The following is a 57,671-nucleotide window of genomic DNA, read 5'->3' as shown; positions in this document are numbered from 1 at the left end:
TATGAAGGATCAGCCCGGTCCGGGGTACCCCGCGGCGACGGGCGGGACGGAGCCGCCTGAGCGGCGCCCGGCCGAGCGCCCGCAGGGGATGCGGGTCGGGAACGTGCACGGTGTGCCGATCTTCGTCTCGCCGCTGGCCTTCGTCTTCGCCGCGCTGATCACCTCGCTGCTCGTCAGCGCGATCGGCGACCGGCTGCGCGCGGCGACGAGCACCCCCGTCACCGACGGGCACGTGCTCGCGCTGGCCCTGCTGGTGTCGGCGGGGTTCCTCCTGTCGCTGCTCGCGCACGAGATCGGGCATGCGCTGACCGCCCAGTACTTCGGGCTGCGGGTCCGGTCGGTGACGCTGCACGGCTTCGCGGGTTTCACCGAGTTCGAGCCCGAACCGGCCACCCCCGCCCGCGAGTTCCTGATCGCCTTTGCCGGCCCGGCTGTCAACGGTGTCCTCGCCGGCGTCTGCTACCTGGGGCTGCTGGCCGTGCCCGAGCACGGCAGCGTCGGCACGGTGCTGTTCTACCTGGGCTTCACCAACCTGGTGCTGTTCGTGTTCAACCTGGCCCCGGGCCTGCCGCTCGACGGCGGGCGGCTGGTGGTCGCCGCGGTGTGGGCGCTCGGGCGCGACCGGCTGCGTGGGCTGCGGGCCGGCGCCTACGGCGGCTTCGTCGTCGCCGGCGGGTTGGTGGTGTGGGGCTCGATGCCGGGCTCGGGTGGTTTCGGGGTCCTGTACACCTACGTCCTTGCCGGGTTCCTGGCCTTCGGTGCCTACCAGTCGCTGCGGCTCGCGAAGGTCCGGGAGCGGCTGCCCGGGCTGTCCGCGGGCCGGCTCGCCCGCCGCACGCTGCCGGTCGAGGGTGCCGTGCCACTCGGCGAGGCGCTGCGCCGGGCGCAGGAGGTCGGAGCGACGGCGGTCGCGGTGATCGACCGCGGCGGCGTACCCGTCAAGATCATGAACGGGCTGTCGGTGGATGCCATGCCGCCGCACCGCCGGCCGTGGACGACCGTGGACGAGGTCAGCCGCACGATCAGCCCGGGAATGACTCTGCAGGCCGAGCTGGAGGGGGAGGACCTGCTCGCCGCCGTCCAGCGGGTACCCGCCCCGGAGTACCTCGTCGTCCAGCGTGGGCGTCCCGTCGGCGTGCTCGCGATGGTTGATCTCGTGGCGAGGATCGACCCCGCGGCCGCGGCCCGTATGGTCTCATCTCGGTGACGTTGCCCCGCGGCTGAGGCCGCTTCGGCCCGCCCGGCGAACCGACGGCCCGTCCGAGAGCGGCCCGTCGGCCGTCCGCGGGGGCCCGTCCCTGCCGGGGCCCGTCGCTCCTGGCGACCACTGCACCCGAGGAACAGGGCGCGCACCGGCCCGCGGACGAGGTCACGGCAGCGCGCCGAGAGGACATCGCGATCATTACTGACCCGACCAGGCCGTCGACAGCCACGCTCGGCGCCCGTGCCGACCTGGCTCTGAGCGAGCACGCCGCGAGTGATCGTCTGGCGCTGCAGGCGCCCCCCGAGGTCTCCACGCGGCCCGGCCCGGACGCTGTGGCTCCTGAGCCCGTGGTATCCGCCGCTTCTGCGGAACAGGCTGAGCCCGTCGAGCCCGTCGAGCCCGTCGAGCCCGTCGAGCCCGTCGAGCCCGTCGAGCCGGCGTTGCCGGTGGAGTCGGCGGCGGATGTCGAGCCGGTGGGGGCGGTGCCGACAGGCGCCGCTCTTCGCCGCGGGGCTTTTGCCGTCGGCGACCGGGTGCAGCTGACCGACCCCAAGGGACGCCGTCACACGCTCGTGCTGGAGCCTGGGCGACAGTTCCACACGCACCGCGGCGCCGTCCTGCACGACGATCTGCTGGGACGTCCCGAAGGCATCGTCGTCCGCAGCACCGGCGGCACCGACTACCTCGCGCTGCGGCCGTTGCTGTCCGACTTCGTCCTGTCGATGCCGCGCGGCGCCACTGTGGTCTATCCGAAGGACGCTGCGCAGATCGTCATGTACGCGGACGTCTTCCCCGGCGCGCGGGTGCTGGAGGCGGGCGCCGGATCGGGTGCGCTGTCATGCGCGCTGCTGCGCGCCGTCGGGGACGCCGGTGCCCTGGTCTCCTACGAACGCCGGCCCGACTTCGCCGAGGTGGCCCGCCGCAACATCGAGACGTTCTTCGGCGGCCCGCACCCGGCACACACCCTGCACGTCGGTGACCTGGCCGACTCCTCCGAACGGGGCATGGACCGGGTGATTCTCGACATGCTCGCCCCCTGGGACGTCCTCGTCGTGGCCGCCGCGGCGCTCGTTCCCGGTGGGGTGCTGTGCGCCTACGTCGCGACGACCACCCAGCTCTCCCGCACGGTCGAGGCGCTGCGGGAGCACGGCGCCTTCGCCGAGCCGGCGGCCTGGGAGACGATGATGCGGGACTGGCACGTCGAAGGACTGGCGGTGCGTCCCGGCCATCGGATGGTCGGCCACACGGGCTTCCTGGTGACGGCTCGCCGGCTCGCCGACGGGGTGACCGCACCGCCGCGGCGCCGCCGGCCGGCCAAGGGCTCCTACCCGGACGCCGTCGGCGAGCAGCCCGGTGCCACCCAGGCAGGCCCCGCGCAGCCCGGCCCCGGGCCGGAGGACACCGGTCGGGGGAGCCGGGTCGAGGGACCCGGCCAGGAGGACCACCGGGAGGAGTCCGGGGAGCAGACCGGCACCTCCGCCTAGGGCTGTGCCCCCGGCCGAGCGCGCGCCCCGGGTACGGCCGGCGGCGGACCGGTGTTTGCCTGGCGTGGCGGGTGGACAGGTCTGCCGGGTGACCGTGCTCGTCCAGCCCCCGGGGGCCACTACTCCTGCGGGCCGCCCRCCTCCAGAGTGCCGTCCGCGCGCTCGATGTAGATGCAGGTGCCGGGGCACTGCTCGGCGGCGTCGCGGACCTCCGTCAGCAGGGGGAGGGGCACCGGCACGTGGGTTCCGGGATCGGTCTGGAGCTCTCCGCCGGTGTCCTTCACGTACGCGAGCCCGTCGATGTCGAACTCGAACACGGATGGTGCATACTGGACGCACAATCCGTCACCAGTGCAGGAGTCTTGATCGATGCGGACCCGGAGACCAGGCGAATCGCCCGGCTTCATTGGTGTTGCCACAGGGCTCCGATCTTCTGTCACCATGGCACCGTAACCCGCTGTTTACGGCAAAGCCGGGTCGTCCTCGCGCGACTGGCCTGCCAGCGGCTCTGACAAAGGTAGTGTTGGGTGCGTCCCGGTCGGCACGGGGGAGGTGGAGGCGCGGTGTCCGGTCCCCGTTCGGGCTCTGGCTCCGGTGGGAGCACGGGTCGTCCTGGCGACGCCGATTCTCAACGGTCGGCGTCCGAGAAGGAAGTACACGAACTCACGACTCAGGTCACCTTCCTGGAGGAAGAAGTGGCCATGCTGCGGCGGAGACTGTCTGAATCGCCCCGACAGGCGCGTGTCCTGGAGGAGCGGCTGGCGCAGATCCAGGCGGAGCTACAGGCTGCCAACGGTCAGAACGACAGGCTCGTCGCCACCCTTCGGGAGGCGCGTGACCAGATCATCTCGCTGAAGGAGGAGGTCGACCGGCTCGCGCAACCGCCGAGCGGGTACGGCATCTTCCTCCATGGGTACGACGACGGCACGGTCGACGTGTTCACGCAGGGCAGAAAGCTCCGTGTGACGGTGTCGCCGAACGTCGAGGCCAAGCTCCTGCAGCCTGGTCAGGAGGTCATGCTCAACGAGGCGCTCAACGTCGTGGAAGTCCGCGCGTTCGAGCGGCAGGGCGAGATCGTCCTGCTCAAGGAGGTCCTCGAGAGCGGTGACCGGGCGCTGGTGATCGGCCATACCGACGAGGAACGGGTCGTCATGCTGGCCCAGCCACTCCTCGACGGGCCGATCCGGGCAGGCGACTCGCTCCTGGTCGAGACACGGTCGGGCTTCGCCTTCGAGCGGATCCCGAAGTCCGAGGTCGAGGAGCTGGTCCTGGAGGAGGTACCCGACATCGGGTACGAGCAGATCGGCGGGCTCAAGGGTCAGATCGAGTCGATCCGCGACGCCGTCGAGCTGCCGTTCCTCTACAAGGAGCTCTTCCTCGAGCATCAGCTCAAGCCGCCGAAGGGTGTGCTGCTCTACGGCCCGCCCGGCTGCGGTAAGACGCTGATCGCCAAGGCGGTGGCGAACTCCCTGGCCAAGAAGGTCGAGGCACAGACAGGCCAGGGCTCCGGCCGGGCCTTCTTCCTCAACATCAAGGGCCCGGAGCTGCTCAACAAGTACGTCGGCGAGACCGAGCGGCAGATCCGGCTGGTGTTCCAACGGGCGCGCGAGAAGGCGTCCGAGGGGATGCCGGTGATCGTGTTCTTCGACGAGATGGACTCGATCTTCCGGACCCGTGGCTCGGGTGTCTCCTCGGACGTGGAGAACACGATCGTTCCGCAGCTGCTCAGCGAGATCGACGGCGTCGAGCAGCTCGAGAACGTGATCGTGATCGGCGCGTCCAACCGGGAGGACATGATCGACCCGGCGATTCTGCGGCCGGGCCGGCTGGACGTGAAGATCAAGGTGGAGCGTCCGGACGCCGAGGCGGCCAAGGACATCTTCGCCAAGTACGTCCTGCCTGCACTGCCGCTGCACGCCGACGATCTTGCCGAGCACGGCGGCAACCGGGAGGCGACCTGCCAGGGCATGATCCAGCGGGTCGTCGAGCGGATGTACGCCGAGAGCGACGAGAACCGGTTCCTCGAGGTCACCTACGCCAACGGTGACAAGGAGGTCCTGTACTTCAAGGACTTCAACTCCGGAGCCATGATCGAGAACATCGTCGCCCGGGCGAAGAAGATGGCGGTCAAGGATCTCATCGAGAGCGGCGTCCGGGGTCTGCGCATGCAGCATCTCCTGTCGGCGTGCCTGGATGAGTTCAAGGAGAACGAGGACCTGCCCAACACGACAAACCCGGACGACTGGGCCCGGATCTCGGGCAAGAAGGGCGAGCGGATCGTCTACATCCGCACGCTGGTCACCGGGACGAAGGGTACGGAAGCCGGCCGTTCGATCGACACGATCGCGAACACCGGCCAGTACCTGTAGGCGGTACGAGGCCACTGCCGGCCTCGTCCGGCGGACCCACGTGGCGGCCGTCTCGCACCTGCGAGGCGGCCGCCGCGCCGTTTCCGCGCACTGTCCGGCTGCCGCAGACCCGGGCAGTCGGTCGTCGGCTGCCCGCTGTTCTGGTAGCCGGCGGCTGTTCCGACCAGGCCGACCAGGGCGGCCGGGCCGACCAGGGCCGGCGGGCGGCGCCGGCCTGACCCCGACGGCCGTCCACAGAGGCCCGGCGGGGCCGTTCGGCGCGCCCGCCCGAAGTGATGTCCAAGATAATCAACGCTGTTGACCCAGGCTCGCCAGAGAAACGATCATGGAATGGCCGGATCCGGCCATCTGGTCACCCGGCGCGCGGAAGCTCTGAGAACGAAGCGGTACAGGGCTCGGATGACCCGCTCGGCCCCGTCCGGGAGCTTTCCGGCAACAGGGTCGGAGGGACCAAGGGCGGCGTCCGGCCGACCCTGTGGCTCGCCAGCACCTACGCTTGCAGTGTGAGCGTGCGCCGGATCATGGGGTCTGAGACCGAGTACGGCGTGTCCGTGCCTGGTCAGCCCAATACAAACCAGATGCTGGCTTCGTCCTTGGTGGTGAACTCATACGCCAACCGGGCGGCGACCGGGGGAAGCCGAGCCAGATGGGACTTCGAGGAGGAGTCCCCGCTGCGTGACGCCCGCGGCTTCGAGCTGCCCAGGGAACCCGCGGTCGATCCGAGCGCGCCGGCGAACGAGGACGACCTGGGGCTGGCCAACGTCATCCTGACGAACGGCGCACGCCTCTATGTCGACCACGCGCACCCGGAGTTCTCGACTCCGGAGGTGACGAACCCGCGTGACATCGTCCTCTGGGACAAGGCGGGGGAGCGGGTGATGGCCGAGGCGGCCCGCCGGGCGCTCGCCGTTCCCGGGACGATGCCCGTCCACCTCTACAAGAACAACACCGACAACAAGGGTGTCTCCTACGGGTGTCATGAGAACTACCTCATGAACCGGTCGACGCCGTTCGGTGAGATCGTGCGGCACCTGACGCCCTTCTTCGTGTCCCGTCAGGTGATCTGTGGYGCGGGGCGGGTCGGAATCGGTCAGGACGGGCGGGAGTCCGGCTTCCAGATCAGCCAGCGCTCCGACTTCTTCGAGGTCGAGGTGGGCCTCGAGACCACCCTCAAGCGTCCCATCATCAACACGCGGGACGAGCCCCACGCCGACCCGGAGAAGTACCGCCGCCTGCATGTGATCATCGGCGACGCGAACATGAGCGAGATCGCCACCTACCTCAAGGTGGGCACGACCGCGCTGGTGCTCGCGATGATCGAGGAGGGTTGGCTGGAGGTCGACCTGTCGGTGGACGCCCCGGTGGCGACGCTGCGGGCGATCTCCCATGACCCGTCCCTGCGCCGCCTGCTGACGCTGCGGGACGGCCGGAAGATGACGGCCGTCCAGCTACAGATGGAGTATTTCGAGCAGGCCCGCAAGTTCGTGGAGGACCGGCTCGGCACGGATGTCGATCCGCAGACGGCCGATGTTCTCTCCCGGTGGGAATCGGTGCTCGGGCGGCTCGAGGTCGACCCGATGACCTGTTCGCGTGAGCTCGACTGGGTGGCGAAGCTGTCGATCCTGGAGGGTTACCGCTCCCGGGACTCGCTCGCCTGGGACTCGCCCCGGCTGCAGCTCGTCGACCTGCAGTACCACGACGTGCGGCCGGAGAAGGGCCTCTACAACCGCCTGGTGGAGCGTGGCCGCTTCGACCGGCTGCTGGACGAGGACGACGTCACCCGGGCGATGACGGAGCCCCCGGAGGACACCAGGGCCTACTTCCGTGGGCGCTGTCTGGCGCTTTACCCGCAGCAGGTCGCGGCGGCGTCCTGGGATTCGGTCATCTTCGACATCGGCCGGGACTCGCTGCAGCGGGTGCCGACTCTGGAGCCGCTGCGCGGCACCAAGGCCCATGTGGGCGAGCTGCTCGCCCGATGCCGGACCGCCTCTGATCTGGTGGACGCCCTGTCGGGAAACTGACATCGACGGTTCCTCGGTGTGGCATTCCCGGAGTTCACGCCGGAGTGGCGGTTCGTCCGGGGATGGCGGACGGTGCCACTGCGGACCTGCGTGTTTTGCGCCCTCGGCGGACGCCGCGACGTCGTCCCTGGTTCGTGATGGAGTGGAGCACGCACCGGTCCACCGGAAGTAGTCGGCGGAGCGGGATAGTGTCGCCCCAGGCGATCGAAGGAGGCTCCCATGGCCCAGAGGGACACCGGAGGCGGGCAGCAGCGCACCGGCCGCCGCGACGACGAGACGAGCGAGGCCGAGGTCGAGGAATCGACCTCCTCGGACCTGAAGGAAAGGCACGAGAAGCTCTCGGAGGATGTCGACTCCCTGCTCGACGAAATCGATGACGTTCTCGAGGAGAACGCCGAGGAGTTCGTGAAGGGATACGTCCAGAAGGGCGGCCAGTAGGCTCTGGCGTCCTCCGCAGCCGGAGCCGGGCGGCACCGCCTGGCCGGGCCGGCTGTGGCGGGCGTGTGGGGCGTCTGCGGGCCGGCGCGCGCGTGGCACCCGCTCGGATGATCCGGGCGGTGGGTGCCAGCGCGGCTGACCTGCGCGCCCCGGCTGCCGGCCGCTCTGGCCGGTGCTGCAAGGGGGCAGCCCTGGGTCTCGCTGTGGCCCCGCGCCGGACGGGGCGGGGCCACAGTCACACCGACGGCCCGGCGCGTGGCATCACGTGGCATGTTGTGCGTCACCCGCAGCATGGGGCTTGGGCCTCCAGGACCATCCCGCGCTGCCAGTCGATGATCGAGTATCTGAAGGGGGATGCGTGCCTGATCCAACGGGAGTCGGGCGTCTTCCGGCTGTGTTCATGACACCGGGAACGTCGTCGTTCGCCGATTTCCTGTCCGTCGCGGCGCCGGATCTGCTTCCGGGCGCCCGGGGCTCGTTGCCCGCTCCGGTGACCGACGCTGCGCACGGCACCACCATCGTTGCCGTGACCTTCCCCGGTGGCGTGATCATGGCCGGCGACCGCCGTGCCACGCAGGGTCACATGATCGCCCAGCGGGACGTCGAGAAGGTCCACCACGCGGACGAGTTCTCCTGCGTGGGCTACGCCGGCACGGCCGGGGTGGGCGCCGAGCTGATCCGCCTGTTCCAGGTGGAGCTGGAGCACTACGAGAAGATCGAGGGCTCGACCCTGAGCCTGGACGCGAAGGCCAACCGGCTCGCGTTCATGGTCAAGGGGAACCTGCCGATGGCGATGCAGGGCCTGGCCGTCATTCCGCTGTTCGCCGGGTTCGACACCGAGACCGGCCAGGGGCGGATCTTCTCCTACGACATCGCCGCCGCGAAGTCCGAGGAGCGCACCTACGAGTCGATCGGGTCCGGCTCGGTCTTCGCCCGTGGCTCGCTCAAGAAGCGCTTCCGGTCGAACCACACCGCGGATGACGCGGTGCGGATCAGTATCGAGGCGCTCTACGACGCCGCCGACGACGACTCGGCGACCGGTGGCCCGGACCTCATCCGCAAGCTGTACCCGATCGTCGCCTCGGTGACCGCGGACGGATACCGTCGCCTCACCGATGACGAGGTCGCGCCGGTGGTCGAGTCGATCATCGCCGACCGCGCCCAGAACTCAGGAGGCTGACGTGACCATGCCGTTCGGCTACGCAAGCCCCGAACAGCAGGTCCGGGACAAGTCCGAGTACGCGCGCAAGGGCATCGCGCGCGGTCGGAGCGTGGTCGTCCTCACCTACGTCGACGGCATCCTGTTCGTCGCCGAGAACCCGTCGACGACCCTGCACAAGATCAGCGAGATGTACGACCGTGTCGGGTTCGCCGCGGTCGGCAAGTACAACGAGTTCGAGAACCTCCGTACCGCCGGAATCCGGATCATGGACACCCGCGGCTACATGTACGACCGGAGGGACGTCACGAGCCGTGCGCTGGCCAACGCCTACGCGCAGACGCTCGGTGCGATCTTCACCGAGAGCATCAAGCCGTACGAGGTCGAGATCGTCGTCGCCGAGGTCGGCCACAGCGCGACCGAGGACCAGATCTACCGGCTCACCTACGACGGCTCGATCGCCGACGAGCGCGGCTTCATCGCCATCGGCGGGCAGTCCGAGCAGGTGATGACCTCCCTGCGGGAGCACCACGTGGAGGGCCAGCCGCTGTCGGCCGCCCTGCGGGTGGCGGTCGACGCGCTGACCGCCGGCGCACCCCCCGGCTCGCCGCCGAACGGGGAGCGGACCCTTACCGCGGCGAATCTCGAGGTCGCCATGCTGGACCGCACGCGGACCCGGCGGATGTTCAAGCGGATCGTCGGCAGCCAGCTCGACGGCCTGCTCACGGAGACGGCGCCCGCCGCCTCCTGACCCTGCCAGGTGGCGGCCGGAGCCGTTCTGTGGCCTCTCCGCCTGGCTGCTGGGCCTGCTGCTCGCAGGCCTGCCGGCCAGGCGGAGGGCGCTACGGGTGCCTACCAGCGCCTACCGGTGCCGGCCGTGCCGCTCCCGGTCGGCATACAGCTGTCGCTGCTCCTTGTGGACACGCTTCCATTGCGCCCGCTGGTCGGCAGCCAGCCGGGCGTCCTCCCTGGTCCGCATCCAGCGGCTCTCCCGCTGCAGCTTCCGGTAGCTTGCCAGCCGCCGTTCGGGCAGCGTGCCGTCCTCGACTGCGGCCAGTACGGCGCACCCGGGTTCGGTGCGATGCTCGCAGTCGGTGAACCGGCAGGTGGCCGCGAGGTCGACGATCTCGGCGAACGCCGTGTCGACCCCGTCACCGGACCCCCACAGCCCGATACCGCGGACGCCGGGCGTGTCGATCAGTACACCCCCGGACGGCAGCGGGATGAGTTCCCGCCGGACGGTGGTGTGCCGGCCCTTCCCGTCGCTGCCGCGAACGGCCCCGACCGCGAGCCGGTCGGCTCCGGCCAGGGCGTTGGCGAGGGTGGACTTACCCACCCCGGACGGTCCGACGAGCACGGTGGTCCGCCCGCCCGGTGACGAACCGGCCAGCTCGTCACGCAGCTCGTCCATGCCGCGGCCGTCCTGGGCACTGACGGTGCGGACGCCGACGCCCGGGGCGAGCGACGCCAGCGCGGTGTGCCAGAACGGATCCGGCCCGGCGGTGGTGTGCCCCGCCGGCGCCAGGTCGGCCTTGGTCAGGACGATCAGCGGTATGGCGCCGCTCTCCCACGCCAGCGCGACCAGCCGTTCCAGACGGGCCGGCCGTAGCGGTTCGGTGAGTGCGGCCACGACCAGCACGAGGTCGACGTTCGCGGCGAGGACCTGCCCGGTGGAGCGGCGCGACGCGGTGGACCGGACGAGTGCACTGCGCCGGGGGAGCACCTCCATGACCATCGGCCCGGCTGGGCCGATGCCCGCGTCGGGTACTGCCGCGCCCAGGGCCGTGGCCGTTTCCAGGAGGGTGGCCGAGCCCACGGCGACCCAGTCGCCGGTGCAGGGGGAACTGACCGGGTCGGCTGGGATCGCCCGATCGATCTCGGCGAAGCGTGGGCCGTGCTCGGTGATCAGTTCGCAACGGCCCCGGTCACGCCGGACCACCCGGGCCGGCGACAGCCCGGCCTGCCGTCGCGGCGCGAAGGCGGCCTCGTCGGCCGCGGTCCAGCCGTGGCGGCCGAGCGTCGCAGGTATCTCCGGCGCGCCAGGGCGGGCGGGTGCCGCGGACGGCGATGTTGATGCGGGAGAAGACGGTTCTGAACGGTGAGAAGACACTGGGAGACCCTTGGTTCGGGGCCTCCTGGGACCTCTCCACCCGTGGAGTCCGCGCCGCGGGCCGCACCTGGCTGGTGGTGGCGGGCGGGTGACGGGGCAGTGAGGTCAGGCGGAGGCCCTGCTGATGGGACGGAACGAGTCAGCGGGAACAGACACAGTCCGCGTGGCCATGGCCACCTCTCCTGGATGTCGTCTCAGACGTTGGTCGATGTTTCTGTCTGCCGCGGGGGCCGCCGCCGGAACCTTGCGGTCCGTGGGCGCGGGCTGATCCGGTGCGACGGGGCGGGACGCTACCGCCTCGTCCCGCCCCGGCCAACCGGTTTTCCGGGCCGGGCCGAGCTCATCCGGGCCCGCCGAACGGCCGCCGAACGGCCGCGACGGCCGTTGGTGAGTCAGGCCCGGCACCGGTCGTTCAGCACGCGTACCGGTCGGCTCGCACGTACGCCGCTGGTCAGGATGGGCGCAGGCGCTCGTCCAGGAAGGCAAGGGTGCGCTTCCAGGCGTCGGCCGCGGGTCCCGGGCGGTAGATGGCGGGCCGGTCGTGGCTGTGGAAGGCGTGGCCGGCCCCGGGATAGCTGATGAGCTCGGTCAGCTGGTCCGAACGGGCGGCGGCGGAGCGCAGACGGTCGATGTCCGCCAGCGAGATCATGGTGTCCTCCTCGCCGTACAGCCCGAGCCAGGGGCTCTGCAGCGATGGTGCGACGTCGAGGAGCGGGGGGACCCCGGGCCAGGTGGCGGAGCTGACCGAACCGCCGTAGAACGACACTGCTGCGGCCAGCGRTCTGCGGGTGGCCGTCACCAGCGCGACCGTCCCGCCCATGCAGAAGCCGATGACGGCGGTCTGCCCCGGGCCGATGCCGGCGTCCGCCAGGTGGCCGAGGCTGTCGTCGACATCGGCGTGGATGCCTGCGCCGGTCAGGGTGCCCATCTGGGGGATGGCGCCGGCCCAGGAGTCGCTCGGGTCGACCTCGGCGATGCCGTCCCGGTGGTACAGGTGCGGGGCGATCGCGAGGTAGCCCGCGTCGGCCAGGGCATCACTGACGGAGAGCAGGTAGGGAGTGATCCCGCGGGCGTCCTGGACGACCACGACGCCGCCGCGGGGCGGGTCGTCGGCGGCGGGGGCGATCACCGTCGCCGGGGTGCGGTCCCGGGCCGACACCTCGGTGCGCAGGTGACGAGCGTGCTTTTCGTTGGCCTCTGCTGTCATGACGGCCATCCTTCCCCCGCGCCGGGGAGCGCATCACCATCCGGGCGAATGTTCGCGTGCCGACCTGTCACCGAGCTCCCCGGGCCGGTCCGGGCCATGTCCGGGCGTCGCCTTCCTGGCACGTCCGGGTCGCTCCAGCAGGACGAGCGGCCCGGTCCGCCGTCCTGTTCACCCCGGTGCCGACGCCGTCGGGGGCGATGCGGGCGATAGGCCCGGACGGGGGGTCTCACCCGGACACGCCGCCGTCGGGTCCCCAGCCGGCGGTGGTGCCCCGACCTGCGCGACGCTGCGTGGCAGTCGCCATGTGCGCTCGGGTTGCGACACTCCGTGGCGTCCAGATGGGGATCGTGATCGGGGGCCAGTCGTAGGGGAGGGCCGATGATGCTGACGGCGGAGCGCGGGCGATGGCCACGCCGGCGAACGAATGGCGGCGGAGGCGGCGCGGGGAGAGCCGGCTCCGGCGCTGTCGGGAGCGGGCCCTCCGCGGGCCCCCCACCGGCCCCGGACGGGTCGTCGGACCTGGGCGGGGGATCGGGCYTGGGCGGAGGATCGCGCATCCCGCACCAGGTGATCGCGGCCCGTCAGGCGGGGATCATCGTCGCCGGGATGGCGGTCCTGCTCGGGCTGGTCGTCTGCCTCTACGGCTCGACKGTCACCTCGGTGCGCCCCCGCGGGCTGCCGGTGGTCGTCGCCGGCCCTGAGCAGCCGGCCAGGGCCTTCGCCGCCGAGGTCGAGCGGATATCGCCCGGGGCGATGGACATCGGCGTCGTCGCGGACGTCGCGGCGGCCGACCGTGCGCTGAAGGACCGCGAGGCCTACGCGGCCTTCGTCTTCACCGATGACGGTCTGTCCCTGCGGCTGGCCTCCGCGGCCAGCCCCGCCGTCGCCGAGGCGCTGGTCCGTGGCATGGCGATTACCTACCCCGACGTGCGCATCCCGGTCGTCGACGTCGTCCCCAACGTGGTGGCGGACCGCCAGGGCGGCGGGGTGTCGGCGGGTTACCTGCCGCTGGTGCTGATCGCCACGGCGGCCGGTGTGCTGCTGGCGCGCCGGGTGCGGTCGACCCAGGAACGCCTCGTCGGTCTGCTCTGCTTCATGGTCGCCGGCGGTGTCGCCGGCACGGTGGCGTTGAGCGGTGGGCTCGATGTGCTGCCCGACAACGCTCTGCGGTGCATGGTCGTGCTCGCGGTGGTGACCGCGGCGGTGACGGCACCGGTGCTGGGGCTGGGTGCCGTGGCCGGTGCGCGCGGCCTCGTGGCCGCGGTCGCCGTCGCCGTGCTGGGCGCGGCGCTCTCCGGGGCGTCGTCCGCGCCGGAGATGCTGCCGACGCCGTGGGGCGGCCTCGGTCAGCTGCTGCCGCCCGGGGCGGGGGTGACCCTGACGCGGTCCACCCTGTACTTCGACGGGGCCGGTGGCGGCCGCGCCGCCGCGGTGCTGGCGATCTGGGCGGTCGCCGGGATCACGCTGCTGATCATCGGCCGGGGCCGCAGCCGCCCGGTGGCCGTGGCCGTACCCGCTCAGCAGGCCGCGGGCGTGGGTGATTCCGGTGTCGCGGAGGCGGGGGCGCCGCCCCATACCGGGCGGATCGCACGCCCCCGAGAGGGTGGACTCGGGATCAGCCCTGGCGTCTCGCCACGCGAGGAGGGCTTCCGAGCATAGGGTCGGTCTCGTGGATCGCCGCATTTTCGGCCTGGAAAACGAGTACGGCGTCACCTGCGTGTTCCGGGGGCAGCGGCGGCTGTCACCAGACGAGGTGGCTCGGTACCTGTTTCGGCGTGTCRTGTCCTGGGGGCGTAGCAGCAACGTCTTCCTGAAGAAYGGCGCGCGTCTCTACCTGGACGTCGGGAGCCATCCGGAGTACGCGACGCCGGAGTGCGATTCGGTGCCCGACCTGGTGACGCACGACAAGGCGGGCGAGCGCATCCTGGAGGGCCTGCTCGTCGAGGCCGAGCGCAGGCTCCGGGAAGAGGGCATCGCAGGCGACATCCACCTGTTCAAGAACAACACCGACTCGGCCGGGAACAGCTACGGCTGCCACGAGAACTACCTCGTGGGCCGGCACGGCGAGTTCAGCCGGCTGGCGGACGTGCTCGTGCCGTTCCTGGTCAGCCGCCAGATCCTGTGCGGCGCGGGGAAGGTGCTGCAGACCCCGCGCGGAGCGGTCTACTGCATCTCCCAGCGTGCCGAGCACATCTGGGAGTCGGTGTCGTCGGCGACGACCCGGTCGCGGCCGATCATCAACACGCGGGACGAGCCGCACGCCGACGCCGAGCGTTTCCGGCGTCTGCACGTCATCGTCGGTGACTCGAACATGAGCGAGACGACGATGCTGCTCAAGCTGGGCTCGACCGACCTCGTGCTGCGCATGATCGAAGCTGGCGTGGTGCTGCGGGACATGTCGCTGGAGAACCCGATCCGGGCCATCCGCGAGGTCTCCCACGACATGACCTGCCAGCGTCGCATCAAGCTCGCGAACGGCCGGGAGGTGAGCGCGCTGGACATCCAGCGCGAGTACTACACGAAGGCCGTCGAGTTCGTGGATCGGCGCGGCGGGGACGCGGTGGCGAAGCGGGTCCTCGACCTGTGGGGCCGCACGCTGCTGGCGATCGAGACCGAGGACCTGGAGCTGGTCGCACGGGAGATCGACTGGGTCACCAAGTACGTCCTGATCGACCGGTTCCGGCATCGCCACGGGCTGTCGCTGGCGTCACCGCGGGTGGCCGAGCTCGACCTGAAGTACCACGACATCCACCGCGACCGTGGCCTGTACTACCGGATGGAACGCGCCGGCCTGGTCGAGCGGGTGTCGCGCGACCTCGACATCTTCGAGGCCAAGTCACTGCCGCCGCAGACCACCCGGGCGCGGCTGCGCGGGGAGTTCATCAAGCGGGCGCAGGAGAAGCGGCGCGACTTCACCGTGGACTGGGTCCATCTGAAGCTCAACGACCAGGCGCAGCGCACCGTTCTGTGCAAGGACCCGTTCCGCTCGGTCGACGACCGTGTCGACAAGCTGATCGCGAGCATGTAGCGGCCCGCTCGCAGGAGCGCGGGACGGGACGTCGCCCGCGTCTGGCGAACGGATGGGGCGTCGCGTCGCCGGGGCGGTGTCGGGTGCCCGGGGAGTGCGGCGGTGTCCCGGACGGTGCGGTGGTGTCCCGGGAGATGTCCGCTGTGTGGTCCTCTACAGTCGGTCTGCACTGGCTCGTCGAGAGCGTGACGCCGGCGTCGCGGCCGCGCCGGCCGTCGTGACGGCGTCGCGCGCAACCAGAGGATCTCAGTTTCCGTGACCTGTATCTCCCGTGGTGTCACCGCCCGTCATCGTCGCCGGCTGGTCGGCCTGGCTCTGCCCGCCGTACTCCTGGTGCCGCTTGCCGCCTGCTCCTCGTCGGACGCTCCCGACGGCACCGCCGCCGCGCCCGTGCCCAGCGCGGCGGCCCAGGCCTCGCAGGTCGGCACCCCGCCGGCGGTGCAGAACGCCACCGATCTCACCCGCAAGCCGATCGCCGCGGCGGGCAACGGCCTCGCGCCTCCGACGCTGGTCACCCAGGATCTGGTGACCGGCGACGGGGCTGTGGCGGGCGACACCAGCACCGTGACCATCCAGTACGTCGGCACGATCTGGAAGACCGGCAAGCAGTTCGACGCCAGCTGGGACCGGGGTGCTCCCGACTCGTTCCCCCTCCTGAACACCATCACCGGCTTCGGCCAGGGCATCAGCGGGATGAAGGAGGGCGGGCGCCGGCTGATCGTGATCCCGCCGGAGCTGGGTTACGGCCCGCAGGGCGGACAGCCGCCGCTGATCCTCGCCGACGACTCGCTGGTGTTCGTCGTCGACCTGCTCGAGGTCGGTGGTGGCCAGAGCGGCAGCGGCCAGAGCGGTGGTCAGAGTGGCGGTCAGAGTGGCGGCGCCGCGGGGGGTGCGGAATCCCCTGCCGGATCGCTCTGAATATCCGCTTTCTGGTGTCGCGGCAGGCAGGGCCGGTTACCGCGTTCACAGCGAGTGCGGCTAGCCTGATCCGATGTGTCCCGCCGACGGCTGGAGCGTCTGCTCAACCTGACGATGTGCCTCATGGCCACATCGCGCTTCCTCACCGTGTCCCAGATCGGGGAGATGGTGGAAGGCTACGAGCCGGGGGAGTCCGAGGACTCCCAGGAGGCCTTCCGTCGGATGTTCGAACGGGACAAGCAGTACCTGCGTGAACTCGGCATCCCGGTCGAGGTCGGGTCGGATTCCGCGTTCAGTGACGAGCAGGGCTACCGGATCCCCCGGGGCGACTACGCCCTCGGAGAGATCGCGCTCGACCCGGACGAGTTCGCGGTGCTGGCACTGGCGGCCTCGCTGTGGTCCACCGAGACCCTGGCCGCGCCGGCGGCGAGCGCGCTGCGCAAGCTCGCCGCCGCCGGCGCGCCGGTGCGTCCGGTGGCGCTCGGCGGGCCGGATCCCCTCGTGGTCTCCTCCGGTGCGGAGGGCTTCGACGGGTTCGAGCCCCGTGTCGACGCGACCGAGCCGGCCTTCGAGGCCGCGCTTGCCGCGGTGCAGGCGGGCCGCGAGGTCTGCTTCCCGTACCGCCGCCCCGGGCAGACCGAGGACACCGAACGGCACGTGCAGCCCTGGGGCGTGCTGTCCTGGCGTGGGCGCTGGTACCTGGTGGGCCATGACCTGCGGCGGGAGGCGCCACGGGTGTTCCGGCTGTCCCGGGTGACGGGTCCGGTACGGGAGGTCGGCCCCGCCGGGGCCTTCACCGTCCCGCCGGATGTCGACCTGCGGGCGATGATCTCCGCCACGGAGCCTGCCGAGGCCCGCGTGACGGCAGTGCTGTGGGTGCGGCGCGGCTGTGGGCACGCGCTGCGACGGTGGGCCCGGCCGGTGGCCGACCCCGGCCGGTTCGCGTCGGCCGCTCCCACCACCACGGCGTCCGCCACCACGCCCGGCCGGTCCGGTGACGGCGACCTGCTCGAGGTCGACTTCTCCGACCTCGAGCGCTTCGCTCGCTGGGTCGTCGGCTACGGCCCCGACGTGACCGTGCTGGAGCCGGCCGACCTGCGCCAGGAGGTCGTCCGCAGGCTGCGGGCCACCGTCGCCGCGACTGCGCCCGGCGCCGCTGTCAGGTCAGGCCAGCCGGCGCGGGCCGGCCACGGTGGCGCGCTGGCCGGGTCCGGGCCCCGATGAGCGGGTCGGTGGACCGTCTCAGCCGGCTGCTGGCGCTGGTTCCCTGGCTGCGGGCACACCCGGGGGTATCGCTGGGGGCAGCCGCCGCCGAGTTCGGCATCACGGTCCGGCAGCTGCGCGCTGACCTCGACCTGCTGTTCGTCTGCGGGCTGCCGGGAGGTGCGCCCGGCGACCTGATCGACGTGAGCTACTCGGGTGACCAGGTCACCGTCGTCGACCCGCAGACCCTCGACCGCCCGCTGCGGCTGACCGCGGACGAGGCCATGGCGCTGCTCGTCGCCGCCCGCGCGCTGACCGACATCCAGGGCCTGGCCGGTCGGGAGGCGCTGGACCGCGCGCTGCGCAAGGTCGAGGACGCCGTCGGCCACGAGTCGGCGCGGCACGTGCGGGTCGCACTCGACGCTCACGACGAGGTGCTGGCCGTGCTGCAGGGGGCCATCCGGGAACGGCGGCGGGTGCGGTTGCGCTACCTGGTGTGGGCCCGGGACGAGATGACCGAGCGGGACGTCGACCCGATGCGGGTGCTGGTCCGTGGTGGCTACTGGTACCTGGAGGGCTGGTGCCACCGGGCCGCGGCGGTGCGGCTCTTCCGCCTCGACCGGATCGACGGCCGGGACGGTGTGACGGTGCTGGACGTGTCCGCGCAGCCGCCACCGGACGCCACGCCCCGCGACACCGCCGAGGGGGTCTACCAGCCGGGGCCGGACGACATTCCCGYCCGCCTCGACCTGGATCCGCGGGCCCGCTGGGTCGTCGACTACTACCCGGTGTCGGATGTACGGGAGCTGCCCGACGGAGGGGTCTCCGTACTGCTCCGGGTAGCCGACCTCGCGTGGCTGAACCGCCTGGTCCTGGGCCTGGGGCAGCTGGTGCGCAGGGTGGAGCCGGCCTCGGTGGCCGCGAGCGTCCACGATCTGGCGGCCCGCGCGCTCGCCGGTTATCCCGAGAGCTCGTAAGGTGACCGGTGTGCCCCTGCTGCTCGTTCACCTCGTCCTGATCGTCGGTTCGCTCGGTGTGCTGGTGCTGTGCGCGCTGCGGCTGTGGGGGCAGGTCCGGGCGACGAAGACGGCCGCGCTTGAGCTGAAGGACCGGGCAGCCGATCTCGCCACGAGGGCCGGGGAACTGGCCGGGCGCATCGAGTCCGCGGAGGTAGCCACCCGGCTCGCCAGCCAGGCCAGGTGACCGGTTCGGGCCGCGGTGCATCGCCCGGCCCGCCGCGCACCGCCATCGGCCGTGCCGGCCCGGCTCTGCCGTGCCGGCGCCCACGCCGTGCCGGCCTGGCGCTCCGCGATCGCTCCCCAGCCCCGGCAGGAGGAGCGCCGAGAGCTTCAAACCGTGCCCGGAATGTGTCCCGAGCAGCGGCGCCGCAGGCAGGGACGGGGCATAGAAGCACTGGTGACACGGGTCATCCCCGGCCCGTTCGCGAACACGTCACCTGTGGGATACCCGGCTACTGTCTATACCCTCCTAGGCTGGCCGACGTAGCATCGAGCCGCACGGTCTCCCGAACGGACCGGTAACTGGAGGACGCCTGCCATGCCTAACCTGGGTACGACCGAGATCATTATCATCGCGTTGGTAATTCTGGTGCTCTTCGGCTCGAAGAAGCTGCCGGACGCGGCCCGTTCCTTCGGCCGGTCCCTGCGCATCTTCAAGGCCGAGACCAAGGGTCTGCGCGACGACGATGCCACCTCCAGCGCTGCTCCGGCCGCTGCGGCCCCGACGGCTCCCGCCGCCGCACCGGTCGCCCCGCTGCCGATCGAGGGCCGTCCCGCCGCCGCGCCGGGCACCTCGGTCAACGGCTCTGCGCCGGTGGACGCCGAGCGCCGCTGACCGTGCCGGGGCGCTCCAGGCCATCTGCTCGGGCTGACTCGCCGCGCTGATTGCCGCGCACGCCGGTGGCGGGTTCCCCGCGCCGGCCGCGCGCCGATCAGCGCTGGCCGAGTAGCGCTGACAGTGGTCTGGATCGACCGACCTGGCCCGCACGGTCCGCTCGTCCGGCGCCGGTCCGCGGGTTCCGTCCGTGGCCCGGTGTGCTGTGGGTCTCTCGCGCGGGTGACCACCTGGCTGCGGCCGTGTCCGCATGCCGTCCGCATCCATCGTCCTCATCGAGCAGGAGCCGCACCCCGTGCCACGGTTGCCAACGCCGAGCAGGCTTGCCTCGTCGGTACACGATCGGCGTGCCCGCACGGTCGAGGACAGCAGGATGCCCCTCACCGAGCATCTGCGTGAACTGCGCAACCGGCTGGCCAAGGCACTCATCGCCTTCGCGGTCGCATCGATCGTCTGTTTCATCGTCGAGCCGGACATCTTCCAGTGGCTCATCGAGCCCTACTGCGCGCTGCCCGCGGACAAACGCGGTGACCTCGTCGGTGACGGTTCCTGCAAGCTCTACTTCTTCGGCATCCTGGACGCCTTCACGATCCGGCTGAAGATCTCCATGCTGTCGGGCGCGGTGTTCTCGGCGCCGATCTGGCTCTACCAGCTCTGGTCCTTCATCACGCCAGGCCTGCACCGGCACGAACGCCGCTGGTCGCTGAGTTTCGTCTGCGCCTCGCTGGTGCTGTTCGCCGTCGGTGGCCTCTTCTCCTACCTCACGCTCGAGACCGGCCTGAACCTGTTGCTCGGTTTCGGCGGCGACGGTCTCGTCAGCGTTCTCGACGGCAGCAAGTACCTGAGCTACGTCATCGCGATGCTGCTGGTCTTCGGGCTGTCGTTCGAGATCCCGCTGCTGGTCACGATGCTGAACCTGGCCGGCCTCGTCACGACCGCGAAGCTGCGGTCCTGGCGGCGGGCCGAGATCTTCCTCGTGTTCGTCTTCGCCGCGGTCGTCACCCCGAGCCAGGACCCGTTCACCATGCTCGCCCTCGGCCTGCCCATGATCGTGCTCTACGAGGTGGCGCTGGTCATCGGCTGGGTCAACGACCGACGGAAGGCCAGGCGGGGTGACACCTCGCCCTACGCCGACCTCGCGGATGACGAGGCCTCCCCGCTTGATCTCGACGACACCGGTACCGACCAGGTACCGCCGGCGCCGCGGGTGGCGGCCGAGCCCGCGAGGGCCGGCTCGGGGGCCGCGCACGGCAGCGCCGCGGGCGCCGGYACGGCTGGGTCGGCGTCGTCCGACAGCGCGCACGGCGACATCACCTGACCCCGCCGGATACCTGCCCTTTGCGCCGCGCCAGGGCAGCGTAGGGTGAGGGATGTGTCGTCCGCGCCCGGCGCCGTCGAGGAGTTCGTGGCCCGGTATCCGTTCGGGCTTGATCCTTTTCAGTCCGAGGCCGTCGAGGCCCTCGCCCGCGGCGAAGGCGTGCTGGTAGCGGCCCCGACTGGTGCCGGCAAGACGATTGTCGGTGAGTTCGCGGCGCATCTGGCGCTCGCGACCGGTACCCGCTGCTTCTACACCACGCCGATCAAGGCGCTGTCGAACCAGAAGTACGCCGACCTCGTCGCCCGCTACGGGGCCGCCTCGATCGGTCTGCTGACCGGCGACACCTCACGCAACGGGGACGCACCGGTGGTGGTCATGACCACCGAGGTCCTGCGCAACATGCTGTACTCCGAGGCGGCTGACAGCAGCCGGCTCGCCGACCTCGGTTATGTCGTCATGGACGAGGTCCACTACCTCGCGGACCGCCAGCGCGGCGCCGTCTGGGAGGAGGTGATCATCCACCTCCCGAACCACGTCCGGCTGGTCTCGCTGTCCGCGACGGTCAGCAACGCCGAGGAGTTCGCCGAGTGGCTGGTCACCGTGCGGGGCCACACCCGGGTGATCGTGAGCGARCATCGCCCGGTGCCGCTCTACCAGCACGTCCTGGCTGACCGCACCCTGCACGACCTGTTCGTCGACCGCACGTCAGGTCTCGGGCCGTCGGGGCCCGTCCTCGAGCCGGACCGCGCCGGTCCGCGTGGCGGCAAGGGCGTGCGCCCAGGTGGGCCCGCGGCCGCCGGCGCGTTTCCCGGTCGGGGCGCGGGCGGTGACCCTGGTGCCGGGCCCGCTGCCCGGCCGGGCGCCGGCGCCGAGACCGGGGCCGGGGCGAACGGCGGTCGTCGGGCGGGTGCTCGGAACGGTGCCGGCGGTGGCGGTGCGACGGGGCGGGGCGGCGACGGGGAGGCGGCCGGCGGCCGCGTGGTCAATCCCGATCTGCTGCGGCTGGCCCGGGAGGAGTCCCAGTCGGTGTACGACCGCGGGCGTGGGCCCCGGTCGTCGTCGCGGCCGGGGGCGCGGCCCGGCGGTGGCGGTGGGCGACGGCGCTTCGGGCCGCCGAGCCGCCCGGACGTGATCGTCCGGCTGGACCGGGCCGGGCTGCTGCCCGCGATCGTGTTCATCTTCAGCCGGGTCGGGTGCGACGCCGCGGTGACGTCCTGCGTCCAGGCGGGCCTGCGGCTGACGACGTCCGACGAGCGTCGGGAGATCAACGCGCACGTGCGGGCCCGGACGGCGGGGATCCCGCAGGCCGACCTCGACATCCTCGGCTACTGGCAGTGGCTGGACGGGTTGGAACGCGGCATCGCCTCGCACCACGCCGGCATGCTCCCCACCTTCAAGGAGGTGGTGGAGGAACTGTTCGTCCGAGGTCTGGTCCGGGCGGTGTTCGCCACCGAGACGCTCGCGCTGGGCATCAACATGCCCGCCCGCACCGTCGTGCTGGAACGCCTGACGAAGTTCAACGGCCAGACCCGCGCCAACATCACGCCCGGCGAGTACACCCAGCTGACGGGGCGTGCGGGCCGTCGGAGCATCGACGTCGAGGGGCACGCGGTCGTGCTGTGGCAGCCGGGGCTGGACCCGCTGGCGCTGGCCGGCCTGGCCTCGACCCGTACGTATCCGCTGCGGTCGTCGTTCCGGCCGTCCTACAACATGGCGGTCAACCTGGTCGGGCGGCTGGGCGCGGACCGTGCGCGGGTCGTCCTGGAGTCGTCGTTCGCGCAGTTCCAGGCAGACAAGGCCGTGGTCGGCATCGCCCGGGCGGTCCGCCGCAACCAGACCGCCGTCGATGAGCTGACGGCGGCGCTCGACTGCGACCGGGGTGCTGTCCTCGAGTACGACGATCTGCGGCGGCAGATCCGGGAGCGGGAGAACAACCTGTCCCGCGCGGGGACGGTGCGCCGCCAGTCCGAGGTGGCGGAGGCGCTGGCGAAGCTGCGCAGCGGCGACGTGGTGCGGGTGCCGGCCGGCCGCCGCGGTGGCCTCGTCGTGGTCCTGGATGTCGGTGTCGACCCGGGTTCGCCGGACGGCCCGCGGCTGGTGGTGCTCACCGTCGACCGGCAGGTCCGGCGGCTGTCCATGATTGACTTCCCGGTGGCGGTGGAGCCGCTTGCCCGGGTGCGGATTCCGAAGTCGTTCAACCCCAGGTCGCCCCAGGCGCGGCGCGACCTGGCCTCGTCGCTGCGCAACACCCGGGTGCCGGACGAGCCCGGCCGCCGGGAGCGGATGCGCTCCCTCGCGGCGGACGACGCCGAGCTGGCCCGGTTGCGCCGCGCGCTGCGGGCCCACCCCGTCCACGACTGCCCGCAGCGGGAGGAGCACCTGCGCTCCGCCGAGCGCATCGACCGGCTGCGCCGGGAGACCGCCGGGCTGGAACGCAAGGTCGAGGGGCGGACGAACACCGTCGCCCGTACGTTTGACCGCGTTCGCGACACCCTCGCCGAGCTGCGCTATCTCAGCGCGGACGGCGACGCTGTGACCCCGGCCGGCGCGATGCTGGCACGGATCTACACCGAGCAGGACCTCCAGGTCGCCGAGTGCCTGCGGACAGGGGTCTGGGCAGGCCTGACTCCGCCTGAGCTGGCGGCGGCCGTCTCGACGCTGCTGTTCGAGCCGCGCGGCGACGACGTGGCGCCGCCCGCCGTTCCCGGCGGGCCGGCGCTGCGCGACGCGCTCGCAGACATGGCCGGCGTGTACACCCGCCTCGGCGAGGTGGAGGACGAGCACCGGCTCGGTTTCCTGCGCGCGCCCGACCTGGGGTTCGTGCCGGCGGCCTTCGGCTGGGCGTCCGGTCGCGGGCTGGAGCGGGTCCTCACCGAGGCCGGCGCCGACCTGACGGCCGGCGACTTCGTCCGCTGGATGCGCCAGCTCATCGATCTCCTCGACCAGATAGCCCAGATCGCGCCGGCCTTCGCGGCCGCCACCGCCAGCGGACGAGCGCGCGGCGAGGCGGGGGGAGGACCCGACGGTGAGGGGGCCGAGGGGCCTGSGGACCGGGGGGCCGGCGGCTCGGCGGGTGGCGCGGGGCTCGTCGAGGTCGGCCGGGTGGCACGGGCGGCGATGGACGCCGTGCGCCGCGGTGTCGTGGCGTACTCGATGTCGGTGTGAGCGGGGTGCCGGTGTGATGGGCAGAACTCGCTGTTGACGATGAGTTGGGTCACCTCGTAGCCTGACTCCCGTTAGTCGTGATGTTGACAGGAAGCCGGTGGGATTCCGGCGCGGCCGCGCCACTGTGTCCGGGGGAACCGAGATGGTCCGCCGGTAAGCCAGACCCGTTTCGTCGCGAGTGAACCAGCTGGACGCGTGATCCCTGGGAGGTCTCTCGCATGTCTGATTCTGCTGCTCCGTCCACCGTGCCGGCACCGCTCGCCGGTGGGGCCATCCGCCCGCTGAAGCTCCCGTTGCGCGAGATCGCCCCCTGGGCCGTGCTGATGGGCGCCCTGATGCTGCTCGGCATCTATTTCGTCGGCTCCGAAGCGGGTGCTTTCTCCATGGTGGGCGGCACCTGGATCCACGAGTTCGTGCACGACGGCCGGCACCTGCTGGGTTTCCCCTGCCACTGATCCACTGATTTTCCGGCGGATCGTTCACCGGCAGGCGGCGGAGGCCGTTCTTTCATGATGCGCAGACTTCTTGTTTTTGGCATGCTCGCGGGTCTGGTCGCGGGTCTGGTCGGCTTCGGGTTCGCCTCGGTCACCGGCGAGCCGCAGGTGGACGCGGCGATCGCCATCGAGGAGGCCGCGGCGGCGCCGCCAGCTCCCGGTGAACCTGTCGAGCCGGAGGAGGTATCCCGGGGAGTGCAGAAGGGCGTCGGGCTGGCGGTCGCGACAGGCCTTTACGGCGTCGCGATGGGAGGCCTGTTCGCGATCGCGTGCGCCGTCGCCTACGGCCGTATCGGCACGTCGGGCATGCGGTCCACCTCGGCGGTGGTTGCGGCTGTCGGTTTCGTGACGGTGGCGGTCATCCCGTTCCTGAAGTACCCGGCGAACCCGCCGGCGGTCGGGAATCCGGACACGATCGACCGGCGCACCGGCCTCTACGTGGTCCTGGTGCTCGTCGCCGTCATCGCGGCCCTGCTCGCCGCGCAGGCCGGCCGCGCGGTGGCCGACCGCGTCGGCGCGTGGAACGCGGCACTGGCGGCGACCGGGGTGTTCACCGTCCTCGTCGTGGTGGCCGTGGTCCTTCTCCCCGTCGTCAACGAGGTGCCGGACTCCTTCCCGCCGGAGCTGCTGTGGCGCTTCCGGCTGTCCTCGCTGGGCACGCAGACCCTCGTGTGGGCGGTGCTGGGGCTTGGCTTCGGGCCGCTCGCCGACCGGGTGCTCAACCCGGCGCCCGCGCGGCGCACCCCGGCGGTTGCGGCGTCACCGAGCCCGTCCGCGGGGTGAGGGCGAGCAGCCGCGCGCGGGCGTACGGGCTGCTGCTCGGAGTCGTCCTCGACACGCTGTTCGCCGACCCGTCCCGGGGCCATCCGGTCGCGGGGTTCGGGCGGGTCGCGGCCCGCCTCGAGCGGGCCGCCTACCGCGACAGCCGGCTCGCCGGTGTGGCGTACACGGCGGTCCTGGTCGGCGGTCCGGCAGTGGTTGCCAGTCGGGTGGAACGTGGGCTGGCGCGCGCACTGACCGGTTCCCGCGGCGAGCGCCGGACGAGGTGCGGGGCCGGGCTGGCCGTGACGGCGCTGACCGCCGTGGTGACGTGGGCGGTGCTGGGGGGAGCGTCGCTGCGCCGGGAGGGCCGGGCGCTTGGCGGCGAGCTGGCGCGGTCGGACGTGGCTGCCGCGCGCCGCCGACTGCCCTCGCTGTGCGGCCGGGACCCGTCGGTCCTCGACACCGGCGGGCTGTCCCGTGCGGGCGTCGAGTCGCTGGCGGAGAACACCTCGGACGCCGTCGTCGCCCCGCTGCTGTGGGGCGCGGTCGGCGGTCTGCCCGGCCTCGTCGCCTACCGCGCGGTGAACACCCTCGACGCGATGGTCGGCTACCGCAACGCGCGTTACCACCGCTTCGGCTGGGCCGCGGCCCGCGCCGACGACCTGGCCAACCTGGTACCTGCCCGGGTCTGCGCGCTGCTGACCTGCGCCTGCGCGCCGGTGGTCGGCGGCTCGCCGGCGCGGGCGTTGCGGACGCTGCGTCGCGACGGCCGCCGCCACCCCAGCCCCAACGCGGGCATGGCGGAGGCGGCGTTCGCCGGAGCGGCCGGGCTGCGGCTCGGAGGTGAGCTGCGGTACGCCCATGGCGTCGAGCACCGCCCCGAGCTGGGGTCGGGGCGCCGGCCCGGCGCCCGGGACCTGCAGGTCGCAGCACGCCTGTCGGCCGCCGTCACGGTGGCCGCCGTCGGGCTGAGTGCCGGGCTCGCCGCCGTGCTGGCGGCGGTCCGACCCGCCGCGGGCGGAGCGCGGTGACCGGCCGCATCGTGGGCACGGGCAGTGGCACCGGCCGCGGGGCGGTCGGTGGGGCGCTGCTGGTCGCCGGGACCGCCTCGGACGCCGGCAAGAGCATCCTCACCGCCGGGCTGTGCCGGTGGCTGGCCCGCGAGGGCGTGCGGGTCGCCCCGTTCAAGGCCCAGAACATGGCGCTGAACTCGGTGGTGACCGCCGACGGCGCGGAGATCGGCCGGGCCCAGGCGATGCAGGCCGCGGCCGCCGGGGTCGCGCCCGAGGCCGCGATGAACCCCGTACTGCTCAAGCCCGGCTCCGACCGCCACAGCCAGCTGGTGGTCCTCGGACGTCCCCTCGCCGAGGTCGACGCGCTGGGGTACCGGCCGTACAAGGAGCGTCTGCTCGGCATCGTCCTGGACTGCCTCGCCGACCTGCGCGGCCGGTTCGACGCGGTGATCTGCGAGGGGGCCGGGTCGCCGACGGAGATCAACCTGCGGGCGACCGACATCGCCAACATGGGCCTGGCCCGGGCGGCAGGGCTGCCGGTGCTGGTCGTCGGCGACATCGACCGCGGCGGTGTGTTCGCCTCCCTGTTCGGGACACTTGCCCTGCTCGACCGGGCCGACCAGGCCCTTGTCGCCGGCTGGGTGATCAACCGTTTCCGTGGGGACGCCCGGCTGCTCGAGCCCGGGCTGCGTCAGATCGAGGGGCTCACCGGACGTCCCGTCCTCGGTGTCCTGCCCTGGCTGGCGGGCCTGTGGCTCGACGTCGAGGACTCGCTGGACCTGCGCTCACATCCGGATCCCGACCTGGGCCCCGCCGACGGGTCGGCCGGGCCGGGCGCGGGCGGCGGCGGCGCGGACACCGGCCCGGACCGGCTGCGGGTCGCCGTGGTCCGCTTCCCGCGCCTGTCGAACATCACCGACCTGGACGCCCTGCGCGCCGAGCCCGGGGTGTCGGTGCGGCTCGCGACCAGCGTGGACGACGTCGCCGACGCCGACCTGGTGGTGCTGCCGGGGACCCGGGCGACCGTCTCCGACCTGGCCTGGCTGCGGCGGCGCGGGCTCGCCGACGCGATCGTGGCCCGGGCCGCCGCGGGGCTTCCCGTCCTGGGGATCTGCGGCGGCTACCAGATGCTCGGCGTGCGCATCGACGACGACGTCGAGTCCCGGGCGGGGCAGGTGCCCGGCCTGAGTCTGCTGCCACTGATCACCCGCTTCGCACCGGACAAGGTGCTCGGGCAGCGGTCGGGGGTCAGCGCGGACGGCCATCCCGTCACGGGCTACGAGATCAGGCACGGCCGACCGGCGCTCGACGAGTCCCTGCGACCCGGCGGGACGGGTTCCCGTCTCACCGCGGTGGAACGGTTCGCCGTCGACGGCGCGCGGGTCGGCAGCGTCCACGGGACGAGCTGGCACGGACTGCTGGAGAACGACCAGTTCCGGCGCGCCTACCTGGCCGGTGTGGCGGCGGCGGCCGGCCGGTCGTTCCGCCCGGCCGAGACCTGTTTCGCCGACGTCCGGGCCCGCCGCCTCGATGCCCTGGGCGACCTCGTCGCCGACCATCTTGACCTGCGGGCGGTGCGCACACTGCTGGAGCGCGGCGCACCGGCCGGTCTTCCCTTCGTCCCCCCGGGAGCACCCTGAATGTCGACGGAGCAGCCGGTGCCGGCAGACCAGCCGAGCCCGGCCGAACAGGCGGATCCGGCCGAACACGCGGATCCGGTGATCGCTCTGATCTCGACCGCGGACACCGAACTCCTCGCCGCGCGTGCCTGCGGAGCGCCCTGGCGGGTCGCGAACCCGGCACGGCTCGGTGCCGAGGCGGTACCCGCGTTCCTCGCCGGTGCCGAGGTGGTCGTCCTGCGCCTCCTCGGTGGGGAGCGGGCCTGGCCCGACGGCCTGGCCGCCGTCGTCGCCAGCGGGCTGCCGGTCGTCGCACTCGGCGGCGAGGCGACCCCGGACGCCGCGCTGATGGCCCGCGGGACGGTGCCGGCCGGTGTCGCCACCGAGGCGCTCGCCTACCTGGTCGAGGGCGGTGTCGCCAACCTCGCCGAGCTCTACCGTTTCCTCTCCGACACGCTGCTGCTCACCGGCCTCGGCTTCGCCGCGCCGGTCGTCCTGCCCGAGCACGGCAGGCACGGCGAGTGGGCGGTCAAGGCCGACCGGCCCACCGTCGGCGTCGTCTTCTACCGGGCGCATGCGACCTCCGGCAACACGGCGTTCGTCGACGCCCTGTGCGACGCGCTCGAGGGAGCGGGTGCGAACGCGCGTCCGGTGTTCTGCTCCACGCTGCGCGGCGCGGCCGCCGGGGGGGCGCTGCACGATCTCGCCGGGGTGGACGCTCTGGTCGTGACGGTGCTCGCTGCCGGCGGCACCCGCCCCGCGGACGCCTCCGCCGGCGGCGACGAGGAGGCGTGGGACGTCGGCGCGCTCGCCGCACTGGACGTCCCGGTCGTGCAGGGGCTGTGCCTGACGTCCTCCCGTGCCGTCTGGGACGGCAGCGACGCCGGCCTGTCGCCGATGGACGCCGCCATGCAGGTCGCCATCCCCGAGTTCGACGGCCGGATCATCACCGTGCCGTTCTCGTTCRAGGAGGAGGGACCGGGCGGTGTCCCGGTGTACGCGGCGGATCCGGAGCGCACCGCCCGGGTCGCCGGGATCGCCGCGCGGCTGGCCGCGTTGCGGCACACCCGGCCCGCCGAGAAGAAGATCGCCATCGTGCTCTCGTCATATCCGACGAAGCACTCGCGGGTGGGCAACGCCGTCGGTCTGGACACCCCCGCCTCGGCGGTGCTGCTGCTCGACGCGCTGCGCGCCGCCGGCTACGACCTCGGCGACGGCTACCCGGGGGAAGAACTGCGCCACGCCGCCGCCGACGGGCACGCTGTGGACGGGCAGGACACGCAGGACACGCAGGACGAGAAGAACACCGATGAGATCACCCGGCCGGACGCCTCGGTCGGGGACGCGCTGATCCACGCGCTGATCGCCGCTGGCGGCCATGACGTCGAATGGCTGACCGCCGAACAGCTCGCCGCCGCGCCCGCGCGGGTGCCCGCATCGACCTACGAGCGCTGGTTCGCCCGCCTGCCCGAGCCGCTGCGCGCCGCGATGTCCCAGCACTGGGGCCCGCCGCCCGGCTCCCTCTACGTCGACGACGGCAGCCCGCTGGTCGGGATCGGCGCAACGAACGGTGCGGGGGCGCGGCCGGGGACGCCGGCGGCGGAGCCGGCGATCGTGCTGGCCGCGCTGYGGTTCGGCAACATCGTCGTGATGATCCAGCCGCCGCGGGGGTTCGGGGAGAACCCGGTGGCGATCTACCACGACCCCGACCTGCCGCCGTCCCATCACTACCTGGCGGCCTACCGCTGGCTGGACGAGGTCTTCGGCGCCGACGCCGTCATCCACCTCGGCAAGCACGGAACGCTGGAGTGGCTGCCCGGCAAGGGACTCGGCCTGTCGGCCGGCTGTGCCCCGGACGCCGTCCTCGGCGACCTGCCGTTCGTCTACCCGTTCCTGGTCAACGACCCGGGGGAGGGCACCCAGGCCAAGCGCCGCGCGCACGCGGTGATCGTCGACCATCTGGTGCCGCCGATGGCGCGGGCCGACTCCTACGGCGACATGGCCCGGCTGGAACAGCTCCTGGACGAGTACGCGACGCTGGCTGCCCTCGACCCGGCGAAGCTGCCGGCGGTGCGCGCCCAGATCTGGACGTTGATCCAGTCCGCCCAGCTGCACCACGACCTCGGCCAGGCCGACCGGCCCAGCGACGACGACTTCGACGACTTCCTGCTGCACGTCGACGGCTACCTGTGCGAGGTGAAGGACACCCAGATCCGCGACGGTCTGCACATCCTCGGGGTGGCGCCGGCGGGGGAGGCGCAGACGAACCTGGTCACCGCGATCCTGCGCGCGAACCAGATGTGGGCGGGCAGCGCAGGCGCCGTTCCGGGCCTGCGCACGGCGCTCGGGCACACCGAGGGCGACCTCGAGGCGTCCCGTGCGCAGGTGGACGCGTTCGAGGAGACGGCCCGCTCGCTGGTCGCCGCACTGGAGTCCGCCGCGTGGTCACCGGACGCCGTCCGCGACGTCGTGGCCCGTCATGTGATCTCCCCGGCCGACGCCGACGCCGACGCCGACGCCGGTGCCGGCGAGCCGGGGGGCGGTGTCGGGGTGCCGGCCGCGGCGCGGAGCGAGGTCGAGCGGGTCCTCGCGTTCGCGGCGACAGAGGTCGTCCCCCGGCTGAACCGCACCCCGGACGAGATCGGCAACACGCTGCGGGCGCTCGACGGCCGGTTCGTCCCGCCCGGCCCGTCCGGCTCGCCGACCCGCGGTCTGGTCAACGTTCTGCCCACCGGGCGCAACTTCGCCTCCGTCGACCCGAAGGCCATCCCGTCCCGGCTCGCCTGGGAGACCGGCCGCGCGCTCGCCGACTCGCTGCTGGAGCGCTACCTCGCCGACACCGGCGGCTACCCGGCCTCCGTCGGGCTGACCGTGTGGGGGACGTCCGCCATGCGCACCCAGGGCGACGACATCGCCGAGGTGCTCTGGCTGCTCGGCTGCCGCCCGACCTGGGACGACGCGTCCCGGCGGGTGACCGGCTTCGAGATCGTGCCGGGCCCGGAGCTGGGGCGCCCGCGGGTCGACGTGGTGGTACGGATCTCCGGGTTCTTCCGCGACGCGTTCCCGCACGTCGTCGCCCTGCTCGACGACGCGGTACGGGCGGTGGCCGCGCTCGACGAGCCGGACGACGTCAACGCCCTGGCCGCGCACGTCCGTGCGGACCTGGCCGCCCTCGGCCTCCCCGGCGCCCTGCGCCCGGCGAGCCCGCCCGGATCGGCGGATCCGGCTGGTTCCTCCGGTTCGCCCGGCTCCTCGGGCCCGGCCGACCCGGCGGCGCTGCGGCGGGCGACGACGCGGATCTTCGGGTCGAAGCCCGGGGCCTACGGCGCCGGCCTGCTGCCCCTGATCGACTCGCGGCAGTGGCGCTCGGACGCCGACCTCGCCGAGGTGTACGCGGTGTGGGGCGGCTACGCCTACGGCCGCGGCCTTGACGGCGCCGAGGCCCGGGCCGACATGGAGACGGCGTTCCGTCGCATCCAGATCGCGGTCAAGAACCAGGACACCCGCGAGCACGACCTGGTCGACTCGGACGACTACTTCCAGTACCACGGCGGGATGGTGGCGGCCGTGCGGGCGCTGACCGGGACGTCTCCCGCCGCCTACGTCGGGGACAGCGCGCTGCCCGACGCGGTGCGCACCCGCACCCTGCAGGAGGAGACCCACCGGGTGTTCCGCGCCAGGGTGGTGAACCCGCGCTGGATCGCCGCGATGCGCCGGCACGGCTACAAGGGTGCCTTCGAGCTGGCCGCGACCGTCGACTATCTGTTCGGCTACGACGCCACCGCCGGGGTCGTCCAGGACTGGATGTACGAGTCGCTGGCGGCCTCCTATGTGTTCGACCCGGAGAACCGGGAGTTCCTCCGGACGTCCAACCCGTGGGCTCTGCGTGGCATGACCGAGCGTCTGCTGGAGGCCGCCGAGCGCGGCCTGTGGGAGGCGCCCGAGGAGAGCACGCTGGCCGGGCTGCAGGCCACCTACCTGGAGCTGGAAGGCGACCTGGAGGCCGCGGGGGAGGACTCGCCCGCGGGGTAGGAGGACTCCGCGGCGGCGATGAGTTTCTGTCGGTGGGTAGGTCCATGGTGTCCGACACCACGCGAACGGCGCGGGCGCACCCTTCACGCCCCGCGCACCGTGCGCCCGACGGCGAAGGAGCCCGCGATGCCCGCGAACGACACCACCCTGCCCGGCGCCCCCTGCTGGATCGATCTGATGACCTCGGATGTCGACGGCGCCCGCGCCTTCTACGCGGAGCTGTTCGGCTGGGTTCCCGGCAAGCAGTCCGAGCAGTTCGGCGGGTACTTCATGTTCTTCTCCCCGGACGGCAGGATGATCGCCGGCGGGATGCCGAAGCAGGCAGTCGAGGCGCCGGACGTGTGGACCACCTACCTGTTGACCCCGGACGCGGCGAGGACCACGGCGGCCGTGAGAGAGCACGGMGGCACCGTGATGGTCCCGCCGATGCCCATCGCTGACCTGGGCACCATGGCGGTGGTCACCGACCCGACCGGCGCCGTGGTCGGCATGTGGCAGCAGGGCACGCACCGCGGGTTCCAGGTGCTCGCCGAGCCGGGTGCGCCGGGCTGGTTCGAGCTGATGACCCGCGACTTCAGGACCGCCGTGCCCTTCTACACGCAGGTCTTCGGCTGGCAGACGAAGGTCGTCGGTGACAGCGACGACTTCCGTTACTCCGTGCTGGTCGACGGCGCCGGCGAGCAGTACGCCGGGGTGATGGATGCCGCCGGCTTCCTCCCGGAGGGCGTGCCGTCGCACTGGGGCGTGTACTTCGCGGTGGAGGACACCGACGACACCGTCGCGCTGGCCGAGAAGCTCGGCGGCTTCACGGCCCAGGCCCCGGTGGACACCCCCTACGGCCGCCTGGCGATCGCAGCCGACCCGACCGGCGCCATCTTCAAGCTCGTCGGGCCGAACAAGGAGGAGCAGCCGAAGGGCTGACGTCCGCCGCGGGTGCCAGCGCGGCGGTCCGGCGAAGCGGGCGGAACCGGGCTCCCGCCCCGCCCGCGGTCGGCGCCTTCTTCTGCCGGCTTCTGGGCGGGGTGGCCGTGCGGCGATGAGTTTCTGTCGGTGGTCGGGTCCAAGGTGTCGACAGCACGCGAACGGCGAACGGCGGGCGCACTCCGCGTACCGCGCGCCACGTGCCACGACGGCGAAGGAGCCCGTGATGCCCGCTCACGAGACCACCCTGACCGGAGCCCCCTGCTGGGTCGACCTGATGACCGCCGATGTCGACGGGGCACGCCGCTTCTACAGCGAGCTGTTCGGCTGGACCGCCCAGGAGTCGGACTCCGAGTTCGGCGGGTACTTCAACTTCACCCGCAACGGCCGCCCCGTCGCGGGCGGGATGCCCAAGCAGCAGCCCGAGCTGCCCGACGTCTGGTCCGTCTACCTGCTGACGCAGGACGCGGAGAAGACCGTGGCCGCGGTTCCCGAGCACGGCGGCAGCGTCATGATCCCGCCGATGGCGGTCGCCGATCTCGGCACCATGGCCGTGGTGACGGATCCGGCCGGCGCGGTGATCGGTATGTGGCAGCCGGGAGCGCACCGCGGCTTCGAGCTGCTGGCCGAGCCGGGCGCGCCGGGCTGGTTCGAGCTGATGACCCGCGACTTCGGCAGCTCTGTGCCGTTCTACCAGGAGGTCTTCGGGTGGCACACCAAGATCATGGGTGACAGCGACGAATTCCGCTACACCGTCCAGGTCGACGACTCCGGCGACGAGCACGCGGGGATCATGGACGCGTCGGCCTTCCTCCCGGAGGGCGTGCCGTCGCACTGGGGCGTGTACTTCGCGGTGGAGGACACCGACGCCACCCTCGCGCTTACCGAGAGGCTCGGTGGCGCGACCGTGCAGCCGGCCACCGACACCCCCTACGGGCGTCTCGCGGTCGCGACCGACCCGACCGGGGCCGTCTTCAAGCTGCTCGGCCCGAACAAGGAGGAGCAGAAGGCGCCGGCCAAGGGCTGAGGCACCTTCCCGCCGTCGCCCCGGGGCGGGCCGCGCCTGGAGCGGGCCGCCCCGGGGGGGATCTGGCGGATGCTCGTCGGGTCCAGCCGGCCCGACCGGGCGCAGATCTCCCAGCGGGCTTCGAGGACCGCCCAGTCCGACGCCCCGCCCGGTTTACTGGTGCGGGTTGTCGGAGGCCGTGGGTACAGGTCCGTGGCTGTTGACCATGTCGACGGTGCCCTCCGCGAGCCGGTACGACAGCCCGACCACCGCGCATCGCCCCGCGGCGACCTCGGCCGCGAGCAGGACCGACCGGCCGACCAGGCCATCAACCGTCCGCCGGATATGCGTGCGTACGAACGCGTCGATATCGGTGTGTCCGGCTGCCCGCGCGGACAGCACGCTGGGCATGACTCGCTCGACCACGTCCCCGAGATAGCCCGCAGGCGCGTTCCCGTCATGATCTGCGATGGACGCCGCGGTGACAGCCCCGCACGAATCGTGTCCGAGAACGACAACGAGGGGCGCGCCGAGCACGCTGACGCCGTACTCGATGCTGCCCAGTACCTCGGGCCCCGCGACGTGCCCGGCGGTCCGGACCACGAAGAGGTCTCCCAGCCCTCGATCGAAGATGATCTCGGCTGCCAGTCGGGAGTCGGAACATCCGAACAGCACGGCGAAGGGACGCTGTCTGGGCGCCACCGCCGATCGGCGGTCGGCGTCCTGGTTCGGGTGCAGTCGTTTACCCTGCACGAAACGCGCGTTGCCTTCCCTCAGGACCGCGAACGCCTCGGCGGGCGAGGAAACAGCGAGATCGAGATCGGGCACGTACAGCAACCTATCGCTGGTCCGGGGCGCAACGAGCCCGGTTGTGACAACACCACCGGCATTGCGGAAGTCGGCGACGACGGGCACCGGTAGTGCCGCGCCGACGCAGACCGGTGTCTCGTCGTTGTCCGGTCCTGGCCCCGGTCGTCGCCCCTGGCGGTCGGGGCCGACCTCTGTGGGGGGCTTGAAGGGTTCGCCGTCAGGTCGGGCCTGCGCCCGACCCGGCCCGCGGAGAGATGGTCGAGCGAGGCGAGCATCCGGGCCGCCATGAACGGTGGGTAGAAGGACGTGGACACCGTCGCGACCAGCCCGATGCGCGAGGTCGCCTGGCTCATCACCGCGACCGCCGCCATCGGGTCCAGCCGCGGGGACTCCCAGGCGTGCGCGAGGTCGACCTCCATCGTCCCCCGGTACGTGTCCGTGATCATGAGGCCGTCATCGAGGATCAGGTAGTCGAAGAAGGCGCGTTCGAGCGAGCGGGCGAGGTCGGTGTAGAAGCCGCCGCCCGTCCATTCGGTGGCGAGGGTCCCCGACCACTGGTCGTTCCAGGCCTGCGGCCCGAAGCCGCTGCCGACGAACCAGCCCAGGTGGAACATGCGCGCCTCCCGCACAGTCGCATCCGCGCCCGGACGGCATGCGGCGACGAAGGCCGGCGGCGGTGGTCTGGCCGGCCTGACGCGCGCGGGTCGGTGGATCCGATCACGCGGCAGTGTCACCGCCGGGGATTGCGAGGCAGCCACCGCCTGATTGCCCTGCCGTTGCGCCGCGCACGCGGCGGTGGAGCCTCGGGCTGGCGCGCGGTTCGGACCTCTTCGCGCCGCCCCCTGCCTCGGCGCGCGATCTGCTCGCCGCACGTCGCCCGGAGGCCGCGGCGCTCCAGGCCGGCGTGCCCGGGGCCAGAACACGGCCGACGCCTCCGGGTGATCCGGCGCCCGGCATCCCCTGCGCGCGGTGGCTGCGTCGTCCGCGTCCCGGCAGGCTCGCATGAGCAGCGCGGAGGTCATGCTGGCGGTCCTGCTCGGTCTCGCGGTCAACGAGTGCTGCGACATGTCTCCGTGGATCGGCCGCATCTTCGCCCGCTGGGCTGCGCGCCTGCGGTACGCGGACCCGTTGCGTGCCCACGTACGCGCCGAGGAGCTCGCGGCACACATCGATGCCCGGCCCGGCAAGCTTCTCAAGCTCGTCACGGCCTGCTGGCTGCTGACCGCCGCTGGCGGAGCGGCGCTTCGCCGGGTCGTCAGCCGGGTGGACCGGGCTGACGGGGTGCCCACCCGGCACGGAGCGGCTGCCTGGCGCGCCGATGCCATCGAGTCCCTCGCGCAGTCGATCTACGCGTACACCGACATCCGCGGCCTGTCGTCGGGCGGGCGCCGGCGCTTCCGCGCGCTGACCCGCCTGCTGCTCCACCTGGTCCACAGCCCCGCCAGCGCCTTCGAACGCGGCAGCCGGGAGGACCTGTTGGCGCTGATCGTCCACACCGGCGGTGTGCTCGCTGAGAACCGGGACGCCAGAGCCGGCGCACAGCTGGTCGCGGCGGCTCGCCACCATGTGGTCCTCGTGGACGCGGACCAGCCGGTCGCGCTCGGCTACCGGTTCGTCGCGGCGATGGCGCAGCTGCACCTGGGGCGGCCCGAGCAGGCGGAGCGGGAACTGCGCGACGTCCTCGGGTGGCAGACCCGCGTTCTCGGCCCCGGCCATCCCGAAACGGTGGAATCCTGCCGGTATCTTGCCTGGTCGTTACTCCGGCAGGGCAGGCCCGGCGAGGCCGAGGCGGTGTTCCGTGACCTGGCGGCCGTGCTCGAGCGGAGTACCGGCACCACCGTCGCGCAGCGTCTGCACTTCGAGTGCATGTACGCCTGGCTGCACAGCAGGCGAGAGCGGTGGAATGACTCCGTCACCGGCTACCGCCGGGTCATCGACGGCCGTGCCGCTCTCCTCGGCCCGCTGCACCCGGACACTCTGGACGCGTGCCACTCGCTCGCCCAGGTCCTGCTGGCGATGGACGACCTGCCGGGCGCCCGTGACCTGTGCGCTCACGTCGTTGTGGCCCGCCGCCGGATCTTCGGTTCCCGGCATCCGGACACGTTGGAGTCCCGGAAGTTCCGGGCGGTGATCGCGGCGCGCATCGACCGCAGGCGGATCCCGATCGCGCGGCTCGAGCTGCGGCGGGTGCTGCGCGCTCAGACCAGCAGGCTCGGTGGTGATCACCCGAACACGCGCGACACCAGAGAACACCTGGCGGCGCTTGACCGCCCCCCGGCGGAGTGAGCTGAGCCGCCGGCTGGCCATGAGAACGCGGACCGGGTCGACGGGATGGTCCGCACGCCGACGGGATGTGAGCCGCACGCCGACGGGCCCGGTGGCCGGCCGCTGGCGCAGCGACGGACAACGGAGGGGACAACACCGTGAAACTCGGCCTGTTCACCGCGTGCCTGCCCGGACTCGGCCTCACCGATGTCGCGGACTGGTCCTCGCGGGCCGGCTACGACGCGTTGGAAGTGGCTGCCTGGCCTGTGGGCAGCAAACATCCGCATCAGGCAAGCCACCTTGATGTCGCGGCCCTTTCCGCGGACGGCGCCAGTGCGGTGCGGAAACTGTCCGCCGAGTACCGGCTCACGCTGTCGGCGGTCAGCTTCTACGGCAACAACCTGCACGGCGACGAGGAGAGGCGGCGCGAGAACCACGATCATCTCCGCCGTTGTGTCGATGCGGCGGCCATGCTCGGCATCGCCTGTGTCGGGACGTTCATCGGCCGGGACCCGTCCCGCACGGTTGYCGCGAACATCACCCTCGCCGAGGAGTGGATGCCCCTGCTGGTCGACTACGCCGCGCAACGCGGCGTGCGGCTTGTCGTGGAGAACTGCCCGATGGAGGGCTGGCATCCCGACGGGTATCCGGGAAACCTGGCGTATTCGCCGGAGCTGTGGGACTGGATGTTCGACCTCGGCCTCTTCCTGAACTATGACCCGTCCCACCTGCTCTGGCTCGGGATAGATCCGGTCGACGCGCTCAGGTCCGCGCTGGAACGTGGGAAGGTGCTGCACGTCCAGGCGAAGGACATCGAGGTCGACGAGCGCCAGCGGACCCGGTACGGCGTGTTCGGCCGCACCGTGGGGCGCAGGGCACCGGAGGATGTCGGCTGGTGGCGGTACCGGGTGCCCGGGCGTGGCCAGCTCGACTGGAACAGGATCATCGATGCCCTCTACGACGGCGGTTTCACCGGAACCGTGGCCGTCGAGCACGAGGACCCGGTGTGGAGCGGCTCCGAGGAAAACACCAAGAAGGGACTCGAGATCGCGGCACGCACACTCCGGCCGCTGATTCTGCGTGAATAGGTTCCTGCGCCGGGTCCCGTGGCGTCGTGACCCGTGCTGGAAGATGGGGCCGTGAGCGATTTTCGGCTGGTCAGCCCGCCTGTCCTGGCAGGGGCGAAGATCCTGCGCGACGAGCACCTTCGGCGAGACGTCGGCCGCCACCAGCTGGGCTGGGCCGCAGCCCGGGTCGTGGTCGTCGATGCCGAGGGCCGCAGCCCGGTCGAGTGGACAGCCGCCCCGGCCGCCCCGGGCGCCTCCGGCGCGCCGCAGCCCGGCACCGCGCAGTCCGGGCCCCGGCTGCGGACGGTCGCGGCCAGGGACCTCGCCGCCGCCCCACCGCCGGACGCGGTGCTGCTCGGTGAGGCCGAATCCCTGACCTACTGGGCGGTGCGCGGCGCGCCCGACGAGGCTGCGGCGGACGGCCCGTCCCAGTGGCTGAACCTGTACTCCGTGGGAGCCGAGCTGCCGGCGTTCGAGGCCGCTGTGATGGCCGCCGCCGTCGCCCTGCTGAGCTGGCACGACAACGCCCGGTTCTGCGCCAGGGACGGTTCGCCGACGCACCCGCGCAACGCCGGCTGGGCGCGGGTCTGCGAGGCGGGGCAGCACGAGGAGTACCCACGCACCGACCCGGCGGTGATCTGCCTGGTCCACGACGGCGCCGACCGGGTGCTGCTGGCCCGCCAGCGGACCTGGCCCGCCGATCGTTTCTCGGTGCTCGCCGGCTTCGTCGAGGCCGGTGAGTCCCTCGAGGCCTGCGTGGCACGGGAGATCGCCGAGGAGGTCGGCGTCGACGTCTCCGGCATCAGCTACCTGGGCAGCCAGGCATGGCCCTTCCCGCGGTCGCTGATGATCGGTTTCCATGCCGTCGCGGACCCGCGCCAGCCCATCCGGCTCGACGACAAGGAGATCGCCGAGGCGAGATGGGTGCACCGCCACGACCTTGACGGTGCCCTGGCGCGGAACGACTGGGCAGCCGCGACCGACGCCGACCGGGGCCAGCTGCTGCTGCCAGGCCGGCTGTCCATCGCCCGGACCATGATCGATTCCTGGGCTGCGGCAGTGACGTCACGGCACTGACGTCGCGGTGGTGAGGTCATGGCCCTCGGTCGAGAGGCCGGTCAGGGCAGGATCTCGACGTACCCGTCGGTTCCGTGCACGCGGATCCGCTGCCCGTCCCGGATCAGCCGGGTGGCCCGCTCCACGCCCACGACGGCCGGCAGTCCGTATTCCCGGGCGATCACCGCGCCATGCGTCATCAGGCCGCCCACCTCCGTCACCAGGCCCGCGACTGCGACGAACAGGGGCGACCAGCTGGGGTCCGTGAAGGCCGTGACCAGAATGTCGCCCGCCTCGAGATCGGCCTGCGCCAGGTCGAGGATGACGCGGGCCCGCCCCTCGACGGTCCCGGCGGAGACCGGCACGCCGATCAGGGCGCCGGCCGGCACGTCGTCGCGCCGGTACGCCCCGGTGAGGGCTTCGCCGTCCGAGGTGAGGACCCGGGGCGGGGTGAGCGCGTGGTACGACCGGAACGCGTCCCTGCGCTGCTGGAGGAGCTGGTCATCCACCTGCCGCGAGCGCGCGACGTCGTGGAACTCCTGGAACGTGAGGTAGAAGACGTCCTCCCGCTCGCGGAGGACGCCGGCCTGCACCAGGCGCTCGGCCTCCGCCAGCAGGGCCTGCCTGTAGACGAGGTAGCGGCTGACGATGCCGTACTTCGGGTACTCCCGGTACCCGATGAAGGTTCGGACCCTGTCGATCATCCGCCTGGCCTCGACGGCCTTCGCGTCCCCGTCCGGCAGGACCCGCAGGCGTGACAGCACGTCCTGTGTCTTCTGCTGTGCCCTCTGCCGGCCCTGCTCGAAGCGCCGCCGGGCGACACCCGGCTCGAAGTTCCTGACATTGTCGAGGATGACGGGCACGAGCGTGCTGGGGCGCTCGCGCCACCGCGGCCTCGTGATGTCGATCTCGCCGACGCAGCGCATGCCGTACCGGTCGAGGTACGCCGCGATGGCGTCGCGTGCCTCGACCCCGCCGGGCAGCGTCGCCAGCTCGTCCAGGAAGTCGTCGTCCTCGATGCCCTGCAGGAACGCCACGACCTCCGGCCGCGGACGGATCACGTCGGCGACGTCGAGCAGCGCCAGGCCCATCTCGGACGTGACGTTGCCAGGGGCGGACAGCGTCAGTGTGTCAGCGGCGTTCTTCTCGCCCAGCCACTCCTGCAGCCTGTCGTTGAGCCACCAGGTGGCCTCCATCCCCGCCATGATCACCCGCATGCTCAGCGGATCACTGAGGACGCGTTTGTGTTCCTCGAAGGCCTCCAGCAGGAAGTCGAACAGTGCCGGTCCGGTCCTCGTCCGGATGTCGCGCTCGAGGGCGGCGACCGACGCCCGGCTGCGCTCGACCAGCTCGGCGACGATGGCCGGATCGGTCTCGATCGGGGCGGGCGCGGTGCCGCCCGGCGGCCCGGCGGGACTCGGGTCCGGGAGTGACGGGACGAAGCCGTCCTCGTCGAGGACGGTCTCCAGGGCGTCCCTGACCAGCGGATCGCCTCTCCCCATGACGTCCAGCAGGCCGGCGCGGCTCGCGGGTGAGGCCAGCCGCCGGGTGACGTCGACGAACAGCCTCCCGCCGGCCTCGTGCATCGGTGCCAGGGCCGTCAGCTGCCACAGGGACAGCCCCAGCGGCTTCATGGGGTCGGTCATCATCTGCCCGTGACCGACGGAGACGTAGACGTGGTTCTCCTGGTCACCGGCCTCCGGGATGGGGAACAACGTCGTGATCGGCCGGCTCTGCACGATCTGGAAGCCACCCTCGGCCAGGCACCATTCGATGTCCTGCGGGCGGCCGAAGTGCGCTTCGATCCGCCGCCCGAGCTGCACGAGCCGCAGGACCTGGGCGTCCGTCAGCGCCGGCTGCTTCTGCCGCAGCGCGTCGATCGCCACCACCCGCGTACCGCCGGCCGCCACGGCGTGAACGGCACGCTGTTTGGCGGCGATCGCCCTGGCGACGACGTCGCCGTGTCGCACCCTGAAGACGTCCGGGTTCACCAGGCCGGAGACCACGGCCTCGCCGAGGCCGAAGCCGGCGTCCACGGTGGCGACCGTCCGGTTGCCCGTGACGGGGTCGGCCGTGAACAGGACGCCGGCCGCCTCCGGGAGAACCATCTGCTGCACGACCACGGCCATGTGGACCATGCGGTGATCGAGACCGTTGCGCTGACGGTAGGTCACGGCCCGCTCGGTGAACAGCGAGGCCCAGCACCGGCTGACGTGCCGCAGGATCTCCGTCGGCCCCACGACGTTCAGGTAGGTGTCCTGCTGGCCGGCGAAGGAAGCCGTCGGCAGGTCCTCCGCCGTCGCGCTTGATCGGACGGCGTAGGCGGCCTGCTCGCCGTGCCGGGCAAGAGCGCGGATGATCGCCGCCGCGAGATCGCCCGGGATGGCGACCCCTTCGATGATCCGGCGAAGCTGCGCGCTGAGTGCGCGTATCCCCTCCCGGTCGTCCGGGTTCATGCCGGAGAGCTGATCCAGCAGATCGTCGATCGACGGTGCTTCCGCCATGATCCGCCGGAAGGCGCCGGTCGTCACACAGAAGCCACCCGGCACGCGGATGCCGTCGATCCGCGACAGCCCGCCCAGGTGCGCGCCCTTGCCACCGACGACCGCGGCCTGCGTCTCGTCGACCTCCTGAAGATCCAGGACATATTTCTCGATCATGAACGATGCCTCCGCGGCAGCCGTGCTCCCCTGCACTGAGGCGGCCGATCGCATCACCGGCGCCGCCAGCGCTGTCGAACCTCTCGCCGAGCCCGTCGTCATTCCCGGCCGTCCTCCCTCTGACGGGTCAGCCGGTCGCGCCGGCCGGTCGGGCGGCACGCAGCCCCGCACCTGTGCCCCGAACACCCGCGACCGCACTGCCAGTCCCACCGCTGATCCGACCTCACCWCGTGCCCCATACGTCGACAACGCACGCCACGTCGTGCCCCCTTTCCGCGTGTCGTGGCCTCGGCCGACGATTCTGCGGCACGCCCCGGGCCTTGCCGCAAGCCCCCCGGTGCGCTATAAATTAGAAGTGGCAGGGAGCGGGTTCTCCCTGTCTTTCTTGTATCTCTGCCTTTGTTGTGTCGTTCATCTCACGTCGTCCGTGTTATGTCGTTGCTGAAACTGACTGGCTTCCTGTCTGGGCGGTGGCCTGCGCATACGGATTCGTGGGCGCAGGCGGAGGTCTTCTCGGCCCACGATGCAGCCGTCGAACCGGAAGTTCTCCTCTGTCGGCAAGGTCCGAACGTCGAGCACGCTGCCGCAGGACCGGGCTGGACGGTGCTCCATCGGCGGTGCTGGCGCCATGGTGTAAGCCGCGTGCAGTGCACGGTGCACTGGTCTGGCAGAAGCCGTGTCGATGTGACTGCCTGGCCGCGAGACGGCGCAGCCGTCTCCCGCTGTGTCGGCCTCGGCAAAGGCCGGATCGGATGAGCCGCGCGGGCGAATGACGCGGTTCACACCGGTGACCTGCACGGGCCGTCGAAAGGCGGGAGAATCTGCTGGAAGCCTTTGGCTGGCGCGCTTCTACCGGCTTTTACCGTTGGAGTCGGGCCGTGTTCGCAACTCTGAGCTGTTGCCGGTGCGGCGTTGCCCGGAGGTCGGCCCTGTCTGCGTCCCGCCCCGTCCCGGGTCTGCGCCAGGGCGAGGGCCCCGGCGGCCGTGACAACCCTGCGGGTGCTGGTTGCTGAAACTAGTTACATGTGTGATGGTCTGGCTGCTTGCCGGTGCGCACGTCCCGCCCGCCAACGGCCTGAGTCCTACCGCGGTCGGTGGGGGATTCCCGTCGTCCGTGACACGGACGTTCCGATGCGTCGGATGGCGGCCGGCATCACCTGTCCCATCAATCGCCCCGGCGATCGGGGAGCAAGGAGCAGCATCATGACCGTGGTCGTTGTCGGCGCCGGTGTCTACGGCGCGGCGGTAACTGCCTCGCTGACAGAACGGGGCGCTCACGTCCTCCTGGTGGAGGCCGCAGCGGCGGGAGGCGGCACCTCCGGCTCGACGTTCGCGTGGACGAATTCCTCGGGTCTGCATCCGCGCCCCTACCATGATCTTCGCGTCGCGGGAATGGAGGCCCACCGCCGGCTGGCGGCCGTGGTGCCCGGCAGCGACTGGTACCACGAAGGCGGGAACCTGGAATGGGCCGCCGGCGACGACGAACGGGAGAAACTGCGGACGAGGGTCGCCGGCCTCGTCGCCCGCGGTTACGAGGCACGCTGGCTCAGCCGAGCGGAGGCGGTGRCTCTCGAACCGGGCATCGCGCCCGACGAGCTGCCGGCGGCCGAGATCGTCTTCTTCCCACGGGAGGGATGGCTCGAGCCGGTCCGCCTGATCGGGCACCTGCTGTCCAGCTCCGCGGCCCGCGGCGCGGAACTCGTCACCGGGGACCCGGTCACCGGCCTGGAGATCACCGCGGGAGGGGGATTCTCGGTTCGACTCGCCTCGGGGCGGCGGATCGCCGCGGACGCGGTGGTGAACTGCGCGGGCCCGCGGGCTGATGAGATCGCCCGTCTCGCCGGCCTGGACCTGCCGATGCGCAACACCCGCGGCGCGCTCGTCCGCACCGCGCCGACCGCCCAGACAGCCCCGAGAGCCCAGACAGCCCAGACAGCCTCGACCGCCGCTGCCGCCGTCCCGGTGTCCCGTGTGGTCCGTGCGCCACGCGTCCATCTGCGCCCGGACGGAGGCGGCGGGCTGCTGCTGCACTCCGCCGAGATCGACCGTGCCCTCGGCGCGTCCGACACCGGCGAGATCAGTGTCGCGCCGTCAGCAGTCGAGGACCTCCTCGAGGCAGGTCGCACGCTCTACCCCGGAACGCGGCCCGCGGCGGGCGCGACCGACGCGACGGGTACGACGGCGCACAGCGTCCTGGTCGGTGAACGGCCCATTCCCGCGGACGGCCTGCCGGTACTCGGGCGGGCCGCTGCCTTACCTCGCTTCCACTTCGCCGTCTCGCACAGCGGCGCGACGCTCTGCCTGCACGCGGGCGACCTGGTCGCGGCGGAGGTGCTCGGAGAGGACCGCGGCGACGCCCTGGCGGCGTTCCGGTTCGAGCGGTTCCGCCCGGCGAGCGGGTGAGGTGGCGGCGATGCGAATGGTGGTGCTGCACAACGCTGACGTGATCGACGGCCGCGGCGGCGATCCGCGCCGCGGCATCGACATCGTCATCGCCGGCGACGCGATCCGCGAGATCGTTCCGTCGCGCCCCGCCGAGTCGTACGAGACGGTCGACGAGATCGTCGACTGCGCCGGCATGCTGGCGATTCCCGGTCTCATCAACAACCACACCCACGGCACCGCGTAYGGTCCGCTGTTCCCGAGTGGCCATGTCGGCCTGGCTCCCGAGCAGGTGCTGGCCAATCTCGACCGRCACCTGCTGGAGGGGACGACGACGGTGCTCTGCGTGGACGGCTTCGTCATGGCGGACGACCTCGCCCGTACCGACAGTGCTCATCCGGTCAACGTCCGGCTGGCCAGCTGCAACACTCCCGCCTGCCTGGCGGCGGCCACCATCGCGGACGGCGGCGGTCTCACCGAGGCCAACCGCCGGTTCACCGCACGCCAGGCCGTCGGCGCGGGAGCCGTCGCGCTCGGTGAGATCGGGGCCGGCCACACCCTCGGCGGGGGAGGGGCGAGCTATCTGTACATCCCGGCCGAGATCGCGCGACGCACCGGGGTGACGATCACGCCGCGACAGGCGAACGGGCTGAAGATCGCTGTCCTGGGCCGCCACATCGCGGTGTCGGCCTTCGACCGGGACGCCGTCGAACAGGCACTGGCCGCCGCCGGGCTGACCGGCCGGCTGTCGGTCGAGGACGTGCGCGACCTCGTCTCGTCCATCGTGCTGCCCGCGTTCGACGTCGCACTGCACGGGCTCGGGGAGGCGGCCGAGCAGGCACGCGCCCTTGGTGTTCCGGTGGTGGTGCACAACGCGGCGGCGTCGATGACCCAGGTCATGCCCCTGGCGGACACCGATGTCACGATGATCGCCGGGCACTCCAACCACTCCAGCTTCGAGCTGCGCGAAGCCCTCGAGCATGCGGAACGGCTCAGGGAGGCGGGGGTCATCGTGGACGTCTCCACCCTCGACACGTTCGGCGCCAGGCGGCTGACGACCGGCCCCGAGCTGCTCTATGCGCTGTTCTCCGCCGGGCTCGTCGACACGATCTCGACCGACTACGCGGGTGGCCACCACGATCCGATCCTGCTGGCGATCGACCGGTCCGTCGCAGCGGGTGTCGTGAGCCTGCCGGCCGCGATCGCGATGGCGACCGCGAACGTCGCGGATGCCATCCCGGGGCTGGCGTCCCGCCGTGGCCGCGTCGTGCCGGGCGCGATCGCCGACCTGGTGGTGACGGATCCCGCGCGGCTGGCCGCGGTGGACACCGTCCTGATCGGTGGCGAGATCGCCGTCCGTCACGGCCGCCGTGCCACCGACTGACCAGACGGCCCCGAGAAACGCGGCCGTCGGACATACGACCCTGAGGAACTCAGCCCCGAGGAAGCTACCGGAGGAGCCATGGCGAAACGGGTGACCATCGGTGACGTCGCCGCGCACGCGGGTGTGTCCACGGCAACGGTCTCCCGGGTACTCAACGGTGGGCCCGTCACCGCACCGACGGCGGCCCGGGTGTGGGAGACCGTCACCCGTCTCGGATACACCCCCAACGCGCTCACGCGAGGCATCTTCGCCGGCCGCTCCCGCACGATCGGCGTTGTCATCCGTGACCTGAGCAGCCCCTTCTATCTTGACCTGATCCGCGGCATCGATGACGTCGCGGCCGCCCACGACAGTCTCGTGATGTTCGCCAACACGTTCCGCCCGAACGACCATGAGGCCGCGCTGGTCGGGATGATGGACGAACATCGGGTGCGTGGGCTGATCGCGACGACCGACGAGAGCACCGACAGCCGCCTCCGCCAGCTCGCCGAGAACGGCACACCGTGCGTGATCATCGCGCGTGTTGTTACGGATCCGCCGCCGACTCTGCACTCCATCAGCCTGGACAACGTGGCGGCCGGCCGGCTGATGGCCACGCATCTGGCCGCGTGCGGGCGGTCATCCGTCGGGGTCGTGACCTCCGGCAACCGCCCMTCCCAGCTGGGGCGCGTCGCGGGGCTGCGCAACGCCCTCACCGACCTCGGGCTACCCCTGCCCGAGACGGCGGTGACCGTTGCACAGACGGTGACGGAGGTCGACCGGGCGGTGGGCATGCTCCTCGGGCGCGCTCGGGACCAGGGCAGGCCGCTGGATGCGATTGCCTGCACCGCCGGCCGGCTGACCGTCGCCGTCCACACCGCGCTGGCTGCCCGAGGGCTCGCCATGCCCGACGACATCGCCTTCCTGACGATGGACGACTTCGCCTGGGCGCCCGCGCTCGGGATCACCGTGATCACCCAGCCCGCCTACCGGATGGGCCGTCGGGCCGCCGACCTCGTCGTCGAATCCCCGGGCGAGACGGTCACCGTGCTCGTCGAACCGTCGCTGGTCGCCCGCCGCTCCTGCGGTGAGGCTCAGGAACCCCGCGAGGTGCTCCGCGAGCGACGCCGGGCGGACGGCCGCCACGACCAGTGACCCGGCAGATCGACCGATGACATCCCGGCCCGCTGCCGGCGGGACCACAGACGCCAGGTGAACGGACCCGCCTTCATGCTGACCGAGGACAGGCCCTGGGCGCCCATGTTGAACCGCAGCGGACCGGCCTTGGACCGGTTCGTGTAGCGCAGACCCATCGTTTCCTCCTGGTGAGCAGGGACTCTCGGACTCGCGTGGTGTCGGATTCGCGTGGTGCGGCCGGCTGTGCCCCTTGTGTGCCCCGATCGGGCCCGTCAAACCTTTGTCCACCGCCGCCGGGGTGACGGCGGTGACACATCCGCTGGCGCGTTGGTGGCAGCGTCTGCCCACTGTCGATCGGCGGCCGGCCCACTGGCACATAGCGTTTCCTGCCGAAGGCTCCTGCGGCGGGCCCGCCGGACGCCGCGTCGGAGGCTGCCCGGGCACCCGGGAACGCTCCACCTGACGAAGGGGCTCGCCGGGTCGTGGGCAGGCGCCGCGCGGCCCTGTGACGCGAACACGTCCACGTTCCCTCCCGCCCAGCCGGTGCCCCCAGAGGCACCCGACCGAACACGACGGGTGACACAGATGGCCACAGACAACCCTGCCCCCGCCGAGACCGGCTCGGGCGCGCCGGATGCGCCGTGCGCGCGCCCGCAGCCGGTGGGTGTGTTCCCGCTGCCCGCGGGCTTCCTGCTGGTGCCCGGCGGGGAGGAGACGGCGACCGTCCGTCGTTCCCTCGCGGCGGGGATGCTCCCGACCGCGTGGCCGCCGGAGCTGGCCGCGATCGAGCTCGCCTACCGGGGGGACGTCGCCGGCGCCGCCGAGCGCCTGCAGGGCGACGACGTGGTCACCCGCTACAACCGGTTCGTGCTGGACCCGGCGGGCACCCCGGCGCAGCAGCTCGTGGCGCTGCGCGCGGACCTCGGCGCGGAGCTCGGCGTGCTGGTGGACGTCGTGCGTTTCGCCACCGGCGAGCGGCGCGAGCCGCCCGTCCCGAGCGACGCGACCGGGGAGATCGCGGCGCTGGTGTGCTCCGCGCAGGCCGCGTACGCGATGGCGGCCGGCCGCATCGGTGACGCCGGGCGGGCGCTCGCCCAGGGCATCGGTGCAGCAGCGGAGTCGGCCCCCGGCCTGGCCGCCCAGCTGATGGCGACCGCCGCCGGGCTGCGTCGCGATGTCGAGGGCCCCACCTTCGCGGTCGTCACCGACCTCACCACGGCGCTGGCCGCCCTCGCCTCCACCGACCTGGCCGCCGGACGGGCCGAGCTGCACCTCACCCTCGGCTCGGTGCACCATGAGCTCGCCGGCGACGACCTGGCCGGCCTGCGCACCGCCGCCGAGAACTACCTGGCGGCACTGCGCCTGATCACCATCGACACCGCACCGGAGCTGTTCGCCTCCGCCCAGGTCAGTCTCGCCGCCGCCTACCTGGCGATGCCGATGAACTCCGCCTCCGACCAGCTGCGGATCGGCGTGGCCATGCAGGGCCTGCGCACCGCGCTCACCGTCTACACCCGCGAGACGCATCCGTCGGAGTGGTCCAGCACGCAGCTGAACCTGGCGAACGCGCTGGTCCACGCGCCGTCCGCGCACCGGCGGGACAACCTGGTGGAGGCCGCCGGCCGCTACCAGGAGATCATCGCGACCCGGGTGGGCCTGGACAGCCCGGTCAGCTACGCCCGGGTTCTGGCCAGCCAGGGCAACGCGCTCGCGCAGCTGGGTGCCCTGCCGCAGGCCGCCGCGGTGCTGCAGGAGGCCTGTTCGATCTTCGAGAACAGCGGGGACGACGACTCGGTGGCGGCTGTGCGCGCCGTGCTCGACGAGATCGCCCGCCACCGCGCACTGACCGGCTCCACGTGACGGGGCAACCGGCGACCGCCGGCCCCCATCGGGCCGGGCGCGGGCGGCGCGCGTGACGTCCGGCAGCGCTCCCCGGGTCCGGCGGCAGGTGACGATCGAGGGCGTGGTGCAGGGCGTCGGATTCCGTCCGCACGTCTACCGGCTCGCCGCCGGGCTCGGCCTGACGGGGTTTGTCCGCAACGACGCCAGTTCCGTCGTCGCCGAGGTCGAGGGAGCCGACCCGGACGTCGCCGAGTTCCTGCGGCTGCTCGCGGCGCCGGCGCCGCCCCTGGCGCGCGTCGAGCGGATCACGGTGACCGAGATGGCCTCCGCCGCACCGGCCCGCCGCAGCGGCCAGGCCCCGGCAGCCCCGGCGACCCCGGCGACCCTGGCGGCCTCGGCGGCCTCGGCGAAGCGGGCGGCCGCAGCGGCACCGACGGACACGGCGGCGTTCCGCATCGTCGAGAGCGCGACCGGCCCGCCGGCGGTGGGGCCGCGCACGATGGTCCCGCCCGACGTCACGGTCTGCGCCGACTGCCGGCGGGAGCTGACCGACCCCGCCGACCGTCGCTACCGGCATCCGTTCATCACCTGCACGAACTGCGGCCCGCGTTTCACGATCATCGAGAGCCTGCCGTACGACCGCGCGGCGACCTCGATGGCCGGCTTCCCGATGTGCCCGCGGTGCGCCGACGAGTACACCGATCCGGCGGACCGCCGCTTCCACGCCGAGCCGATCTGCTGCCCGTCCTGCGGCCCGAGCCTGCGTTTCCACCCGGCCGCCGCCGACAGCGAGCCCGGCGCGGGCGGCATGGGCGGAGTGGGGGGCGTGGGCGGCACGGATGGCGCTGACGGCACGGATGGCGCTGACGGCACGGATGGCGCTGACGGCACGGATGACGCTGACGGCACGGATGGCGCTGACGGCACGGACGCCGCGCTCGCGGCGGCACAGCGGGCGCTGGCCGCCGGCCGAATCGTCGCGATCAAGGGCATCGGCGGCTACCACCTGGCCTGCGACGCCGCCGACGACGCGGCGATCGCGCTGCTGCGGGCCCGCAAGGGACGTCCCGACAGGCCGCTCGCCGTGATGGTGCGGGACGTCGCGGCTGCCGCGCTGATCGCCGATCTGTCCGGGCCCGAGCGGGACCTGCTCGCCTCCGCCGCCGCGCCGATCGTCCTGGTCCGGCGCCGCCGCAGCGGCGCGTCCCTGTCGGCGCTGGTGGCGCCGGGAAGTCCGCTCGTCGGTCTCTTGCTCGCGTACACCCCGGTGCACCACCTGCTGTTCACGCCGGTGCCGGGGCCCGGCATGCCGCAGCCGCCACGGGCGCTGGTGATGACCAGCGGCAACCGTTCCGGAGAGCCGATCTGCGTCGACGACGCCCAGGCGCACACCCGGCTGGCCGGCATCGCCGACGCCTACCTGACCCACGACCGGCCGATCGTCGCCCCGTGCGACGACTCGGTGGAGCGCTGGGACGGCGAGCGGGTGCTGCCGCTGCGGCGCTCCCGCGGGTACGCGCCACAGGTGGTCGACCTCGGCCGCGCCGTCCAGCCGGTGCTCGCGGTGGGCGGCGACGGCAAGTCGACGGTCTGCCTCACGACCGGACGGCACGCGATCGTCTCCCAGTATCTCGGTGACATCGCCGGGCTGGACGCGCTGCGGCTGTTCGAGCAGTCCTGCGCGCGGATGGCCCACCTGCACGGCGTTGCCCCGTCCCTGATCGCCGCCGACCGGCATCCCGGCTACCTGACCCGCGCCTGGGCGGCACGCCAGCCGGCCGACGCCGCGGCAACCACAACGCCCGCGGGCCCGGCGACACCGGTGCCGACCCGGGAGATCCAGCATCACCATGCGCACGTCGCCGCACTGCTGGCCGAACACGGGCGCCTCGGCCCTGCCGCCCCTGCCGGCGCAGGCCRCCGGGTGGGAGCACCGGTGCTCGGGCTGGCGTTCGACGGGACGGGCTTCGGTCTCGACGGGACCATCTGGGGGTGCGAGGGCCTCCTGGTCGGCCCGGACGTGACCCGCGCCGAGCGGTTCGCATGGCTGCGCCCCGTCACGCTGCCCGGCGGCGACGCGGCGGCCCGCAACCCGTACCGCAGCGCCCTGGCCCATCTCGCCGCCGCCGGCCTGCCCTGGGCAGACGATCTGCCGCCGGTGGGCGCCTGTTCCCCGACCGAGCTGGACGTCCTGCGGGTGCTCGTGGAGCGGAACCTCTCCAGCGTGCCCTGCGGCAGCATGGGACGTCTGTTCGACGCGGTGGCCTCCCTGCTCGGCGTGCGTCAGCGCAGCACCTTCGAAGCGCAGGCCGCCGCCGAGCTGGAAGCCCTCGCCGCGGACGTCCCCGCACCGGCCCCGGACAACGCGACCATCCTGCCCACCCTGCCCACCCTGCCCACGTCGCCCACGCCGGCCGTCCCACGGCTGGCCTTCGGAGTCGGTGTGGATGTCGGCGGGGAGGCCGGCGGCGGCGACGGCGACGACGGCGGTCGCGAGGCCTCCTGTGTGCTCGACGCGGCCCCGGTGATCACCGGACTGGTCGCGGGCCTGCGCGCCGGAACGCCGGCGCGGATGCTGGCCCACGCCTTCCACCTGGCCGTCGCCGAGGCGGTGGTCGAGGTCGCGCGCGCGGCGCGTGACCGGCACGACGTCGAGGTGGTCGGGCTGACCGGCGGGGTGTTCGCGAACGTCGTCCTGCTGCGCGCCTGCCGCGACCGGCTGACCACGGCCGGGTTCGAGGTGCTGACCCACCGCGTTGTTCCGCCGGGCGACGGTGGGCTCGCGCTGGGCCAGGCGGCGATCGCCGCGCTGAGCCAACCGCCGCCCGACCTGGTGGGCGAACCGCCGCCCGACGGGCTGAGCCCACCGACACCGGCCGACGAAGAGCCCACGCAGAGAGGACCTGAGATCGTGTCCCTGGCGAGCCCCGGCCGCGTCACCACCGTCCGGGAGGACGCGGGTGGGGGCCGATGAGGTACCTGCGGGAGTTCCGTGATCCCGAGCTGGCGGCCCGGCTGGTGGACGCGATCGCCGCCGCCGCGACCCGCCGCTGGACGATCATGGAGGTCTGTGGTGGGCAGACCCATTCGATCATCCGGAACGGCATCGACCAGCTCCTCGCCGACCAGGTCGAGTTCGTGCACGGCCCCGGCTGCCCGGTGTGTGTGACGCCGCTGGAGACCATCGACCGGGCGTTGGAGATCGCGTCCCGGCCCGGGGTGATCCTCTGCTCCTTCGGGGACATGCTGCGCGTGCCCGGCAGCGCCACGGACCTGTTCACCGTCCGTGCGCGCGGCGGGGACGTCCGGGTGGTCTACTCGCCGCTGGACGCCGTCCGTATCGCCGCGGAGAACCCGCACTGCCAGGTCGTGTTCCTGGGCATCGGTTTCGAGACGACCGCCCCCGCCAACGCGATGGCCCTGGTGGCCGCCCGGGACCGCGGGCTGCGCAACTTCTCCATGCTCGTCAGCCACGTGCTGGTACCGCCCGCGATGGCCGCGGTCCTCACCGCCCCCGACAACCGGGTCAGCGCCTTCCTCGCGGCCGGGCACGTGTGCACGGTCATGGGCACCACGCAGTACGAACCGCTGGTGGCGGCACACCGGGTGCCGATCGTCGTCACCGGCTTCGAGCCGCTGGACCTGCTGGACGGGGTGCGTGCCGCCGTCCTCCAGCTGGAGGACGGGCGGGCCGAGCTCGAGAACGCCTACCCGCGGGCCGTGCGCCCCGAGGGCAACCCGGTGGCGCGGCGCACCCTGGACAGCATCTTCACGGTGTGCGACCGGGCCTGGCGGGGCATCGGCGTGATCCCCGACTCGGGCTGGCGGCTCGCCGACGAGTACGCGGAGTTCGACGCCGCGATCCGCTTCGACGTCACCGGACTCACCGCCGAGGAGTCACCGGAGTGCCGCAGCGGGGACGTCCTGCGCGGGGTGATCAAGCCGCCGCAGTGCCCCGCCTTCGGTGGCCGGTGCACCCCGCGGACGCCGCTGGGCGCGACCATGGTCTCCACCGAGGGCGCCTGCGCGGCCTACTTCCAGTTCCGACGGTTGGCACCTGCCGGCACCGCCCCGGGGGCGGCCGGCCCTGACGGAGGCGGCTGACCATGACTGAGACGGTCGACCCGACGCGCTGGGTGTGCCCGCGCCCGCTGCGGGACCACAGCGCGGTCATGCTGGGCCACGGCGGCGGCGGAGTGCTGTCCGGCGAGCTGGTCGAGCACCTGTTCCTCCCCGCCTTCGCCGCGGCACCGGACGATGCCCGGATGCCGGCCGGGGCACTGGCGGACTCGGCGGTGCTGGAGGTGGGCGGGGTCCGTCTCGCGTTCTCCACCGACTCCTACGTGGTCCGTCCGTTGTTCTTTCCCGGTGGCAGCATCGGTGAGCTGGCGGTGCACGGGACGATCAACGACCTTGCCTGCAGCGGTGCCGTCCCGGTGGCGCTGTCCGCCGGGTTCATCCTCGAGGAGGGCCTCGACCTCGAGGTGCTCGGCCGGGTCGCCGAGGCGATGGGACGGGCCGCGGCCCGCGCCGGCGTCCGGCTGGTCACCGGCGACACCAAGGTCGTCGAGCGGGGCCTCGCCGACGGGCTCTACGTCAACACCAGCGGCATCGGGGTCGTCCCGCCCGGCGTCGACATCCGCCCCGAGCGGGCCCGGCCCGGTGACCGGGTCCTCGTGTCCGGGCCGATCGGGGAACATGGTGTGGCGGTGCTGAGTGTCCGGGAGAACCTGGAGTTCGGGGGGGACGTCCGCTCCGACACCGCGGCCCTGCACGGCATGGTCGCCGCGATGCTGGCGGCGGCGCCCGGCGGGGTGCACGCGCTGCGTGACCCCACCCGGGGCGGCCTGGCGACAACCCTGTGCGAGATCGCCGCCGCGTCCGGGACCGGGGTCGAGTTCACCGAGAGCGCGGTGCCCGTCCCACCGGTGGTGGAGGCGGCCTGCGCCTTCCTCGGCCTCGACCCGCTCCACGTCGCCAACGAGGGAAAGATCGTCGCCTTCGTCGCCCCCGACGAGGCGGACGCGGCGCTGGCCGCGATGCGCGCACACCCGGCCGGCCACGAGGCGGCGATCATCGGCACGGTCACCGCGGACCATCCGGGCCTGGTCGTCGCCCGCACGGCCTTCGGAACCACCCGCGTCGTCGACCGTCCTCTCGGCGAACAACTGCCCCGGATCTGCTGACAGGGCGACAGCCGCGGCTGTCGCCGGTGGTGGGGCCCGGTCAGACCACGAACCGGTCAGCGCGCCGGAGCGGTGAGGGCGGCGCAGGACCAGGTGAAACCGGCGCCGGTGCTCAGCACCAGCGCGGTCTCGCCGGGCGCGAGGATTTTGTTGTCGATCAGGTCCGCGATGCCGGTGGTGAGGTCGCCGGCCCCCAGGTGCCCGGTCGCGCGGCCGAAGTCGATCGGCTCGGCGCCGGTGACCTCCTCGACGACCGGTGCGAAGACGGACTCCAGCGGAGCCCGGTGCACCCGGGGGAGCACCACGCAGCGGGGCCGTTCGCTGTCGCGGCTCAGCCCCGCCTCGTCCAGTGCCAGCGCCAGCAGGGTCCGGATCCCTTCCCGCTCGGCGACCCGGTAGCCGGAGCTGCCGTTCCGGCGCAGGTAGGCCTTCTTGGTACGTCGGACGTCCACCGCCGGCGCGGCCAGGCGCGCGGCGGGGGAGAAGTCGTCGTTGCCCCGGTGCATGCCCTCCAGGCTCGGCGCCGAGACGGAGCTGACCGCCACCAGCCGCAGCTCGCCCGCCACCCCGGCGTCCGCCCCACCGACGTCCGCTGCCCCCGTGCTGGGCGGGCGAACGTCCACCACGTCGGTACCCGCCGGGGCGGTGGTCGTCCGGCTCACCAGGAGGGCGCTGGCGCCGTCGCCGTAGGCGACGCCGAGATCACTGTTCCAGCGGTCGAAGCCCGGTGGGCAGAAGCGGTCCGCCGTGGTGACCAGTACCCGGCCGATGGCCGGATCAGCGAGCAGGTGCGCCGCCGCGGTCTGCAGCGCCGCCGCCCCGCCGTTGCACATCTGCTGGATCCCGAACGGCTGCGCGTCCCGTGCCCCCAGCTGGTCGGCGAGGTAGTGCGCCGGGGACCAGAAGTCATGACCCTGGTAGTAGCTCCACGCGTGGAGGACGAGGTCGAGCTGGTCACCGCTCCAGCCGGCGCGGTCCAGCGCGGCGGTCGCGGCAAGCACCGCCATCTCCGGAGCTGACGGGCCGTCTGACACCGCCAGCGCGGTGTAGCCGGCATCCTCGGGGGCGACGCCGGCCTCGGCCGGGGCCTCGCGGCGCGGCGGGAGCCAGCCGGCGGCGGCACTGATGACGACGGTGTCTGTCCTCACGCGGACCGATCCCTCCAGGGTCGACTGGCACGGAGACAGGGCACAGCGAGATCCGGCACCGGCATCCAGAGAATATGCGCATCTGGGTGGGACGTCCGGCGGAGGGCGGCGGATGCGATGTACATCGCGGGCTGCCCTGCGAGAGCCAGGATGAGACACCGTGGAGATACCCCCGGACGCCCGCCTCGCCCTCGGGCTGATCCTGCTGCTGGCGCTGGCCTTCGCCGCGCTCAGCTGGGCCGGGGTCGGGCGCCGCAGGGACGTCGTCACCGCCTCCCTGCGCGCCGCCGCCCAGCTGGCGGTGATCGGTCTCGCGCTGCGAGGTGTCTTCGCGGCGCCCGCGGCCACCATCGCCGTTCTGGCACTCATGCTCACCGCGGCGGTCGCCACCGCGTCCCGACGCCTGTCCGGGCTGCCCCACGCGGGCCGGGCCGTGCTCGCCTCGTGCGTGGCCGGCGCCGCACTGCCCCTGGGAATCACGTTCGCCACCGGGGCGATGGAGGTGTCCACCCGGAATCTGATCGCGCTCACCGGGAGCGTGGTCGGCGGCACGATGACATCCTGCACGCTCACCGGCCGGCGGCTCGCCGACGGGCTCCGGCAGCGCCGGGACGAGGTGGAGGCCTGGCTCGCGCTCGGCGCGACACCGCGGCAGGCCTGCCTGGACGTCGCCCGTCACAGCGTCTCCGAGGCGCTGGTGCCCGCCCTCGACCAGACACGGACCGTCGGCCTGGTCACGCTCCCGGGCGCGTTCGTCGGGGCGCTGTTCGGCGGCGCCTCACCGGGGGAGGCCGCCCGCTTCCAGCTGGTGGTGCTCGTCGGCCTGCTCGCCGCCGAAAGTGTCGCCGCGGTCACCCTGGCCCGCATGCTGGGCGCGCCGACGGTCCTCCCGACGACTCCACAGGGATACCAGGACACCGAAGCATCGCCCGCCGGCCGACCCGAGCCAGAAGGCCCGTCCGACGGCCACGGCGCTCGCGGTGAGCCTGACCGGTGACTACGGATCAAAACGCCGGGGGTTCGAGTCCCTCCGAGCGCACCGGGTATTCACTGCGCGAACCGTTCCCTTCGGGGCTGTTGTGGCTGGTGGGTGGGCTGCGACGGCGGTCAGGGTGGGTGGCTCGTCGTCGTCGGGGTCGGGTTGTGGGATACGGAAGACGGGTGTGAGTTGGGGTCCGCTGATCTTGACTTTGGCGATGAGTGCTTTCGTTGCTGGTTGGTGCCGGTCTTGATGACGATCGTGGTGCGTTCGGCGATGGTGTCGAGGTCGGCGGGGGCGGGTGTGACAGGTTCGCGGGCGATCTGATCGGTCAGCTCGGTGTGGCGGTTGCGGAGAACAAGAGCAGAGCGAACCGCGGTGTCTTCGGGTAGCCGGTGTTGGCATGCTGCGGACGTCCCCGCAGCCTCGGCGAGGAAGGGCTGACCTGTGGACGGACTCCTGCAACGACTGGCTCGCCGGATCGGATCGGCACGAAGGCGCCAGGAACCGGGGTGCAGCCTGCCAGCGGGGGTAGCACCAGAGGGTGTGGTGGCAGCAACCCGTGGATGGCCCTCGCCTGGTGACCGCTCCGCCGATGGCGAGGCTTGTGGCGGTCTGCCCCGTCTGCCCCTGGCCCGTTTACCTCGCAGCCGTCGTCTCCCCCAAGGGAACGAGGGCCTGCCTCGACATCGACGCCCTTGAACGGGCGATACAGGTACATCTGGCTCAGCACGGCATCAGCGACGACGAGGACTGATAGATCGACCGGGCGCTGTTGCGACCACGTACCCGCTCTCCCCAGCAACGACGTGGTTGAGACAGGCCAGAGCCCCGCAGCCCCCATCCCGGTCGCGGTGGTGAACACGAGCCCGGGATCGGCCCACTCGTCCGCTTCCGCTCTGGCCTTGTCCTGACGCCGGCGATGTTCGCGGAGGACCGTGACCGCCATCGTCGGCAAGGCCAGCCGCGCCCGCGAACCGGCCGTCTTCACGTCCGCAGAACGGCGTGCAGGTAGCGGACGGAACGCGTTGACAGAGGTTTGATCGGCTTCACTTCGACAGCCGGAGCCGGCTTGCTCTCCGAGGTCTTCCGACGACGCACCGACCGTCCGCCGCCCGTTCCGTGGCCGCTGCGGCCTTCTGACGCTCCTTCTCCGCGCGGGCATCTTCCCGCGCCTTACCCTTACATGCTGCGACGCCGGCCGCGGAGTAGCGCGCGATACCGGGTTCGGACGCCGATCCGCGACTTAGAATGTTTTCGCGGTTCGCACTGTTTATGTCAGTGGGCGTCCGCCGGTGCCGGTCGCGGGCTTGGTGGCTCTGGACATCCGTGTACGTTGTGACTGCTGTCGGATTGTTGCCCGCTCCGTTGTCGGGCCGTGGGCGGGGCCGGGCGAGCCTGGCCCGCACCGACAGCAGGGCTTGCCGGGCTGGCGAGTGCGGAACTGTCGACCATGGCTGTGTGCAACGCTATAGTTGCGCTACCGGACAGCGGGAGAGTTCCGATGGGTTCAAAGACAAAGCTTCGCGGAGGTGATACGGAAGATCTCCGGCTCACCATAGTCGCTGCACGAGGTGGCGACGAGGGTGCATTCCGGGCTCTTTACCGTACAGTCCAACCAGGGTTGCTGCATAGGCTGAGAGAGCTTTCCGGTGACGACATAGAGGATGAAGAGTTAGCGGAAGCGGCGGCTGGGGTGTGGCTGCGGATAGTCAGGAACCTGGAATCGTTCCGTGCTGACTCGCTCACCGCCGCTCCGGCCCGACGTAGGAAACTCGCCGGCGAGGAGGCGGCGGTGGCCGTCTTCCGGCGGACGTGTCCCGTGGCCGGGCCCTCTCCCCGCGACGGCCTGTCTGTCAGGATCTCGCTTTCGAAGCTTCTGACGGTGAAGGTCGCGGCCGCAGCCGCGTTCGCGGTCACGAGCGGTGTCGCCCTCGCCGTCGACGCCGGTACGGCGGCCTCTTCGCCGGGCGGCGGCGGTACCCACCCTCCGGTCAGCCGGATGCCGACCCCGGCAGAGTCATCCGCCACGACTCACGCAGACAGGCCGAGCTCTTCTCCCGCGATTGGGCTGGACATCGGCGCACCTACCTCACCCCTGCAGGCGTTGATCTGCCGCAACCACACTGCCGCCCGCGGCAACCTCGGCCCCTCCCCGACGAGCCTCGGCTTGGCCCCGCTGATAATTGGCGCCGACGGCCCGGCGAACGTGACTGCCTACTGCATGGCACGGACCGATACCCAACTGCCGGGATACATCCATCCCAAGCCAGATGAGCCGGCAGCGGGGCCTGCGGTGTCGGCGGGTGTATCCGGTGAACCGGCTGCCAAGCCCGCCAATCCTGAGGTTTCAGGTGGGCCTGCGGCGTCGGTCGGGGTGTCCGGTAGACCGGCCACCGCACCTGGCAAGCCTGCCGCACCTGGTAAACCGGCCACCGCACCTGGCAAGCC

The 57,671-nt window shown here is 72.3% G+C and carries 45 protein-coding genes and 1 tRNA gene; 38 read left to right on the top strand and 8 right to left on the bottom strand.

Features of this window, described 5'->3' with window-relative positions; genetic code table 11:
• The first annotated feature begins 1 nt into the window (after position 1).
• Both CC117_RS10480 and CC117_RS10475 read left to right on the top strand, forming a co-directional pair.
• Positions 2 to 1,207, top strand: a complete 1,206-nt coding sequence (locus tag CC117_RS10480) for a site-2 protease family protein (protein WP_071083540.1) — start codon at positions 2 to 4, stop codon at positions 1,205 to 1,207.
• Positions 1,208 to 1,650: 443 nt separating this feature from the next.
• Positions 1,651 to 2,688 (top strand): tRNA (adenine-N1)-methyltransferase, encoded by a 1,038-nt coding sequence (locus CC117_RS10475; RefSeq protein WP_084131913.1) that lies wholly within the window; start codon positions 1,651 to 1,653, stop codon positions 2,686 to 2,688.
• Between the two features lie 119 nt (positions 2,689 to 2,807).
• Here the strand turns inward: CC117_RS10475 and CC117_RS38860 are convergent, their stop codons facing one another.
• Positions 2,808 to 3,131 (bottom strand): ferredoxin, encoded by a 324-nt coding sequence (locus CC117_RS38860; protein WP_084131899.1) that lies wholly within the window; start codon positions 3,129 to 3,131, stop codon positions 2,808 to 2,810.
• A 120-nt stretch (positions 3,132 to 3,251) separates the two neighbouring features.
• Between CC117_RS38860 and arc the strand changes: the two genes are divergently transcribed.
• The 5 genes from arc to prcA all read left to right on the top strand — a co-directional run bounded on the left by arc (position 3,252) and on the right by prcA (position 9,426).
• Complete coding sequence (gene arc / locus CC117_RS10465) at positions 3,252 to 5,057, top strand: proteasome ATPase (RefSeq protein ID WP_071083538.1); 1,806 nt, start codon at positions 3,252 to 3,254, stop codon at positions 5,055 to 5,057.
• A gap of 503 nt (positions 5,058 to 5,560) precedes the next feature.
• Positions 5,561 to 7,078, top strand: a complete 1,518-nt coding sequence (dop, locus tag CC117_RS10460; protein ID WP_407673500.1) for a depupylase/deamidase Dop — start codon at positions 5,561 to 5,563, stop codon at positions 7,076 to 7,078.
• 219 nt (positions 7,079 to 7,297) lie between these two features.
• Positions 7,298 to 7,516 (top strand): ubiquitin-like protein Pup, encoded by a 219-nt coding sequence (locus CC117_RS10455; protein WP_018635708.1) that lies wholly within the window; start codon positions 7,298 to 7,300, stop codon positions 7,514 to 7,516.
• Between the two features lie 358 nt (positions 7,517 to 7,874).
• On the top strand, positions 7,875 to 8,696 hold the full coding sequence (prcB, locus tag CC117_RS10450; RefSeq protein WP_241829988.1) for a proteasome subunit beta: 822 nt from the start codon (positions 7,875 to 7,877) through the stop codon (positions 8,694 to 8,696).
• A gap of 1 nt (position 8,697) precedes the next feature.
• Positions 8,698 to 9,426 (top strand): proteasome subunit alpha, encoded by a 729-nt coding sequence (gene prcA, locus CC117_RS10445; protein ID WP_071083535.1) that lies wholly within the window; start codon positions 8,698 to 8,700, stop codon positions 9,424 to 9,426.
• Between the two features lie 111 nt (positions 9,427 to 9,537).
• Here the strand turns inward: prcA and rsgA are convergent, their stop codons facing one another.
• Together rsgA and CC117_RS10435 are read right to left on the bottom strand one after the other, a co-directional pair.
• Positions 9,538 to 10,785, bottom strand: coding sequence for a ribosome small subunit-dependent GTPase A (rsgA, locus tag CC117_RS10440; RefSeq protein WP_071083534.1), 1,248 nt, complete (start codon positions 10,783 to 10,785; stop codon positions 9,538 to 9,540).
• A 451-nt stretch (positions 10,786 to 11,236) separates the two neighbouring features.
• Positions 11,237 to 11,992 carry a dienelactone hydrolase family protein gene (locus tag CC117_RS10435; protein WP_084131897.1) on the bottom strand — a complete coding sequence of 252 codons (756 nt, stop codon included), beginning with the start codon at positions 11,990 to 11,992 and terminating at the stop codon, positions 11,237 to 11,239.
• Between the two features lie 567 nt (positions 11,993 to 12,559).
• On the opposite strand from CC117_RS10435, the gene CC117_RS10430 reads away from it, so the two are divergent.
• From CC117_RS10430 to CC117_RS10355, 16 genes are all read left to right on the top strand, one after another.
• Positions 12,560 to 13,651 carry a hypothetical protein gene (locus tag CC117_RS10430; RefSeq protein WP_071083532.1) on the top strand — a complete coding sequence of 364 codons (1,092 nt, stop codon included), beginning with the start codon at positions 12,560 to 12,562 and terminating at the stop codon, positions 13,649 to 13,651.
• A gap of 10 nt (positions 13,652 to 13,661) precedes the next feature.
• Positions 13,662 to 15,020, top strand: coding sequence for a Pup--protein ligase (gene pafA / locus CC117_RS10425; RefSeq protein WP_071083531.1), 1,359 nt, complete (start codon positions 13,662 to 13,664; stop codon positions 15,018 to 15,020).
• A 255-nt stretch (positions 15,021 to 15,275) separates the two neighbouring features.
• Positions 15,276 to 15,938 carry an FKBP-type peptidyl-prolyl cis-trans isomerase gene (locus tag CC117_RS10420; protein ID WP_071083530.1) on the top strand — a complete coding sequence of 221 codons (663 nt, stop codon included), beginning with the start codon at positions 15,276 to 15,278 and terminating at the stop codon, positions 15,936 to 15,938.
• Positions 15,939 to 16,061: 123 nt separating this feature from the next.
• Positions 16,062 to 17,162 (top strand): helix-turn-helix transcriptional regulator, encoded by a 1,101-nt coding sequence (locus CC117_RS10415; protein ID WP_241829987.1) that lies wholly within the window; start codon positions 16,062 to 16,064, stop codon positions 17,160 to 17,162.
• The gene (locus CC117_RS10410; protein WP_071083528.1) at positions 17,159 to 18,118 is read left to right on the top strand and encodes a helix-turn-helix transcriptional regulator; all 960 of its coding nucleotides are present in this window, start codon (positions 17,159 to 17,161) and stop codon (positions 18,116 to 18,118) included. Before CC117_RS10415 ends, CC117_RS10410 begins: the two co-directional genes overlap by 4 nt.
• A gap of 10 nt (positions 18,119 to 18,128) precedes the next feature.
• Positions 18,129 to 18,344 (top strand): hypothetical protein, encoded by a 216-nt coding sequence (locus CC117_RS10405; RefSeq protein WP_084131911.1) that lies wholly within the window; start codon positions 18,129 to 18,131, stop codon positions 18,342 to 18,344.
• A 354-nt stretch (positions 18,345 to 18,698) separates the two neighbouring features.
• Entirely contained in the window at positions 18,699 to 18,995 is a 297-nt protein-coding gene (gene tatA / locus CC117_RS10400) for a Sec-independent protein translocase subunit TatA (protein ID WP_018635720.1), read from the top strand.
• A gap of 295 nt (positions 18,996 to 19,290) precedes the next feature.
• On the top strand, positions 19,291 to 20,313 hold the full coding sequence (gene tatC, locus CC117_RS10395; protein WP_071083625.1) for a twin-arginine translocase subunit TatC: 1,023 nt from the start codon (positions 19,291 to 19,293) through the stop codon (positions 20,311 to 20,313).
• Between the two features lie 54 nt (positions 20,314 to 20,367).
• Positions 20,368 to 23,478, top strand: a complete 3,111-nt coding sequence (locus CC117_RS10390) for a DEAD/DEAH box helicase (RefSeq protein ID WP_071083526.1) — start codon at positions 20,368 to 20,370, stop codon at positions 23,476 to 23,478.
• Between the two features lie 218 nt (positions 23,479 to 23,696).
• The gene (locus tag CC117_RS10385; RefSeq protein ID WP_071083525.1) at positions 23,697 to 23,933 is read left to right on the top strand and encodes a CbtB domain-containing protein; all 237 of its coding nucleotides are present in this window, start codon (positions 23,697 to 23,699) and stop codon (positions 23,931 to 23,933) included.
• Positions 23,934 to 23,987: 54 nt separating this feature from the next.
• Positions 23,988 to 24,755, top strand: coding sequence for a CbtA family protein (locus CC117_RS10380; protein ID WP_071083524.1), 768 nt, complete (start codon positions 23,988 to 23,990; stop codon positions 24,753 to 24,755).
• The gene (locus tag CC117_RS10375; RefSeq protein WP_071083523.1) at positions 24,752 to 25,765 is read left to right on the top strand and encodes a cobalamin biosynthesis protein; all 1,014 of its coding nucleotides are present in this window, start codon (positions 24,752 to 24,754) and stop codon (positions 25,763 to 25,765) included. Before CC117_RS10380 ends, CC117_RS10375 begins: the two co-directional genes overlap by 4 nt.
• The gene (locus CC117_RS10370; RefSeq protein WP_241829986.1) at positions 25,762 to 27,387 is read left to right on the top strand and encodes a cobyric acid synthase; all 1,626 of its coding nucleotides are present in this window, start codon (positions 25,762 to 25,764) and stop codon (positions 27,385 to 27,387) included. The genes CC117_RS10375 and CC117_RS10370 overlap by 4 nt, the downstream gene beginning before the upstream one ends.
• The gene (cobN, locus tag CC117_RS10365; RefSeq protein WP_241829985.1) at positions 27,388 to 31,398 is read left to right on the top strand and encodes a cobaltochelatase subunit CobN; all 4,011 of its coding nucleotides are present in this window, start codon (positions 27,388 to 27,390) and stop codon (positions 31,396 to 31,398) included.
• Between the two features lie 126 nt (positions 31,399 to 31,524).
• The gene (locus tag CC117_RS10360; protein ID WP_071083522.1) at positions 31,525 to 32,319 is read left to right on the top strand and encodes a VOC family protein; all 795 of its coding nucleotides are present in this window, start codon (positions 31,525 to 31,527) and stop codon (positions 32,317 to 32,319) included.
• Positions 32,320 to 32,545: 226 nt separating this feature from the next.
• A complete protein-coding gene (locus tag CC117_RS10355; RefSeq protein ID WP_071083521.1) occupies positions 32,546 to 33,346 on the top strand; it encodes a VOC family protein in 801 nt (266 codons plus the stop codon).
• A 153-nt stretch (positions 33,347 to 33,499) separates the two neighbouring features.
• On the opposite strand, the gene CC117_RS10350 is transcribed toward CC117_RS10355, so the two are convergent.
• Together CC117_RS10350 and CC117_RS38855 are read right to left on the bottom strand one after the other, a co-directional pair.
• The gene (locus CC117_RS10350; protein ID WP_071083520.1) at positions 33,500 to 34,153 is read right to left on the bottom strand and encodes a carbonic anhydrase; all 654 of its coding nucleotides are present in this window, start codon (positions 34,151 to 34,153) and stop codon (positions 33,500 to 33,502) included.
• Positions 34,099 to 34,764 carry an LLM class flavin-dependent oxidoreductase gene (locus CC117_RS38855; protein ID WP_071083519.1) on the bottom strand — a complete coding sequence of 222 codons (666 nt, stop codon included), beginning with the start codon at positions 34,762 to 34,764 and terminating at the stop codon, positions 34,099 to 34,101. Before CC117_RS38855 ends, CC117_RS10350 begins: the two co-directional genes overlap by 55 nt.
• A 373-nt stretch (positions 34,765 to 35,137) precedes the next feature.
• Between CC117_RS38855 and CC117_RS10340 the strand changes: the two genes are divergently transcribed.
• From CC117_RS10340 to nudC, 3 genes are all read left to right on the top strand, one after another.
• A complete protein-coding gene (locus tag CC117_RS10340; RefSeq protein ID WP_071083518.1) occupies positions 35,138 to 36,421 on the top strand; it encodes a tetratricopeptide repeat protein in 1,284 nt (427 codons plus the stop codon).
• A 137-nt stretch (positions 36,422 to 36,558) separates the two neighbouring features.
• The gene (locus CC117_RS10335; RefSeq protein WP_071083517.1) at positions 36,559 to 37,488 is read left to right on the top strand and encodes a sugar phosphate isomerase/epimerase family protein; all 930 of its coding nucleotides are present in this window, start codon (positions 36,559 to 36,561) and stop codon (positions 37,486 to 37,488) included.
• Between the two features lie 51 nt (positions 37,489 to 37,539).
• Positions 37,540 to 38,544 (top strand): NAD(+) diphosphatase, encoded by a 1,005-nt coding sequence (nudC, locus tag CC117_RS10330; RefSeq protein ID WP_071083516.1) that lies wholly within the window; start codon positions 37,540 to 37,542, stop codon positions 38,542 to 38,544.
• 41 nt (positions 38,545 to 38,585) lie between these two features.
• On the opposite strand, the gene rph is transcribed toward nudC, so the two are convergent.
• Complete coding sequence (gene rph, locus CC117_RS10325; RefSeq protein ID WP_071083622.1) at positions 38,586 to 41,183, bottom strand: rifamycin-inactivating phosphotransferase; 2,598 nt, start codon at positions 41,181 to 41,183, stop codon at positions 38,586 to 38,588.
• Positions 41,184 to 42,386: 1,203 nt separating this feature from the next.
• On the opposite strand from rph, the gene CC117_RS10320 reads away from it, so the two are divergent.
• The 3 genes from CC117_RS10320 (at position 42,387) to CC117_RS10310 (ending at position 46,083) form a co-directional block, all read left to right on the top strand.
• Positions 42,387 to 43,586, top strand: coding sequence for an NAD(P)/FAD-dependent oxidoreductase (locus CC117_RS10320; protein ID WP_071083515.1), 1,200 nt, complete (start codon positions 42,387 to 42,389; stop codon positions 43,584 to 43,586).
• A 10-nt stretch (positions 43,587 to 43,596) separates the two neighbouring features.
• Complete coding sequence (locus tag CC117_RS10315; RefSeq protein WP_071083621.1) at positions 43,597 to 44,949, top strand: amidohydrolase family protein; 1,353 nt, start codon at positions 43,597 to 43,599, stop codon at positions 44,947 to 44,949.
• Between the two features lie 78 nt (positions 44,950 to 45,027).
• Complete coding sequence (locus CC117_RS10310) at positions 45,028 to 46,083, top strand: LacI family DNA-binding transcriptional regulator (RefSeq protein WP_084131893.1); 1,056 nt, start codon at positions 45,028 to 45,030, stop codon at positions 46,081 to 46,083.
• On the opposite strand, the gene CC117_RS10305 is transcribed toward CC117_RS10310, so the two are convergent.
• A complete protein-coding gene (locus CC117_RS10305; RefSeq protein WP_241830004.1) occupies positions 46,023 to 46,190 on the bottom strand; it encodes a DUF4236 domain-containing protein in 168 nt (55 codons plus the stop codon). The genes CC117_RS10310 and CC117_RS10305 overlap by 61 nt on opposite strands.
• Before the next feature lie 460 nt (positions 46,191 to 46,650).
• On the opposite strand from CC117_RS10305, the gene CC117_RS10300 reads away from it, so the two are divergent.
• Genes CC117_RS10300 through hypE form a run of 4 tightly spaced genes read left to right on the top strand, consistent with a single transcriptional unit; the run spans position 46,651 to position 53,093 of the window.
• Complete coding sequence (locus CC117_RS10300) at positions 46,651 to 47,925, top strand: hypothetical protein (protein ID WP_198541802.1); 1,275 nt, start codon at positions 46,651 to 46,653, stop codon at positions 47,923 to 47,925.
• Between the two features lie 52 nt (positions 47,926 to 47,977).
• Positions 47,978 to 50,881: a carbamoyltransferase HypF gene (locus CC117_RS10295; protein WP_241829984.1), complete on the top strand. Its 2,904-nt coding sequence runs from the start codon at positions 47,978 to 47,980 to the stop codon at positions 50,879 to 50,881.
• Positions 50,878 to 52,011 (top strand): hydrogenase formation protein HypD, encoded by a 1,134-nt coding sequence (gene hypD / locus CC117_RS10290; RefSeq protein WP_071083512.1) that lies wholly within the window; start codon positions 50,878 to 50,880, stop codon positions 52,009 to 52,011. The genes CC117_RS10295 and hypD overlap by 4 nt, the downstream gene beginning before the upstream one ends.
• 2 nt (positions 52,012 to 52,013) lie before the next feature.
• Positions 52,014 to 53,093, top strand: coding sequence for a hydrogenase expression/formation protein HypE (gene hypE, locus CC117_RS10285; RefSeq protein WP_071083511.1), 1,080 nt, complete (start codon positions 52,014 to 52,016; stop codon positions 53,091 to 53,093).
• A gap of 56 nt (positions 53,094 to 53,149) precedes the next feature.
• Here the strand turns inward: hypE and CC117_RS10280 are convergent, their stop codons facing one another.
• Positions 53,150 to 54,241 carry a 3-oxoacyl-[acyl-carrier-protein] synthase III C-terminal domain-containing protein gene (locus CC117_RS10280; protein ID WP_071083510.1) on the bottom strand — a complete coding sequence of 364 codons (1,092 nt, stop codon included), beginning with the start codon at positions 54,239 to 54,241 and terminating at the stop codon, positions 53,150 to 53,152.
• Positions 54,242 to 54,401: 160 nt separating this feature from the next.
• Between CC117_RS10280 and CC117_RS10275 the strand changes: the two genes are divergently transcribed.
• The 5 genes from CC117_RS10275 to CC117_RS38425 all read left to right on the top strand — a co-directional run.
• Complete coding sequence (locus CC117_RS10275; protein WP_084131891.1) at positions 54,402 to 55,238, top strand: ABC transporter permease; 837 nt, start codon at positions 54,402 to 54,404, stop codon at positions 55,236 to 55,238.
• Positions 55,213 to 55,280: transfer RNA gene (locus CC117_RS37390), tRNA-OTHER, on the top strand. The genes CC117_RS10275 and CC117_RS37390 overlap by 26 nt, the downstream gene beginning before the upstream one ends.
• Before the next feature lie 170 nt (positions 55,281 to 55,450).
• Positions 55,451 to 55,612, top strand: coding sequence for a hypothetical protein (locus CC117_RS37995; RefSeq protein WP_198541801.1), 162 nt, complete (start codon positions 55,451 to 55,453; stop codon positions 55,610 to 55,612).
• A 203-nt stretch (positions 55,613 to 55,815) separates the two neighbouring features.
• Positions 55,816 to 55,977, top strand: coding sequence for a hypothetical protein (locus CC117_RS37385; protein ID WP_157905393.1), 162 nt, complete (start codon positions 55,816 to 55,818; stop codon positions 55,975 to 55,977).
• 747 nt (positions 55,978 to 56,724) lie between these two features.
• The coding region (locus CC117_RS38425) for an RNA polymerase sigma factor (protein ID WP_206744817.1) at positions 56,725 to 57,671 on the top strand (947 nt) is incomplete at its 3' end.

The organism is Parafrankia colletiae (assembly GCF_001854655.1).
Classification (GTDB): domain Bacteria; phylum Actinomycetota; class Actinomycetes; order Frankiales; family Frankiaceae; genus Parafrankia; species Parafrankia colletiae.
This window is presented reverse-complemented; position numbering and strand designations above follow the sequence as displayed.

Bases quoted from the DNA above. Each gene is read 5' to 3' on its own strand.
- CC117_RS10480 (WP_071083540.1), top strand. From the start codon at position 2: ATGAAGGATCAGCCCGGTCCGGGGTACCCCGCGGCGACGGGCGGGACG.
- CC117_RS10455 (WP_018635708.1), top strand. From the start codon at position 7,298: ATGGCCCAGAGGGACACCGGAGGCGGGCAGCAGCGCACCGGCCGCCGC.
- CC117_RS10415 (WP_241829987.1), top strand. From the start codon at position 16,062: ATGGCCACATCGCGCTTCCTCACCGTGTCCCAGATCGGGGAGATGGTG.
- tatA (WP_018635720.1), top strand. From the start codon at position 18,699: ATGCCTAACCTGGGTACGACCGAGATCATTATCATCGCGTTGGTAATT.
- CC117_RS10385 (WP_071083525.1), top strand. From the start codon at position 23,697: ATGTCTGATTCTGCTGCTCCGTCCACCGTGCCGGCACCGCTCGCCGGT.
- CC117_RS10380 (WP_071083524.1), top strand. From the start codon at position 23,988: ATGATGCGCAGACTTCTTGTTTTTGGCATGCTCGCGGGTCTGGTCGCG.
- CC117_RS10355 (WP_071083521.1), top strand. From the start codon at position 32,546: ATGCCCGCTCACGAGACCACCCTGACCGGAGCCCCCTGCTGGGTCGAC.
- CC117_RS10340 (WP_071083518.1), top strand. From the start codon at position 35,138: ATGAGCAGCGCGGAGGTCATGCTGGCGGTCCTGCTCGGTCTCGCGGTC.
- rph (WP_071083622.1), bottom strand. From the start codon at position 41,183: ATGATCGAGAAATATGTCCTGGATCTTCAGGAGGTCGACGAGACGCAG.
- CC117_RS10305 (WP_241830004.1), bottom strand. From the start codon at position 46,190: ATGGGCGCCCAGGGCCTGTCCTCGGTCAGCATGAAGGCGGGTCCGTTC.
- CC117_RS10300 (WP_198541802.1), top strand. From the start codon at position 46,651: ATGGCCACAGACAACCCTGCCCCCGCCGAGACCGGCTCGGGCGCGCCG.
- hypD (WP_071083512.1), top strand. From the start codon at position 50,878: ATGAGGTACCTGCGGGAGTTCCGTGATCCCGAGCTGGCGGCCCGGCTG.
- hypE (WP_071083511.1), top strand. From the start codon at position 52,014: ATGACTGAGACGGTCGACCCGACGCGCTGGGTGTGCCCGCGCCCGCTG.
- CC117_RS37385 (WP_157905393.1), top strand. From the start codon at position 55,816: ATGGCGAGGCTTGTGGCGGTCTGCCCCGTCTGCCCCTGGCCCGTTTAC.